49 protein-coding genes are annotated in these 51,609 nt (G+C 71.7%); 18 read left to right on the top strand and 31 right to left on the bottom strand.

What is annotated here, in order from left to right:
• The 3 genes from ACIBMZ_RS28495 to ACIBMZ_RS28485 all read right to left on the bottom strand — a co-directional run.
• The coding region (locus tag ACIBMZ_RS28495) for a tetratricopeptide repeat protein (protein WP_396699038.1) at window positions 1-1,995 on the bottom strand (1,995 nt) is incomplete at its 3' end.
• A gap of 503 nt (window positions 1,996-2,498) precedes the next feature.
• The gene (locus ACIBMZ_RS28490) at window positions 2,499-3,437 is read right to left on the bottom strand and encodes an NmrA family NAD(P)-binding protein (RefSeq protein WP_396699036.1); all 939 of its coding nucleotides are present in this window, start codon (window positions 3,435-3,437) and stop codon (window positions 2,499-2,501) included.
• A gap of 21 nt (window positions 3,438-3,458) precedes the next feature.
• Window positions 3,459-4,349: a pirin family protein gene (locus ACIBMZ_RS28485; protein WP_396699034.1), complete on the bottom strand. Its 891-nt coding sequence runs from the start codon at window positions 4,347-4,349 to the stop codon at window positions 3,459-3,461.
• 88 nt (window positions 4,350-4,437) lie between these two features.
• On the opposite strand from ACIBMZ_RS28485, the gene ACIBMZ_RS28480 reads away from it, so the two are divergent.
• Window positions 4,438-4,782 (top strand): winged helix-turn-helix transcriptional regulator, encoded by a 345-nt coding sequence (locus ACIBMZ_RS28480; RefSeq protein ID WP_396699032.1) that lies wholly within the window; start codon window positions 4,438-4,440, stop codon window positions 4,780-4,782.
• A 129-nt stretch (window positions 4,783-4,911) separates the two neighbouring features.
• Here the strand turns inward: ACIBMZ_RS28480 and ACIBMZ_RS28475 are convergent, their stop codons facing one another.
• On the bottom strand, window positions 4,912-5,730 hold the full coding sequence (locus tag ACIBMZ_RS28475; RefSeq protein ID WP_396699031.1) for an aminoglycoside N(3)-acetyltransferase: 819 nt from the start codon (window positions 5,728-5,730) through the stop codon (window positions 4,912-4,914).
• A gap of 48 nt (window positions 5,731-5,778) precedes the next feature.
• Between ACIBMZ_RS28475 and ACIBMZ_RS28470 the strand changes: the two genes are divergently transcribed.
• The 3 genes from ACIBMZ_RS28470 to ACIBMZ_RS28460 all read left to right on the top strand — a co-directional run bounded on the left by ACIBMZ_RS28470 (window position 5,779) and on the right by ACIBMZ_RS28460 (window position 8,173).
• Window positions 5,779-6,060 (top strand): hypothetical protein, encoded by a 282-nt coding sequence (locus ACIBMZ_RS28470; RefSeq protein WP_396699029.1) that lies wholly within the window; start codon window positions 5,779-5,781, stop codon window positions 6,058-6,060.
• 100 nt (window positions 6,061-6,160) lie between these two features.
• A complete protein-coding gene (locus ACIBMZ_RS28465) occupies window positions 6,161-6,847 on the top strand; it encodes a DUF1028 domain-containing protein (RefSeq protein WP_396699027.1) in 687 nt (228 codons plus the stop codon).
• 96 nt (window positions 6,848-6,943) lie between these two features.
• Entirely contained in the window at window positions 6,944-8,173 is a 1,230-nt protein-coding gene (locus tag ACIBMZ_RS28460) for a S8 family serine peptidase (protein WP_396699025.1), read from the top strand.
• Window positions 8,174-8,378: 205 nt separating this feature from the next.
• Here ACIBMZ_RS28460 and ACIBMZ_RS28455 read toward each other — a convergent pair whose 3' ends face one another.
• Window positions 8,379-8,918 (bottom strand): hypothetical protein, encoded by a 540-nt coding sequence (locus ACIBMZ_RS28455; protein ID WP_396699023.1) that lies wholly within the window; start codon window positions 8,916-8,918, stop codon window positions 8,379-8,381.
• 115 nt (window positions 8,919-9,033) lie between these two features.
• Here ACIBMZ_RS28455 and ACIBMZ_RS28450 point away from each other — a divergent pair, with 115 nt between their 5' ends.
• Window positions 9,034-10,266: a GNAT family N-acetyltransferase gene (locus ACIBMZ_RS28450; protein ID WP_396699021.1), complete on the top strand. Its 1,233-nt coding sequence runs from the start codon at window positions 9,034-9,036 to the stop codon at window positions 10,264-10,266.
• Window positions 10,267-10,285: 19 nt separating this feature from the next.
• Window positions 10,286-10,615, top strand: a complete 330-nt coding sequence (locus ACIBMZ_RS28445; RefSeq protein ID WP_396699019.1) for a hypothetical protein — start codon at window positions 10,286-10,288, stop codon at window positions 10,613-10,615.
• Between the two features lie 137 nt (window positions 10,616-10,752).
• Here ACIBMZ_RS28445 and ACIBMZ_RS28440 read toward each other — a convergent pair whose 3' ends face one another.
• The 3 genes from ACIBMZ_RS28440 to ACIBMZ_RS28430 form a co-directional block, all read right to left on the bottom strand.
• Entirely contained in the window at window positions 10,753-11,220 is a 468-nt protein-coding gene (locus ACIBMZ_RS28440; protein ID WP_396699018.1) for a ribose-5-phosphate isomerase, read from the bottom strand.
• Window positions 11,221-11,576: 356 nt separating this feature from the next.
• On the bottom strand, window positions 11,577-12,782 hold the full coding sequence (locus ACIBMZ_RS28435; protein WP_396699016.1) for a DUF1015 family protein: 1,206 nt from the start codon (window positions 12,780-12,782) through the stop codon (window positions 11,577-11,579).
• An 816-nt stretch (window positions 12,783-13,598) separates the two neighbouring features.
• On the bottom strand, window positions 13,599-14,198 hold the full coding sequence (locus ACIBMZ_RS28430; RefSeq protein ID WP_396699086.1) for a disulfide bond formation protein DsbA: 600 nt from the start codon (window positions 14,196-14,198) through the stop codon (window positions 13,599-13,601).
• 242 nt (window positions 14,199-14,440) lie between these two features.
• Here ACIBMZ_RS28430 and pepN point away from each other — a divergent pair, with 242 nt between their 5' ends.
• A complete protein-coding gene (gene pepN, locus ACIBMZ_RS28425; protein ID WP_396699014.1) occupies window positions 14,441-16,990 on the top strand; it encodes an aminopeptidase N in 2,550 nt (849 codons plus the stop codon).
• 111 nt (window positions 16,991-17,101) lie between these two features.
• Here the strand turns inward: pepN and ACIBMZ_RS28420 are convergent, their stop codons facing one another.
• The 14 genes from ACIBMZ_RS28420 to ACIBMZ_RS28355 all read right to left on the bottom strand — a co-directional run bounded on the left by ACIBMZ_RS28420 (window position 17,102) and on the right by ACIBMZ_RS28355 (window position 30,441).
• Window positions 17,102-17,515, bottom strand: a complete 414-nt coding sequence (locus ACIBMZ_RS28420) for a DUF5130 family protein (RefSeq protein ID WP_396699012.1) — start codon at window positions 17,513-17,515, stop codon at window positions 17,102-17,104.
• A complete protein-coding gene (locus tag ACIBMZ_RS28415; protein WP_396699084.1) occupies window positions 17,502-17,789 on the bottom strand; it encodes a hypothetical protein in 288 nt (95 codons plus the stop codon). The genes ACIBMZ_RS28420 and ACIBMZ_RS28415 overlap by 14 nt, the downstream gene beginning before the upstream one ends.
• Before the next feature lie 70 nt (window positions 17,790-17,859).
• Entirely contained in the window at window positions 17,860-19,323 is a 1,464-nt protein-coding gene (locus ACIBMZ_RS28410; RefSeq protein WP_396699010.1) for an amidase, read from the bottom strand.
• A gap of 99 nt (window positions 19,324-19,422) precedes the next feature.
• A complete protein-coding gene (locus tag ACIBMZ_RS28405; RefSeq protein WP_396699008.1) occupies window positions 19,423-20,439 on the bottom strand; it encodes an amidohydrolase family protein in 1,017 nt (338 codons plus the stop codon).
• A gap of 2 nt (window positions 20,440-20,441) precedes the next feature.
• Window positions 20,442-20,966: a 3-hydroxyanthranilate 3,4-dioxygenase gene (locus ACIBMZ_RS28400; RefSeq protein ID WP_350700438.1), complete on the bottom strand. Its 525-nt coding sequence runs from the start codon at window positions 20,964-20,966 to the stop codon at window positions 20,442-20,444.
• Complete coding sequence (locus ACIBMZ_RS28395; RefSeq protein ID WP_396699082.1) at window positions 20,959-21,423, bottom strand: RidA family protein; 465 nt, start codon at window positions 21,421-21,423, stop codon at window positions 20,959-20,961. Before ACIBMZ_RS28395 ends, ACIBMZ_RS28400 begins: the two co-directional genes overlap by 8 nt.
• A 291-nt stretch (window positions 21,424-21,714) precedes the next feature.
• Window positions 21,715-22,488 (bottom strand): 2-keto-4-pentenoate hydratase, encoded by a 774-nt coding sequence (locus ACIBMZ_RS28390; protein WP_396699006.1) that lies wholly within the window; start codon window positions 22,486-22,488, stop codon window positions 21,715-21,717.
• Window positions 22,485-23,546 carry a 4-hydroxy-2-oxovalerate aldolase gene (gene dmpG / locus ACIBMZ_RS28385; protein ID WP_396699080.1) on the bottom strand — a complete coding sequence of 354 codons (1,062 nt, stop codon included), beginning with the start codon at window positions 23,544-23,546 and terminating at the stop codon, window positions 22,485-22,487. The genes ACIBMZ_RS28390 and dmpG overlap by 4 nt, the downstream gene beginning before the upstream one ends.
• Before the next feature lie 38 nt (window positions 23,547-23,584).
• Window positions 23,585-24,529: an acetaldehyde dehydrogenase (acetylating) gene (locus tag ACIBMZ_RS28380; RefSeq protein ID WP_396699078.1), complete on the bottom strand. Its 945-nt coding sequence runs from the start codon at window positions 24,527-24,529 to the stop codon at window positions 23,585-23,587.
• Window positions 24,526-25,320: a 2-keto-4-pentenoate hydratase gene (locus tag ACIBMZ_RS28375; RefSeq protein ID WP_396699004.1), complete on the bottom strand. Its 795-nt coding sequence runs from the start codon at window positions 25,318-25,320 to the stop codon at window positions 24,526-24,528. Before ACIBMZ_RS28375 ends, ACIBMZ_RS28380 begins: the two co-directional genes overlap by 4 nt.
• Before the next feature lie 76 nt (window positions 25,321-25,396).
• The gene (locus tag ACIBMZ_RS28370) at window positions 25,397-26,878 is read right to left on the bottom strand and encodes a 2-hydroxymuconic semialdehyde dehydrogenase (RefSeq protein WP_396699076.1); all 1,482 of its coding nucleotides are present in this window, start codon (window positions 26,876-26,878) and stop codon (window positions 25,397-25,399) included.
• 20 nt (window positions 26,879-26,898) lie between these two features.
• The gene (locus tag ACIBMZ_RS28365) at window positions 26,899-28,233 is read right to left on the bottom strand and encodes an FAD-dependent oxidoreductase (RefSeq protein WP_396699002.1); all 1,335 of its coding nucleotides are present in this window, start codon (window positions 28,231-28,233) and stop codon (window positions 26,899-26,901) included.
• On the bottom strand, window positions 28,230-29,531 hold the full coding sequence (kynU, locus tag ACIBMZ_RS28360) for a kynureninase (RefSeq protein ID WP_396699001.1): 1,302 nt from the start codon (window positions 29,529-29,531) through the stop codon (window positions 28,230-28,232). Before kynU ends, ACIBMZ_RS28365 begins: the two co-directional genes overlap by 4 nt.
• A gap of 10 nt (window positions 29,532-29,541) precedes the next feature.
• Window positions 29,542-30,441: a tryptophan 2,3-dioxygenase gene (locus tag ACIBMZ_RS28355; RefSeq protein ID WP_396698999.1), complete on the bottom strand. Its 900-nt coding sequence runs from the start codon at window positions 30,439-30,441 to the stop codon at window positions 29,542-29,544.
• A gap of 146 nt (window positions 30,442-30,587) precedes the next feature.
• On the opposite strand from ACIBMZ_RS28355, the gene ACIBMZ_RS28350 reads away from it, so the two are divergent.
• From ACIBMZ_RS28350 to ACIBMZ_RS28340, 3 genes are all read left to right on the top strand, one after another.
• Entirely contained in the window at window positions 30,588-31,028 is a 441-nt protein-coding gene (locus ACIBMZ_RS28350; RefSeq protein WP_396698997.1) for an Lrp/AsnC family transcriptional regulator, read from the top strand.
• Window positions 31,029-31,100: 72 nt separating this feature from the next.
• Window positions 31,101-31,613, top strand: coding sequence for a hypothetical protein (locus tag ACIBMZ_RS28345; protein ID WP_396698995.1), 513 nt, complete (start codon window positions 31,101-31,103; stop codon window positions 31,611-31,613).
• Between the two features lie 12 nt (window positions 31,614-31,625).
• On the top strand, window positions 31,626-32,459 hold the full coding sequence (locus ACIBMZ_RS28340) for a class F sortase (protein WP_396698993.1): 834 nt from the start codon (window positions 31,626-31,628) through the stop codon (window positions 32,457-32,459).
• 10 nt (window positions 32,460-32,469) lie between these two features.
• Here the strand turns inward: ACIBMZ_RS28340 and ACIBMZ_RS28335 are convergent, their stop codons facing one another.
• Window positions 32,470-33,003: an HNH endonuclease gene (locus tag ACIBMZ_RS28335; RefSeq protein WP_117230470.1), complete on the bottom strand. Its 534-nt coding sequence runs from the start codon at window positions 33,001-33,003 to the stop codon at window positions 32,470-32,472.
• A gap of 245 nt (window positions 33,004-33,248) precedes the next feature.
• Here ACIBMZ_RS28335 and ACIBMZ_RS28330 point away from each other — a divergent pair, with 245 nt between their 5' ends.
• The 3 genes from ACIBMZ_RS28330 (at window position 33,249) to ACIBMZ_RS28320 (ending at window position 36,377) form a co-directional block, all read left to right on the top strand.
• Entirely contained in the window at window positions 33,249-34,310 is a 1,062-nt protein-coding gene (locus tag ACIBMZ_RS28330; protein ID WP_396698989.1) for a mechanosensitive ion channel family protein, read from the top strand.
• A 214-nt stretch (window positions 34,311-34,524) separates the two neighbouring features.
• Window positions 34,525-35,889 (top strand): MFS transporter, encoded by a 1,365-nt coding sequence (locus tag ACIBMZ_RS28325; RefSeq protein ID WP_396698987.1) that lies wholly within the window; start codon window positions 34,525-34,527, stop codon window positions 35,887-35,889.
• A 62-nt stretch (window positions 35,890-35,951) separates the two neighbouring features.
• On the top strand, window positions 35,952-36,377 hold the full coding sequence (locus ACIBMZ_RS28320; RefSeq protein WP_396698985.1) for a globin: 426 nt from the start codon (window positions 35,952-35,954) through the stop codon (window positions 36,375-36,377).
• 67 nt (window positions 36,378-36,444) lie between these two features.
• Here the strand turns inward: ACIBMZ_RS28320 and ACIBMZ_RS28315 are convergent, their stop codons facing one another.
• From ACIBMZ_RS28315 to ettA, 4 genes are all read right to left on the bottom strand, one after another.
• The gene (locus tag ACIBMZ_RS28315) at window positions 36,445-37,029 is read right to left on the bottom strand and encodes a YbjN domain-containing protein (RefSeq protein WP_396698983.1); all 585 of its coding nucleotides are present in this window, start codon (window positions 37,027-37,029) and stop codon (window positions 36,445-36,447) included.
• A 131-nt stretch (window positions 37,030-37,160) separates the two neighbouring features.
• On the bottom strand, window positions 37,161-37,859 hold the full coding sequence (locus tag ACIBMZ_RS28310; protein ID WP_396698982.1) for a hypothetical protein: 699 nt from the start codon (window positions 37,857-37,859) through the stop codon (window positions 37,161-37,163).
• Entirely contained in the window at window positions 37,856-38,302 is a 447-nt protein-coding gene (locus tag ACIBMZ_RS28305; protein ID WP_396698980.1) for an acyl-CoA thioesterase, read from the bottom strand. Before ACIBMZ_RS28305 ends, ACIBMZ_RS28310 begins: the two co-directional genes overlap by 4 nt.
• Before the next feature lie 15 nt (window positions 38,303-38,317).
• Entirely contained in the window at window positions 38,318-39,994 is a 1,677-nt protein-coding gene (ettA, locus tag ACIBMZ_RS28300; protein ID WP_396698978.1) for an energy-dependent translational throttle protein EttA, read from the bottom strand.
• A gap of 354 nt (window positions 39,995-40,348) precedes the next feature.
• Between ettA and ACIBMZ_RS28295 the strand changes: the two genes are divergently transcribed.
• From ACIBMZ_RS28295 to ACIBMZ_RS28285, 3 genes are all read left to right on the top strand, one after another.
• The gene (locus tag ACIBMZ_RS28295) at window positions 40,349-41,749 is read left to right on the top strand and encodes a trehalose-6-phosphate synthase (RefSeq protein ID WP_396698976.1); all 1,401 of its coding nucleotides are present in this window, start codon (window positions 40,349-40,351) and stop codon (window positions 41,747-41,749) included.
• Between the two features lie 41 nt (window positions 41,750-41,790).
• Complete coding sequence (otsB, locus tag ACIBMZ_RS28290) at window positions 41,791-44,352, top strand: trehalose-phosphatase (RefSeq protein ID WP_396699074.1); 2,562 nt, start codon at window positions 41,791-41,793, stop codon at window positions 44,350-44,352.
• Between the two features lie 784 nt (window positions 44,353-45,136).
• Entirely contained in the window at window positions 45,137-45,721 is a 585-nt protein-coding gene (locus ACIBMZ_RS28285) for a hypothetical protein (RefSeq protein WP_396698974.1), read from the top strand.
• 169 nt (window positions 45,722-45,890) lie between these two features.
• On the opposite strand, the gene ACIBMZ_RS28280 is transcribed toward ACIBMZ_RS28285, so the two are convergent.
• Window positions 45,891-47,324, bottom strand: a complete 1,434-nt coding sequence (locus ACIBMZ_RS28280; protein WP_396698972.1) for an MFS transporter — start codon at window positions 47,322-47,324, stop codon at window positions 45,891-45,893.
• A 57-nt stretch (window positions 47,325-47,381) separates the two neighbouring features.
• Window positions 47,382-47,618, bottom strand: coding sequence for a hypothetical protein (locus tag ACIBMZ_RS28275; protein WP_350694415.1), 237 nt, complete (start codon window positions 47,616-47,618; stop codon window positions 47,382-47,384).
• Window positions 47,619-47,756: 138 nt separating this feature from the next.
• Between ACIBMZ_RS28275 and ACIBMZ_RS28270 the strand changes: the two genes are divergently transcribed.
• Together ACIBMZ_RS28270 and ACIBMZ_RS28265 are read left to right on the top strand one after the other, a co-directional pair.
• Complete coding sequence (locus ACIBMZ_RS28270) at window positions 47,757-48,899, top strand: geranylgeranyl reductase family protein (RefSeq protein ID WP_396698970.1); 1,143 nt, start codon at window positions 47,757-47,759, stop codon at window positions 48,897-48,899.
• Window positions 48,900-49,077: 178 nt separating this feature from the next.
• Complete coding sequence (locus ACIBMZ_RS28265; protein ID WP_396698968.1) at window positions 49,078-49,980, top strand: SDR family oxidoreductase; 903 nt, start codon at window positions 49,078-49,080, stop codon at window positions 49,978-49,980.
• Between the two features lie 131 nt (window positions 49,981-50,111).
• On the opposite strand, the gene ACIBMZ_RS28260 is transcribed toward ACIBMZ_RS28265, so the two are convergent.
• Together ACIBMZ_RS28260 and ACIBMZ_RS28255 are read right to left on the bottom strand one after the other, a co-directional pair.
• Window positions 50,112-50,771, bottom strand: a complete 660-nt coding sequence (locus ACIBMZ_RS28260) for a nucleotidyl transferase AbiEii/AbiGii toxin family protein (protein ID WP_396698966.1) — start codon at window positions 50,769-50,771, stop codon at window positions 50,112-50,114.
• Window positions 50,768-51,109, bottom strand: coding sequence for a hypothetical protein (locus ACIBMZ_RS28255; RefSeq protein WP_396698964.1), 342 nt, complete (start codon window positions 51,107-51,109; stop codon window positions 50,768-50,770). The genes ACIBMZ_RS28260 and ACIBMZ_RS28255 overlap by 4 nt, the downstream gene beginning before the upstream one ends.
• Between the last annotated feature and the right edge of the window lie 500 nt (window positions 51,110-51,609).

Genomic DNA, 51,609 nt, shown 5'->3' with positions numbered 1-51,609 from the left:
CAGCGTCGCCTCGTACAACGGAATCGCCTCACCCAACCGCCCCGCCGCCTGGTAGACGGCGGCCAGGTTGTTCCGCGACATCAGCGTGTCCGGATGTTCCGCACCCAGCACCCGCTCACGTGCGGCCAGCGTCGCCTCGTACAACGGAATCGCCTCACCCAACCGCCCCGCCGCCTGGTAGACGGCGGCCAGGTTGTTCCGCGACATCAGCGTGTCCGGATGCTCCACACCCAGTCTTGCGGCGGCAGCGGCGGCGACATCTTTGCCTAGGTCGATAGCCGCCGGATACGAGCCTTTAGCATCGTAATGGTGCGTCAAGCCATTGTTGGCACCGACCACGCGGGCGCCCAGGTCTTCGCTCATCTCGGCGATCACACCGAGCGCTACTCTCGCGTGCGGGGCAAGCACCTGCCACGCATTCCAGTGGGCAGGATCAGCCGGGTCTAGCTGTGCACTCGCGGCCACGACCAGACCGGCCGCCGTCGCCATAAGCGACGGTCGTTGCCCGTCGCGCTCAGCCCGCCACCGGCACACCTCGGCCACCAATGGATGCACTACCAGCCCGTCGCCAGAACCATCCACCGCGACCGAAGCCCCGTCGATAAGGCCCACCGCCCGCAGGCCCGCCAACCCAGCCGCCATCTCCGCACGACCCTCATCCCCGTCGGAAAGCAGCCCTGCTTCCGACAACACCGACGGGTCCAGCATCGGCACCGGCACCACCGAGCCCGGCCCTAGAAACGACAACACGCGCAACACGGTGCGCGCCCGTACCCGCCCCTGCCGCTCCAGGGCGTCCAACGAGATCTCCCACGTCGACATGATTAGCCGACGCGGATCCTGCTCCCCCCACCCCGGCGCACCCTCATCCACCACGCTCAACGACCGATCCGTCAACAGCCGCAGGTAACCGTCCAACCCCACTGCAGCCATCCCTGACCCCAGATACGACCCCGCCAGGTGTACCGCCAACGGCAGCCGGCCCAACCGATCCGTCACCGCCATGGCCGCTTTCATCAGCTCCGGCTCGTCCGCACGGCCTATCCGGTCCAGCAGCATCAACGCCGCCGACCGCTGATCCAACTCACCCAGCGGAAACCACCCCGCCCGCTGCCCCCACACCCGCCTATCCGTCACCCGGCTGGTCACCAACACGACCCCATCACCGGCAGACCGCAGCCACCCCTGACCGCCCGCCACACTCGTACCGGCCGGAGCCAGCAGCTCAGGCACGTCCGCATTGTCAATGACCAACAACCACCGGCCAGGCATCCGATCCAGCCAACCCCACACCACCCCCGCCAACGTCAGATCCGAATCGGCGTCCCTCACCTCCTCTGCCGACGCCCCCGCCTCCCGCGCCACTGCCGACATGCCGGCCACCAGCGTCGCCCCGTCCACCGCCGATACCCACCACACCCGCCAGCCCGACGCCTGAGCCTCCCGCGTGGCCGCCAACGCCACCGTCGTCTTCCCGCAACCACCCATCCCCACCAAGACCCGAACCTGCGACGAATGGGCAGCAGGCGGCGCCAGCAGGTCATTGACTACACCGTCGCGTCCCCGGACGACGACCGGCAGCTCCCCCAGGGGTGCATCCACCCCACCGGCACCGCCGAGCAGGCCAACGCCCTCTGACGCCGGCGGAGCATCGACAACGGACGCAGCCCCGATTGAAGAGCCAGCGTTACGAGCGTCCCGCTCCCGCTGCACCCATACCACCATGACGCCCAACATCGCGATCAGGACCGTCAGGACCAACACCGACGGGAACGGATAGTCCTGAATGACATGCAGACCCCACGGCCACTGACTCTCGTCGCTGCTCGCCTCGTTGACCGCCAGCGCCACCACCGTGGTCACCACCGCGACTAGGACCAGCACCAGAACGAACAGCAGGGCCACAAACCGCCGCGACCACGGCTGACCACGGAAGCTCATCGTCAACGCGATCACACCCCGCCATGACCAGATCACCATTAGCTGACCGCCCATTGAACCGCATCACCCCAGCGACGGCCCATCGGCCACCAGAATCAGCGAAACCCACCCAATGGTCGACCGCCTCAAACCCAGGTGCTGCCGCGCCGCTTCGCGGCTTGCCACCGGGTACCGGGGTCCAGGCGCGCGGGAGAGCCAGCGGCACGGCAAGCCGCCCCCGGCCCGTCGGGCCGGGGGCGGTAAACCACACGCCGCCGGACAACCACCCGCCACCGCCCGGCCGTGCCAGCCACGTGCCAGTAACCCGTGTCCCCGGCGGTCGACAGCGGTCATGATCGGGCATGACCACACCACCGCTGACCAGGCGATCCGGGCAGATCATGACAGCCGGAAACGATCTTCCAAACTGACGGTGCGAGTTCGATTCTCGTCGCCCGCTCCAGCACCACCGGCCCAGGTCGACGGCGTTCTCGCCGAGCCTGGGCCGCTCTCCTTTCAGCCCTCCGTGCCGTGTGGTTGCCCGGTCTGTCACCGTCGAAGCCCTCCCGCTCAGCGGGTCAGACGGCGGTGGGCCACTCGTCCTGCCGCCAGTTCTCGTCCGGCACCGCGAAGTGTGCCGCGCCGGGGCCCGACAGGTAGGCGGCGACCGAGGTCGGCAGCACGTCCGGGTAGTCCGCGTTGCGGACGTCCCGCAGCGAGGCCGTCCCGTCGAACATGGCGATCTGGTATTGCAGGGCCAGGTACTCGAACATGCTGGACGCCGTGAACTGGCGGCGGGCGATCTCCGCGTGCAGGTCCCGCAGGGTGCCCTTGCGCACCAGGTTCCACCGGCGTCCGGATGCAGCCTCGACCTCGTTGCGAAGTTCCAGCATGGAGAGCTGCTGACCGACCACATGCACCTCGCGGCCGGCGGTCCGGGGGTCGAGGGCGATCGCGGCCGTGTACGCGGCGGTGTCCGGGATCGTGGTGATGTCGATCGGGCGGGTGCCGTCGCCCCACACCGAGAAGGTGCCCGCCGCCGGGTCGAGGATCTCGTGGACGTCGGCGAGAAAATACTCCGGGAACGCGCCGATCGACACCGACGTGCGCGCGACCGTCGATGAGTCGAACTCGTCGGCGAACGTGCGGCGCAGGTCGGACAGCACGTTGACCCCGTACCCGTACCCGTGGAGGTTAATCGAGAAGTCCGACGGGATCATCCGGTGCACACCTGCGCGTTCCGCCGCCCGCAGCAGATCCCGTTGCCCGTCGATGATGATCTCCGGGCCACCCTGTACCGCGGACACCACGACCTCCACGCCGTCGACGAGCGGTAGGAGTGCGGCGGTGCCGTCGGTGAGGTCGCCGACGTACGGCGTCAGGCGGGGGTGGGTCGGCAGTTTGTGCTTCGAAGCCCCGCGGACCAGGGCCCGGACGTCGGCGCCTCGTTCCAGCAGGTTCTCGACGATCAGGCTTCCGAGGCTTCCGGTCGCACCTGCTACCAGGACTGTCGTCATCGTCGTCGCTCCTCGGGTTTCTCAGGTGCCCGCAGGCAGGCGCGTATGGCGAGGGATGCTGCCGAACTTTCCGGAGTGGAAGTCGCGGTAGGCCTGTTCGATCTCGGCCCGGGTGTTCATGACGAACGGGCCGCTGGCGACGACGGACTCACCGATCGGCCGGCCCGCGAACAGCAACACGGTGGTCCGCTCGTCCCCGTCGCCGGTGGCCAGCATCAGTGTGGTCGCGTCTCCCCGACCGGTCACGGGATCGGACCAGGCGGTCTGTCCGGCACCCACGGAGCGCCCCCCGATCGTCAGCCGCCCCGCGATCACGTACGCGAAGGCGCGCTCGGCGCCGTCGATGAACTGCCGGTATTCGGTTCGCGGATCGAGGGTGATCAGCGCACCGAGGATGGGCCACTGGTTGATCGCCGGACCGCGTGCGGTCCCGGTCTCGCCCGAGATCACCTGGACGAGCACGCCCGGCTCGGTGTACACGGCCTGCCGGCCGGCCCGGAGGTCCTGGTAACCGGTGGGGACGAACTTCAGGTGCGACGGCAGGTTGAGCCACAGTTGGATCACGCGAGCGTGCTCGGCGCGGGCGGCGACCTCGCGGTGGATGACGCCCCGGCCCGCGGTCATCCACTGCACGTCGCCCGGCCCGAGCACTCCGGCGTTGCCCAGGGAGTCGCCGTGTTCGAGGGCACCGTCCAGGACCAGGGTCACGGTCTCCAGTCCGCGGTGCGGATGCCAGTCGAACCCCGGCTGGTTGACCAGTTCCTCGCCCATCAGCAGGAACGGGTCGGTCCAGGCGTCGTTGCCGGGGGCGATGGCCAGGGTGCTGCGCGCTGACATGGGCGTCGGGCCGAGGTCCACCTGGTCGACGACCCGATCGACCCGCCGGGCCGTCGGTGCGGAAAGTGTGGTCATGATGCCTTTGCCTCTCGTCGGTCGGAGGAAGCGTCCCGCCTACCGACAGGCGTTGGCAAAGGGCATCCAAGTTGCTTACTTTTGAGAAGTGACTTCGCCATCCAGCACGACCGTCGACGAGGACGGCTGCCACCGCATCCTGCGTGCCCTCGCCGTCATCGGCGCCCGTTGGAACGGGCCGATCCTGCTCGCCGGGGCACGCGGGGCACGCCGATTCAAGGAGTACCGGGCTCTCGTTCCGGGCATCTCCGATCCGCAACTGACTCTGCGGCTCAAGCAACTCCAGGAGCGCGGGCTCATCGCACGGACCGTCGTTCCCAGCACCCCGGTCCAGATCACGTACGCCCTCACCGCCGACGCCAGAGAGCTGATCGCCGCCCTTCAACCTCTGGCCGACTGGAGCGAACGGAATCTTCCGAGCGGCGACGCGTGAGGTCCTGTTCTGCTCCACCGCCACGGTGATGCCCGTGACGATCCACGAGGCGGACGTAACCGTCGCAGACATCCTGCCGCTGTCGCCCTGATCGGGTCGGCGGCCTGCTCGCCGCCCTGACCCTCATGGTCACTTCCGGCGCGGGCTGGCGTCGTTCTCGGTGTAGCGGTGTTCGGTCATCCACGTGGTGGCGAAGTCGACGAGCGCACGTTGGGACATCAGGCGGGCCGTGGCGTTGCCGACCCGGCCGATCGTGGCCGCGCCGGTGGCCTCGAAGTCGTCGCCGAGGCGGACGAAGTCGCTCTCGTCGGTGACGATGTCGACCCAGGTCGTCCAGTGGCTGGTGCCGTCCGGTCGGCGGACCGAGGAGCCGGTGGCGGCGCGTGGGGACGAGGGCTGCCGCCACTCGGCCAGGTGCAGCGAGGTGTTGGAGTCGTAGCCGCAGCCGAGCAGGAGGATCTTGCCGTCGCGTCGGTAGACCGCGCCGAGGGGTGAGGTCTCGCCCAGTCCGTCGTCGAGGCGGTGCCCGGCCACGATGTCGGCGGCGTCCGCGCCGAGGGCGGCGAAGGAGAACTGCGGGTGGGTGCTGCGCCGGGCGCCCGGCCAGGTGCGCACCACCTCGGGGACGGCGCCCATCCACCGGCTGGGCGTACGGGACGGGTCGAAGCCGGGGGTCTGCTCGCGGATCACCGGCCACCACGGCTCGGGTACGGGCGGATGCTGCCAGCCGGCCGGGTCGGTGTTGTGCGGTGTGTGCGTGGGTACGACGAGCGTGCCGTCCGGACCGAGCGTCGCCAGCAGGGCGTGCACCAGAGCCTCGATGCCTCCGGCGACGAACCCGAGACTGCGGTTGGACGAGTGCAGGATCAGGACGTCACCCGCGCCGACGCCGAGCGTGTGCAGGTCGGCGCTGATCGACTGGACGGTGTGCGGTCTCGCCTGGTCCATCGGACGTAGTTTATGCCGGAACAGCAGTTTCGGCGGGGAGGAGCGGGCATGTCGGACGAGCCGGAGCCGGGTCTGGTGCCGGAGCACCTGCGGCCGGAGCACGACGACCGCGAGTCGGTGCTGTTGACCGTCGACGGGGAACAGTTCCGGGTGAGCACACAGGCCGGTCGGCCGGGGTCGTACGACTTCGACTGGCTCAGTGGGCCGCACGAGTACGGCTTCGGACTGACCAACTCGGGTGGGCTCGCGTTGACCCGGGACGAGTTGGTGCAGGCGATCAGGGAGTTCCTCGCCGAGATCGACCCGGCGACCGGCTACCTGGCGGAGTGACGGGCTCCGCTGTGGCGGCACGCCGACAGTGGTGCAGGTACGGCGACCGTCACCCGGACGGCGACGAGTGCCGGACGGCGCGACCGGGTAGGCACCGGCCGTGACCTTCTCGATCGTGGGCCGCTGTCGGCGTACCGGTGAGCTGGGCGTCGCCGCGCTCACCGCCAAGCCCGGAGTCGGCAAGCTGGTGACCCATGTCCGCTCCGGTGTCGGGGCCGTGGCAAGCCAGGCCGTGACCAACCCGATCCTGGCGTACGACGGCCTGCCGATGCTCGCCGAGGGCCGGTCGCCGCAGGAGGTGATGGACGAGGTGCTGGCCCGGGACCCGGGTCGCGAGGTACGGCAGGTCGGCATGGTCGACGACCAGGGCCGCTCCTACGCCTTCACCGGCGGGCACACGCTGGACTGGTCCGGCCACCTGGTGGGGCCGGGCTACGCGGTGCAGGGCAACCGGCTGGTCGGGCCGGATCCGCTCGACGAGATCGCGGAGGTGTTCCTGGACAGCCCCGAGCTGGAGTTGGCCGAGCGGTTGCTGCGGGCGATCCAGGTCGGCGAGCAGGCCGGCGGCGACCGGGCGGGTTCGCGGTCGGCGACCGTGACGGTGATCGGCGACCAGCCGTACCCGCTCTGGGACCTGCGGGTCGACGACGCCGACCACCCGGCGAAGGAGCTGCACCGGCTGTTCGAGGTCTTCCACGACGAGATGGTGGAGACGATCCGGAAGCTGCCCACCCGGGAGGACCCGATGGGCGAGACCGCCCGCGAGATCCTCGGCCGAACCACCTGATCAATCCATGCTTGTGGATATCTGGGTACGATCCTGGCTACCGTCGACGCCTCCGCCGGAGAACCCGGCCCGGGGGCGCAGCCAGGAGGAGGACCCATGCCACTCCCCCGTCCGTACCGGCCACATCCGGCCGCCATCCGCGCCTCCCTCGCCGCCCTGCTCACCGCCGCCGTCCTGGTCCCGCCGACCGGCACCCCGGCCGCCGCCGCACCGGCCACCGGCGAGATCAGGTACGCCGACACGGCCACCGCCGTCGCCGGCAGCTACCTCGTCGTGCTCCGCGACGAGGCCACGACGCGTACCGGCGTCGCACCGGCAGCCGTCGCCGACCGGCTGGCCGACCGGTACGCCGGACGCGTCGACCGCGTCTTCACCGCGGCGCTGCGCGGATTCGAGGTACGCCTGAGCGAGCCGGCCGCCCGTCGACTCGCCGCCGACCCGGCGGTCGCCCACGTCGAGCAGAACCGGATCGTGACCCTGGCCGACCCGGGGGTGCAGCTCGATCCGCCGTCCTGGGGACTGGACCGGATCGACCAGCGGTACCTTCCCCTGGACGGCCGGTACGCGTACCCGAACACCGCGCCGGACGTGCACGCGTACGTGATCGACACCGGGGTGCGGGGCACCCACCGTGACTTCGGCGGGCGGGTCGGCACCGGCGTGGACCTGGTGGACGGCCTGCCGGCGGACGACTGCAACGGGCACGGGACCCATCTCGCCGGCACGGTCGGCGGCACGCTGCACGGGGTGGCCAAGCGCGTCCGGCTGCACCCGGTGCGGGTGCTCACCTGTGCGGGCAGCGGCAGCATCGCCCAGGTGATCGGCGGCGTGGACTGGGTCACCGCGAACGCGGTCCGACCGGCGGTGGCGGTGCTGGCGCTGGGCGGTGCCGCGAGCAGCGCGCTGGACGCGGCGGTGACCAACTCGATCGCCTCGGGCATCACCTACGCGGTGACCGCCGGCAGCGCCAACGGCAACGCCTGCGCCTACTCGCCCGGTCGGGTGCCGGCCGCGTTGACCACCGCCGGCACCACGATCACCGACGCCCGGATGCCGTCGGGCAACTACGGCTCCTGCCTCGACCTGTACGCGCCGGGCGCGACCATCACCTCGACCTGGCACACCACGGACACCGCCACCGCCACCATCAGCGGCGGCTCCCCGGCGACCGCGCACGTCGCCGGGTGTGCCGCCCTCGCCCTCCAGGCCAATCCCGGGTGGACCCCGGCGCAGGTCGCCGCCTACCTGACCGGGCGGGCCACGGTCGGCGTGGTCGGCGGGGTGAGCAGCGGCACACCCAACCGCCTGCTCTACTGCGGTCCGTGACCGGCCGCACGGCACCGGGGCCCGCCGCGCATGCCCAACGTGCGGAGAGCACGGACGGGTGCCGTGCTCCGGGGATGAACCGCGTCACGCCGGGTAAGCAGGCAGCCGTCCTGGTGGAGTGACGACCTCGGTCGCGGGCTGCGCGACCGCTTCCGGGCGGGTCGGCCGTACGGTCGGCCCGCCCGGTGTTCGTCGCGGCGTCGGGCTAGCTGAACAGCCAGTTCCAGGCGTCCACGATCCACTGGGTCTGTTGCAGGTAGGCGAGGCCCAGACCGGTCAGGAAGACCGCCGTGACCAGGTGCGCGCCCCGGGCGCTGCGGCGGACCCGACCGAGCTGCCGTTCCAGCACCAGCCGGCCGAGAAGCCGGGTGAGCGCGAACAGGCCGACCCCCACCAGCAGGCTCAGGATGAAGATCAGGAACGGGCCGACCAGATCACCACCGCCCGAGATCGCCCAGATCCCCCAGCACACGAACGCGACCAGCGCGCCGGCCGCACTCCACTCCCCGCCCCGCTTGAGCTGCGCCACGTGCCAGCTCAGCGGGCGGCGCGGCGCAGGCCCGCCCGGCCAGCCGGTGCCGGTGGGCTCGTGGTCCACCACCGGGAACGGCTCGGTGCGCGGCGCGCGGGCACCGACCGAGGCCACACCCCGCCGGTACGGGTCACGTTGGGGCGGAATGCCCGCATCGGACTGCGGCGGCACCTCGACGGTGCGCTCCGCCCACGGCTGCGTCTGGTCGGCCATGTCGTCGTTCCCTCCCCCTGGACCGGCGGCGGCCACCGGCCACCGCTGGAGACTTCGAGAGTAACGAGCGCGCAAATCGGTCGCCCGACCCGCGTCGATCAGCTAGACACGAGCGGTGAACACCTTCGCTCCCACCATCAGCACCGGCCGCCCCGAGGACTACGACGACATCGGCAGGTTCCTCGGCGCGCTGTTCCACCACGCGGTCGACCCCGAGGCCCACGAGACCGAACGGGCGATCTTCGAACCGGGACGCGCCCTGGTGGTCCGCGACGGTTCGGAGCTGGTGGCCAGCGCCGCCGCGTACAGCCGGGAACTGGGGGTGCCCGGCGGCGAGGTGCCGGCCGCGCACGTCACGCTCGTCGGTGTCGCGCCCACCCACCGGCGGCAGGGCCTGCTCAGCGCGATGATGCGCCGGCAGCTCCGGGAGATCCACGACGCCGGGCGGGAGCCGGTCGCGGTGCTCTGGGCCAGCGAGGGGCGGATCTATCCCCGCTTCGGGTACGGCCTGGCCGCCCAACGGTTGATGATCAACGGTGAGACCACCGAGTTGCGCCTGCCGGCTCCGACGTCGGACGAGGGCCGGCTCCGCCTGGACCGGCCCACCGACCGGCAGGCCGACCTCGCGACGGTCTACGACCGGGTCCGCGGCGACCGTCCCGGCTGGTCGGAGCGGGACGAACGCTGGTGGCGGTACGTGCTGACGGACCCGGAACCGCAGCGCGGCGGCGCCACCGAGCTGCGGGTGGTGCTGCACGAGGGGCCGGACGGAGTCGACGGCTACGGGCTGTTCCGCACCAAGAGCGAGTGGCACAACGCCGGTCCGAAGGGCGTGACCACGGTCGACGAGGTGGTGGCGGCCACCCCGGCCGCGTACCGGGCGATCTGGCGGATGCTGCTCTCCATCGACCTGACCCGGCAGGTGGTGGTGCGGCGGGCGGCGGTGGACGAGCCGCTGCTGCGGATGGTGAACGAACCGCGCATGCTGGTCGCCCAGGTCAGCGACGCACTCTGGGTACGCGTGGTGGACGTGCCGGCCGCGCTCGCCGCCCGGCGCTACGCCACCGATGTCGACGTGGTCGTCGAGGTGGACGACGACCTGCTGCCCGAGAACACCGGCCGGTGGCGGTTGCACGGTGGACCGGACAAGGCGGAGTGCACCCGTACCGACGACCCGGCCGACCTCGCCTGCGACGTACGGTGCCTCGGCGAGCTGTTCCTCGGCGGCGTCGGCCTGGCCGCGCTGGCCGACGCCGGTCGGGTACGCGAGTTGCGCCCCGGGGCGCTGGCCGCCGCCGGTCCCGCCTTCGGCTGGCACCGCGCCGCGTCCGCCCTGGAGGTGTTCTGACGGCGGGTACGGTCAAGGGATGGCGGACGCGGAGCGACGACGGCGACGGCACCGGCATCACGGCGGGCAGGACACGCCCGCCGACGGCGGCACCACGGCGACCACCGCGAACGTGCACGACGGCGGTGAGCCGCCACCGCGCGGACGGCGCGGCGGCGGCTCGGCCGAAGACGGCGAGCGGGGCCTACGCGGACTGGTCGGCTCCGGCTCGTCGCAGGTCAACGTGACCGCGGCGATGCGTGCCCGGGACGCCGCCCGGCCCACCGACGAGGACCTGGCCGAGGCGGCCGCCCGGATGGTCATCGTCCGCCGGAACTGGACCCCCCGCGACGAACTCCCCCGGCGCTGACGGCGCCCTTCGGCCGACGGCCGATACGCCTGGCGATTCCGGCCGGAGTCGGCGGCCGAGGCGTCTCCGGGCCCGGCGGCCCGTCCGGGCCGAACCCATCGTTGTGCGGCACCCCGGTCGATCCGGCCGCCGCACGCTCAGGGCAGGTCGGGCAACTGGTGGGTACGCTCGTAGTCGGCCACCTGGGCGATCCGGCGGGCGTGCCGGTCGCTGCCGGAGAACGCGGTGGTGAGGAACGCCTCGACGATCGCGGTCGCCTCGTCCAGCGTGTGCTGGCGGGCGCCGACGGCGACCACGTTGGCGTCGTTGTGCTGCCGCCCGAGCTGCGCGGTCTCCACGCTCCAGGCCAGCGCCGCCCGCACCCCGGCCACCTTGTTCGCGGCGATCTGCTCACCGTTGCCGGAGCCGCCGATCACCACGCCCAGGCTGCCCTCGTCGGCCACCACCCGAACGCCGGCGTGCAGGCAGAAGGCCGGGTAGTCGTCGTCCGGGTCGTAGGCGTGCGGACCCACGTCGACCACCTCGTAGCCCTCCTTGGCGAGGTGGTTGGCCAGGTGCACCTTCAGCTCGAAACCGGCGTGATCGGATCCCAGGTAGACGCGCATACCGGGCAGTCTGTCAGGCCCGCCCCGGCGTACCGAGCGGGGGCCGCACCCCGACCCGCTGAGCGGGAACCCGATTCCCGACTCTCACTGCGGGACCGATTCCACACCCCCGGCGGTCCTTCGCCGGTGACGGCGCGCACCGGCCCGCAACGCGCCTCGGCCCCGCTCGGCCGTGACGGCGGGGCGGGGCCGAGATCGCGTGACGACGGCCGGGCCGAGGTCGGTCGCGCCATGATGACGGGCGGGGCCGAGGTCGGTCGCGCCGTGATGACGGGCGGGGCCGAGGTCGGTCGCGCCGTGATGACGGGCGGGGCCGAGGTCGGTCGCGCCGGGGCGCCGGGCGGGACGGCGTCGGGTCAGGAGCGGTCGGCCAGCTCGGCGACGACCAGGCCACCGCGCGCCTTCGGGGTGAACCAGGTGCTCTTGCGCGGCATCTTCTCCCGAGCCAGGTTGACCGCGACGAAGTCGTCCACGGTCACCGGTGCGACGAGCACCGCCAACTCGGCCCGACCCGTCTCGACCTCACCGGTCAGCCAGCTCGCCGGGTAGTCGCCGCCGACGTAGGTGATCCGCTTGTCGCCCGGGTCCAGCCCCAGGGCGTCGCGCAGCAGCAGCCGCTCGACCAGGGCGTGGTCCAGGTTCTCCAGCCGGTTGGCGCCGGTGTGCGGCAGCGTCACCGCGTACGCCCGGCCGGGAAGCTGGAGCACGACGGTGCCGCCGGTCGCCGGGACCTCGACCGGGCCGGTGACCTCGGTGACCTCGGCACCTGCGGCCCGCAGCCGGTCGAGCAGCTCGTCGGGCGTGGTGGTCAGCTCGCTGACCAGGCGGTTGTACGGCTGGATGGCCACCGAGGCGGGCGTGGTGACGACCGCCAGGAAGCGCGGCAGACCGCCGGTCTGGGCGGCCAGGCTGCGGTGGTTGCCGTCGGCGACGACCAGCTCGCCGCCGCCGGCCAGCGTGGTCAGCTCGTCCTGGCGCGGACCCGGCCCGAGCAGCCAGATGGCGTGGGTACGGCCGGACTGGTCGGTGTCGGTGGCGGCCGGCGCACCGGCGGCGTCGGTGGCGGCGGCCAACGCGGCGTGCAGCTCGTCGCCCCGCCCGGTCTGCAACAGCAGCACCGGCGAGAGCAGATGCCCCAGCGTCTCGGCCAAGGCGACGCGCTCGCGCACCTTCGCGATGAAGACGTCCTCGTTGCGGATGACCAGACCCGGCTCGTCGGCGCGGGTGGAGATCTGGTCGGTGTCGACCATCACCCACAGCCCGTACGCGGACTCCTCACCGGGGGCGCTGATGCGGTACAGCACCACCACCTGCTCGGCCGGTGTGTAACTACCGTCGGCCTTCGCCTCGGCCAGCCGGTTCACCGCGTCCGGCAGGGCGTCGGCGAAGGACTTGCCGAGGCTCTCCGGAGCCCGGTGCGGCATCTCGATGCCGAGGGCACTGTGCGGGTTCGCCTCGATGATCGCGGTGATCTCCGCGTCGTCGGCGAACTCGTCGTAGTTCTGGGCGCCGGTGCCGCCCGTGGTGATCCAGGCCCGGTTGATCGGGTGCACGACCGTCATGTCCGCTGACGCTACCGGCGGCGGTGACCGCGCCCCCCGCCGACCCGCAAGCCGTCCACCAGTTGGCCGCAGGTCGGCGGCAGCTCGGCGGCAACTCGGCGCAAGGAAGGGCACCTTGTTAACGCCTCGTGTAGAGCAGGGGACCCCTGTTAACGCTCAGGCTCGGTGCGCCGTTGATGCCGCCCGGGGGCGGCCGACGCCGGCGGGCGGACGACTACTGCCGGCGGGTGGGCGTCCGCTGGCGACCGACGCACGCCTGTCACCCGTGGAAGGGCGTCTGCCGGCGACGGGCGCACGCTTGTAATCGGCGGGCGGGCGTCGACAACGCGGCGGGCGGCCCGACCTGGCGGTGGGCCCTGATCGCGCAGATCGCGGTCCGGCGGGGTCAGGCGGGAGGTGGCGGGCACCCGAGCCACGCCCACCACACCCGAACCGGTCGACAACCGGTCCAGTACGTCGGCAGGTCCCTTTCTGGGGGCGGGCCAGCGCAGGTCGGCCGCCTTCCGCTCCGTGCCGCTGCCGCGTTCCTCCCACCACTGAAGGTCGTCGACGGGCGCACGGTGCTTGGCCATGGCTACCTCCACGAGCTGCGGTGCGCGGACGGCAACCGTGGCTACGCGCTGCCGGATCGCCGCTACGGACACCTGGTCAAACGAGCCCACGGAGCCAGCGGTGACGCGAGCCGCCGACGGCATGGCGGCACCGCCGTTAGGAGGGGTCCCCTGCTCTACCGGAGGCGTTAGCAGGGGACCCTTCCTTTCACCAAAGCCGTTCGTTTCACGGGAGCCCTCGGGCCGGGGCTCACGGGAGTCGAGGTCAGTCGAAGATGGGGTCGATGTCGCGGCTGCGCTTGAGTTCGAAGAAGCCGGGCGTACCGGCGACCAGCATCACGCCGTCCCAGAGTCGGCCGGCGGCCTCGCCCTTGGGGGCCGGGGTGACCACCGGGCCGAAGAAGGCGACCTGCTTGCCGTCCGGACCCGGGGCGTGCACGACCGGGGTGCCGACCTCGGTGCCGACCGGGCGCATCCCCGCCTCGTGGCTCTCCCGCAGCGCCGCGTCCAGGGTGGTGTCGTCGGCCGCCGAGGCCAGCGCCGGGTCCAGCCCGGCGTCGGTCAACGCGGCGGCGTACAGCTCCGGCCCGCGCTTCTCCTTGCCGAGGTGGATCCGGGTACCCATGGCGGTGTAGAGGTTCCGCACGGCGTCCGGGCCGTACTGCTGCCCGACGGCGATGCAGACGCGGACCGGGCCCCAACCGGTCTTCATGATCTCCTGGTACGCCTCGGGCAGCTCCCGCCCCTCGTTGAGCACCGACAGGCTCATCACGTGGTAGCGGACGTCGATGTCGCGGACCCGCTCCACCTCCAGCAGCCATCGGGAGGTGATCCACGCCCATGGGCAGATCGGGTCGAACCACATGTCGACGCTGGCACGCTCGTTCACGTTTAGGTCCCTTCGCAACGGAGATGCCGATTCGACCGGCCTATCACGCATCTTTACTCCGCATCGCTGCGATCGGCCGGTATTGGACCGCGTGACCTCGCCCACCGACGGCTCTTGACACATGGAAGACTCAGGCTCGGACCGGCCGTCACGAGCGGTCGACGGCTGAGGTGACCGTGACGTGCGGCGATAGTGGGATGGAGACGAACGTGCCGGGAGTGCGCAACCTGACACAGGTCGAGGCGACCGAGCGGGCCCGACTGCTCGACGTGACCGGGTACGACATCAACCTGGACCTGTCCAGCGCCGTACACGCGGCCGGTGGCCGCACCTACCGATCGACCACCGAGGTGCGCTTCCGGTGCAGCGAGCCGGGCGCCAGCACGTTCATCGAGGTCGCCGCGGACTCGGTACGCTCGGCGACGCTCAACGGCGACCCGGTCGACCTGACCGACTGGTCGGCCGAGAAGGGGCTGACCCTGACCGGCCTGGCCGAGGAGAACACTCTCGTCGTCGACGCCGACTTCGCGTACTCCACCTCGGGGCAGGGTCTGCACCGCAGCGTCGACCCGGTCGACGGCGAGACCTACCTCTACTCGCAGTTCGAGACCGCCGACGCGCAGCGCACGTACGCCTGCTTCGACCAGCCCGACCTGAAGAGCGTCTACACCTGGCACGCCACCGTCCCGGAGCACTGGAAGGTCGTCTCCAACATGCCGGTGGAGCGCGAGGAGGCGGCGGGTGAGGGTCTCAAGACCCTGCACTTCACCACCTCACCGCGGATGAGCACCTACATCACCGCGCTCTGCGCCGGGCCCTACCACGAGGTCAGGTACGCCCACGACGGCATCGACCTGGGCTACTTCTGCCGGGCCAGCATGGCGCAGTACCTCGACGCCGAGGACCTGAACCTGATCACGACGCAGGGCTTCGACTTCTTCCACGAGCAGTTCGGGGTGCGCTACCCGCTGCCCAAGTACGACCAGGTCTGGGTGCCGGACTTCAACGCCGGCGCGATGGAGAACTTCGGCTGCGTCACGCACGCCGAGTCGTACTACCTGTTCCGCTCGCAGGTGACCGACTACGAGTACGAGCAGCGGGCCAACACGATCCTGCACGAGCTGGCGCACATGTGGTTCGGTGACCTGGTCACCATGCGCTGGTGGAACGACCTGTGGCTGAACGAGTCGTTCGCCGAGTGGGCGAGCCACTGGTGCAACACGCACGCCACCCGCTTCACCGAGGCGTGGACGACGTTCCTGTCCATCCGGAAGAACTGGGGATACCGGCAGGACCAGCTCTCCTCCACCCACCCGGTGTACTGCGAGATGCCGGACCTGGAGGCGGTCGAGGTCAACTTCGACGGCATCACGTACGCCAAGGGCGCCAGCGTGCTCAAGCAACTCGTGGCGTACGTCGGCGAGGAGCCGTTCCTGGCGGGTCTGCGGGCGTACTTCGCCAAGCACGCCTGGGGCAACGCCACCTTCGACGACCTGCTCACCGAGCTGGAGACCGCCTCCGGGCGCAAGCTGCGCACCTTCGCCACCCAGTGGTTGGAGACGGCGCAGGTCAACACGCTGCGTCCGGAGCTGACGATCGGCGAGGACGGCACGTACCAGCAGGTCCTGGTCCGCCAGGAGGCACCGCAGGGTCACCCGACGCTGCGGACCCACCGGATCGGCGTCGGCCTGTACGACCTCACCGACGGTCGGCTGGTGCGCCGCGAACGGTACGAGGTGGACGTCGACGGCGAGTCGACCGAGCTGACCGCACTCGCCGGGGTGCGGGCGGCCGACGTGCTGCTGCTCAACGACGACGACCTGACGTACACCAAGCTGCGCCTGGACCAGCGCTCGATGGCGACCGTGGTGCAGCACATCGCCGGCTTCGAGTCGTCGCTGGCCCGCGCGCTGTGCTGGACGGCCGCGTGGGACATGACCCGCGACGCCGAGCTGGCCACCCGCGACTACGTGGCGCTGGTGCTGGCCGGGTTGCCGGCAGAGCGGGACATCAATCTGGTCACCGCCACGCTGCGCCAGGTCAGCACCGCCATCACCTTCTACGCCGACCCGGACTGGGCGCCGACCGGCTGGGCCGACCTGGCCCGGACCGCGCGGACCGCGCTCGCCGCCGCCGAGCCGGGCAGCGGCTTCCAACTGGCCTGGGCCCGGGCGTACGTCTCGGCGGCCCGCTCCGGGGAGGACCTGGCGGTCCTGCGCGGCTGGCTGGACGGCTCCGAGGTGACCGCCGGGCTGACCATCGACACCGAGCTGCGCTGGAGCGTGCTCCAGGCGCTGGTCGCCAACGGTGTCGCCGGTGTGCCGGAGATCGAGGCCGAGCTGGCCGACGACAAGACCTCCAGCGGCGAGCGGGAGGCCGCGTACGCGCACGCCCTGCTGCCCACCGCGGAGAACAAGGCTGCGGTGTGGGCCCAGCTCACCGGTGCCGAGGCGCTGCCGAACTGGCGGAACCGGGCGTTGTTGCAGGGCTTCGGTCACCCGGCCCAGGTCGAGCTGATCACGCCCTACCGGGACCGGTACTTCGCCTCGGTCGGGCAGGTCTGGGCACGCCGGGACAGCGAGCCGGCACAGGAGTTCGCGATGCTGGTGTACCCGGCGTACCTGGTCGACGAGGACACGGTCGAGGCCACCGACGCCTGGTTGGCGCAGGAGGGCCACCCCGGTCCGCTGCGCCGGCTGGTGGCCGAGGGCCGCGACGGTGTGGTCCGGGCGCTCGCCGCCCGCGCCCGGGACGCCCGCAGCGCCTGACCCGCCCGTGCGGCGGGCCGGTCGGCCCGCCGCACGGGCGGGAACGCCGCACGGACACGAGAGAGCCCGGTCCCACGTCAGGTGGGGCCGGGCTTCGTCGTACGGGAACGGTCAGGCGTTGCCGGCGTACCGGGAGAGCTGGTCGAGCCCCTGGATGATGCCGCCGGCCAGGTCACCGCCGCCGAACGAGGCCACCATCGACAGAGCGGCGATCTTGGCGTACGTGTCCGGCACCCGCTTGCGGGCGTGCCGACCGGTGACGATCTCCAACTGCCGCTGGTTGGGCGAGACCGCGATCAGCACCGAACGGTCGGGGTCGGCGAGCTGCCGGTGCAGCCGCTCGGCGTGCTCGCGCACCGGCTCGTCGAGGCCACCCACGAAGACCGAGAAGGTCAAGCCGGTGGTCTGGTCGGCCAGACGCAGCGCCTCGTCGATGCGCAGCAACTGGCGGGTCGAGAACGGGCCGTCGAGCACGTCGGGCGGAGTGCCCGCACCGGTCTCGGGCTGCTTCTCACCAACGGTCACTTGCGCCTCCGGTCCCACCGGCCGGCGCCTCGACGCCGGCCTGCTCCTGCTTGCGGCTGCTCAGCGCGGGCGCCTGTGCCCCCGCCGCCAGCGCGGTGCCGGCCGAGTCGGCCAGTTCCTCCGGCTTGCCGAGGAACCACACCGGCGTGAAGCTGAAGGGTCGGCCCGGCCGGTACCGCTTGGCACCGCCGCCGCTACCGCCGCGGCTGCCCGCGTAGACGAGGCCGGCGATCACCAGCACGACGGCTACCGGGATGCCGACGAAGACCAGCAAGGTGTCGGTTACAGACAATCCCAACGCCCCCAGGCGGAAAGAGAGAACTTCGACCGGGCCGGGTGGCGGGTCACCGAGGTGACCTCCCGACTCCGCTGCCATTCACGTTAGCGGAGCCCACGCCCCGCCAGACCGGCGGGTGGCGATCCCACCCGCCACTCGAACCCTCCAGTTGCGCAGCCGTCGCGATCAGTCTCGCGTCCTCGCCGTACCGACCGGTCAGCAACACGCCCACCGGCAACCCCTCGGCGGTCACCCCCATGGGCAACGAGACCGACGGCTGGCCGGTGACGTTGAAGACCGCACAGTACGGGGAGAACCGCCGTTGCAGGTCGAAGTCCTCCTCCGGCGTACGCCCCTCGGTGAACCAGCCGACGGGTGCCTGCGGGGCCGCCAACGTGGGACAGAGCAGCAGGTCACAGTCGGCGGTACGGCGTGCGCCGAGGCGTACCTGTGCCTGGAGTTCGCCGAGTGTGGCGCTGAGCGTCCCGGCGGAGATCCCGCCGCCCCGCGCCCTCAGGAAGCGGGTCAGCGGCAGCAGGTCGGCCTCCCGCTCGGGCGGCACCGGCGCGAGCGCGAGGACGTACCAGACGACCTCGAACAGCGGCCAGACCTCGGGCCCGAGTGGCGGTGGCACCTCGACCACCTCGTGGCCTGCGGCGGTGAGCAGCGTCACGGCCCGGTCCACCGCGGCGACGCAGTCCGGGTGGACCGGCTCGTCGGCGAGCATCGGCGCGGTGAACCGGCCCACCCGCAACCGTCCGGGGTCGGCCGCGCGGGCGGCGCCCAGGTGGCCGCCGACCGGCGGCGGTGGCGGCAGGTACGGCTCGCCGGGCACCGGTTGCGCGAGCACGTCGAGGAACGCGGCCACGTCCGCGACGGTACGACCGATCGGCCCGCTGGTGGGCAGTCCGAACGCGCCGGAGCCGAGCGGACCGCCGGACACCACGCCCCGGCTCGGTTTGTAGCCGATCAGACCGCACAGGGCGGCCGGGATGCGTACCGATCCCCCGCCGTCGGAGCCCTGGGCCACCGGCACCAGACCGGCCGCCACCGCCGCCGCCGCGCCGCCGCTGGAGCCGCCGGCGGTGTACGCCAGGTCCCACGGGTTGCGGGCCGGCGGGGCGACGAGCCCCTCGGAGTAGAGCGAGCAGCCCAGCTCGGAGGTGGTCGTCTTGCCGAGGCTGACCAGGCCGGCGGCCCGGACGAACCGCACCACGTCGGCGTCGACCGGCGGGACCAGGTCGGCGAAGGCGGCCGAGCCGAAGGTGGTGCGGACGCCGGCCGTCAGCGTCAGGTCCTTGATCGCGGTGCCCACGCCGTGCAGCGGTCCGCGCCGGGGTGGCGGGGTGGCGTCGGCCGCCCGGGCGGCCTCGCGCGCCGCGTCGGCGGTGACCGTGACGAAGGCGCCGACCGTGTCGCCGAGGGCGTCGATCCGGTGCAGGTAGTGCTCGACCAGTTCCAGGCTGGAAGACTCGCCACGACCGATCGCGGCGGCCTGCTCCAGCGCGGTCAGGTCGTGCGGCTCGGCCATGTCGTCATCCTGCCGTCCGACCAGGTCCGTTGCACCCGTCACGCGCCGGAAAGGCGCGGCCGGGGGTGTAAGCAGGGGACCCCTGCTATGCACGAGGCGTTAGTAGGGTGCCCTTCCTTGCAGGAAGTGCAGGGCGTTGCCGGCGAGCAGCCGGGCGCGCTCGGCGTCGGTGAGGAAGTCGGCCTCGTGCACCACCCGGCCGGCCGGACGCTCACCCAGCGGGTACGGGTAGTCGCTGCCGAGCAGCACCCGGTCCACGCCCATGGTGTCGACCAGCAGGCGCAGCGCCGGGGTGGAGAAGACCACCGAGTCGACGTAGAACCGGTCCAGGTAGCTGCTGGGCGGGGCGGCGGAGGCACCGCGCACCAGGTCGCCCCGGCGGTGCCAGGCGTTGTCGGCGCGGCCCAGCCAGAACGGGAAGCTGCCGCCGCCGTGCGCGAAGCAGATCCGCAGCGTCGGCGGCACCCTGTCGAACACGCCGCCGAGGATCATCGACAGCACCGACAGATGCGTCTCGGCGGGCATGCCGGTCAGCCAACGCGCCATCCACCGGTCGAGTCGGGGCCCGCCGGGCATGTCCCACGGGTGTACGAAGACCGGCGCGCCCACCTCGGCGCAGTGGGTCAGGAACGCCACGATGCCGGCGTCGTCCAGGTCCCGGTCACCGACGTGGTTGCCGATCTCCACGCCCACGTGCCCGGCCGCCAGGCAGCGGTCGAGTTCGGCGCAGGCGGCGTCCGGGTCCTGCAACGGCACCTGGCAGAACGGCAGCAGCCGGTCGCCACCGGCCGAGGTGACCTCCAGGGTGAGGTCGTTGAAGATCCGGGCCACCCGGACCGCCTGCTCGGCCGGACGGTCGTAGCCGAAGAACACCGGAGTGGGCGAGACCACCTGCACGTCCACCCCGTCGGCGGCCATGTCGGCGAGCCGCGTCGGCACGTCCCAGCACTCGGCGCCGATCGGCCGGAACTCGGTCTCCCCCACCATGATCATGGCCGCGCGTTCCGAGTCGACCCGCAGCCAGGGCCAGCCGGACCCGCCGCAGGCCGCGGCGAGGTCCGGCCATCCCCTGGGTACGACGTGGGTGTGCACGTCCACCACGGTGGGTGCCGCCATCGTCAGCCCTTGCCCGGGTGCAGCGTGCCGCACCGCTCGCAGGTCCGCGCCGCCTCGTCGGCGTAGAACGCGCCGAAGACCGGCGGCAGGTCGGCGGCGATGTCGCGGACCTGCAACTCGACCTCGTGCACCTTGTGCCCGCACTCGGGGCAGTACCACTGGAACTTCTCCAGCGTCCCCTCGGCGCGTACCCGCTCCACCACCATGCCGATCGAGCCGGGCTCGGGCCGCTGCGGCGAGTGCGGGGTGTTGCGCGGCAGCATCCACATCTGACCCTCGCGCACGTGCACCGTACGCGGCCCCTCCGGGGTCATCAGGTTGATGTGCATGTTGCCCTTGACCTGGTAGAAGAACTCCTCGTACGGGTCGACGTGGAAGTCGGTGCGCTGGTTGGGCCCACCCACCACCATGACGATGAAGTCGTCGGAGCCGGGGAACATCTCCTTGTTTCCGACCGGCGGCTTGAGCAGGTGCTGGTTGTCGGCGATCCAGCCGGGAAAGCTGAACGGCTCGGCGATCTCACTCACGACTACCTCCTCCGGGAAGCAGGGCCACGGCTTGCATCTCGATCAGCAGGTGGGGATGCGGCAACTGGTGCACGGCCACGGTCGTCCGGGTCGGCCCGGTGGCGTCGAAGAACTCCGCCCACACCTGGTTGTACCCACCGAAGTCGTTCATGTTGACCAGGTACGACGTCACCTGCACCAGGTCGGTCAACTCGGCGCCGACGGACCGCAGCAGGTCACCGATGTTCTCGATGACGGCGCGCGTCTGCACCCGGATGTCCAGGTCGGTGGTCCCGAACTCGTCCACGGACACTCCGGCGAAGCTGTTGTCCGGCAGCCGCGACGACGTCCCGGACACGAACACGAACCCCCCGGCCACCTTCACGTGCGGAAAGGCCCCCCGAGGCACCGCCTTCCCGGAAACCACCCGCCCCGATTCAGCCCCCACACCCCACCCCCACCACAACGCGAACCCCAACCACCCCAGCCGCACCCCCACCCGACGAAGCACCACGAACGCCCACCACCCCAGCCGCACCCCCACCGGGCGGAGCAACGCAAACGCCCACCACCCCAGCCACGACCTCACCGGGCGGAGCGACGCGAACGCCAACCACGTCAGGGGTTCCGGGCAGCCCGACCGGCGCAGGGATCAAGCCTGACCGCCCGGAGCCGGTCGGGCTGCCCGGAACCCCCACCACGCAACCAGGCCCAAGACCGAGACCCGACCCCGACCCCGACCCCGACCCCGACCCCGAAAACAACGACATCACGACCCAGCCCGAACCGAAGCACCACCAAGCTTCTCGACGACAGCCCGCACCCGAACCCCCGCCCGCAACGGCACCGCCGCCGTAGCCGCCCCCGCCAGGAACACCCACCCTTCCCGCAGCCGTACGCCGTGCCCACCGGCGAGCCGGATGCCCTCGTCGAGTGCCCGACGGGGGTCGCCGAGGATGGCCGCCGTCGAGCCGACCTGGGCCACTCGTCCGTCGACCTCCAGCAGTACGCCGAGGTTGTCCAGCCCGTCGGGCACCGGCGACCAGGGGCCGATCACGAACGCGCCGGCCGAGGTGTTGTCGGCGATGACGTCCGGCAGCGAGAAGGTGAAGTTCGCGTACCGGCTGTCGATCAGCTCGATCGCCGGGGCGACCGCGCGGACCGCGTCGGTGAAGTCGCCGACCGGCTCGCCGGGTTCGGGCAGCCGGTCCAGCAGGAACGCGACCTCGGGTTCGACCCGGGGGTGGATGAAGCCGGTCACGTCGACGGTGCCGCCGTCGGGGACCCGCATCGTGTCGGTGAGCCGTCCCCAGATCACCTCGTCCACACCGACCTGGGCCATCTTCGCCTTGCTGGTCAGCCCCATCTTCAGCCCGACCAGCCGCTCGCCGCGGTCGAGGCGGCGTTGCACGAGCGCGGCCTGCACCGCGTACGCGGCGTCGACGTCGAGACCGGCCTCGGCGGCGACCTGCGGTACGGCGGTGGCCGTGTCGGCCGCCCGGTCCAGTGTCGCCGCGATCCCGGCGATGTCCGGCCCGATCATGTCTTCTCCTGCCCTGCGAGGTCCAGCGCCACGTCGACGATCATGTCCTCCTGTCCGCCGACCATCCGCCGCCGGCCGAGTTCGACCAGGATGGAGCGGACGTCCACGCCGTAGCGGGCGGAGGCCCGTTCGGCGTGCCGGAGGAAGCTGGAGTAGACCCCGGCGTAGCCGAGGGAGAGGGTTTCCCGGTCCACCTGGACCGGCCGGTCCTGGAGCGGGCGGACGATGTCGTCGGCGGCGTCCATCAGCGCGAACACGTCGCAGCCGTGCTTCCAGCCGTGCAGTTCGGCGACCGCGACGAAGACCTCCAGCGGCGCGTTGCCGGCCCCGGCGCCCATTCCGGCGAGCGAGGCGTCCACCCGGACGGTCCGCCCGTGCGGGGCGTCCGGGCCGACCGGGTCGGCGCCGACGACGCGTCCGTGCTCGACGGCCAGCACGCTGTTGGCCACCCCCAGGGAGAGGTTGTGGTGGGCGTGGATGCCGATCTGCGTGGTCGGCGCCAGCACCTGCCGGTACGCGTCGACGCGCTGCGCCACGTCGGACATCAGCAGCCGGCCGCCGGAGTCGGTGACGTAGACGCAGTGCGCCCCGTACGACTCCATCAGTTTGGCCTGGGCGGCGAGCCCGGCCGGGTCGTTCATGTGCGACATCATCAGGAAGCCTGCGACGTCCATGCCGTTCTCGCGGGCCCACGAGATGTGCTGGGCGGAGATGTCGGCCTCGGTGCAGTGGGTGGCGATCCGGACGCTCGTCACGCCGAGCGCGCGGGCCGCCTTGAGGTCGGCGATGGTGCCGATGCCGGGCAGCAGCAGGGTGGTCAGCTTGGCGGTGGTCATCACCTCGGCCGCGGCGGCGATCCAGTCGGCGTCGCTGGCCGCGCCGTGGCCGTAGTTGACGCTGGAACCGGCGAGGCCGTCGCCGTGCGCCACCTCGATCGCGGCCACCCCGGCGGCGTCCAGCGCGGCGGCGATGGTGCGGACCTGGTCGACGGTGTACCGGTGCGCGATGGCGTGCATGCCGTCGCGCAGGGTCACGTCCTGGATGTACAGCTCGGTCACCGGACTCTCGTCCACGACCGTCCCACCGTTCGTCGTACTCACGCCCGCACCCCCTCGGCGCGCAGGGCGACCAGACGCTGCGCGGTCCGCAGCGCGGCCGACGTCATGACGTCCAGGTTCCCGGCGTACGCGGGCAGGTAGTGCCCGGCACCGGCGACCTCCAGGAAGACCGTCACCTGTACGCCGGTGAGGTGCCGACCGAGCGTCGGCACGTACGCGTCCACCCGGTCGAACTGCACGTCCTGCTTGAGCCGGTAGCCGGGGACGTACTCCTGCACCTCGGCGACCATCGCGGCGACCGACTCGGCGATGGCGGCCCGGTCGGCGTCCGGGTCGGGGCAGAGGCAGTAGACGGTGTCCCGCATCAGCAGCGGCGGCTCGGCCGGGTTCAGCACGATGATCGCCTTGCCGCGTTCCGCGCCGCCGACCACTTCGATCGCCCGGGCGGTGGTCTCGGTGAACTCGTCGATGTTGGCCCGGGTACCGGGACCGGCGGACCGCGAGGCGATCGAGGCGACGATCTCGCCGTACGCCACCGGGGTGACCCGGCGGACCGCTGCCACGATCGGCACGGTCGCCTGTCCGCCGCAGGTCACCATGTTCAGGTTCGTCTCGTGCAGGTGCTCGTCGAGGTTGACCGGCGGCACCACGTACGGGCCGATGGCGGCCGGGGTCAGGTCGACCACCGTACGTCCGTGGCTGCGCAGCACCGCGTCGTTGTGCCGGTGCGCGCCGGCCGACGTGGCGTCGAAGACCAGGTCGACGTCGGCGAACTCGGGCATCGCGACCAGGCCGTCCACGCCCCCGGCGGTGGTGGCCACGCCGAGGCGACGGGCGCGGGCCAGGCCGTCGGAGGCCGGGTCGATGCCGGCCATCGCCACCATCCGCAGGCCGCCGTCGGCGTCACCGCCCGAGCGGAGCACCTTGATCATCAGATCGGTGCCGATGTTGCCGGACCCGATCACCGCCACGCCGGCCATCAGGACGCCTCCTTCGCGAAACAGGCCCGGACCGAACCGAGCCCGGAGATGCGCGCCTCGTACGTCGCGCCGGGCGTCACCGGCACCATCGGACCGAGCGCACCGGAGAGCACCACGTCGCCGGCGCGCAGCGGGTCACCGGCGCGGGCCAGCGTGCCGGCCAGCCAGGCCAGCGCGTGCAGCGGGTTGCCGAGGCAGGCCGCCCCGGCGCCGACCGACACCGGTTCCCCGGCGTGTTCCAGCACCATCCCGGCCAGTCGCAGGTCCACGTCGCTCACCCGGCGCGGCGAGGTGCCCAGCACGAACAGTCCGCTGGAGGCGTTGTCCGCGACGGTGTCCACGATGGAGATGTCCCACCCGGCGACCCGCGAGTCGACGACCTCGATGGCCGGCAGCAGGTGGTCCACGGCGCGCAGCACGTCCACGGTGGTGACCCGGGCGTCGGGCAGGTCGGCACCGAGCACGAAGGCGATCTCCGCCTCGACCCGGGGCTGGAGCAGCCGGTCCAGGGCGATCTCGGCCCCGTCGGGCACCGCCATGACGTCGGTGAGGACACCGAAGTCCGGCTCGTACACGCCGAACGCCTCCTGCACGGCCCGGGAGGTCAGCCCGACCTTCGCGCCCACCCGGCGCTGCCCGGACGCCAGCCACTCGCGGACCTGGACCTGCTGCACCCGGTACGCCGCCTCGACGTCCCCCTCGGGCAGCAGCCGCCCGCGCAGCGGCGGGCAGGGCTTCCCGCTCTCCCGGGCCTCGATCAGTTCCCGGGCGGCTCGATCGTGGTGAACGGTCATGTCAGCTCCTCGCTACGCTCGGACCCGCCACGAGCCTCGACCAGCACTGCATTGATGATTCGCTCGCTACGCTCGCTCATGAGAGATCCACGCAGACGTTGGTGAGTTCGGAGTAGAAGTCGAGCGAGTGCACGCCGCCCTCGCGACCGATGCCGGACGCCTTCACCCCGCCGAACGGGGTCCGCAGGTCGCGCAGGAACCACGTGTTGACCCAGACGATGCCGGCGTCCAGCCGGGCACCGGCCCGGTGCGCCCGGCCCACGTCCCGGGTCCACACGGTCGCCGCCAGGCCGTACTCGGTGCCGTTGGCCAGGTCGTACGCCTCGTCCTCGGTGTCGAAGGGCGCGACGTGCACCACCGGTCCGAAGATCTCCTCACGGTTGGTGCGGGCGTCCGGGCCGAGGCCGGTCAACACGGTCGGCTGCACGTACGCGCCACCGTCGCGGGCGTCGCCGAACTGCGGCGTCCCGCCGCCGGCCAGCACCTGCGCCCCCTCGGACCGGGCCAGGTCGTAGTGGCCGAGCACCTTGTCCCGGTGGGTGTGCGAGATCAGCGGCATGTTGACCGTCGCCTCGTCGGCGGGCCAGCCGTACGCCAGCTCGGCGGCGCGGGCGGCGAGCCGCTCGGTGAACTCCTCGAACACCGGCCGCTGCACGAGGATCCGCTCGGTGCAGAGGCACACCTGGCCGCCGTTGGTGAAGCTGGACCGGACCGACCCGGCGACCGCCGCGTCCAGGTCGGCGTCGGCGAAGACCAGCCCGGCGTTCTTGCCGCCGAGCTCGAAGCTCACCGCCTTCACCCCGTCGGCGGCGGCGCGCATGATGGCGCCGCCGGTGGCGGACTCCCCGGTGAACGTAATCGCATCCACGCCGGGGTGCCGGGTGAGGAACTCCCCGGCCGAACCGGGACCGAAGCCGTGCACCAGGTTGAACACACCGTCGGGCACCCCGGCCGCCGCCATCACCTCGGCGAGCAGCGTGGCCGAGGCGGGCGTCTCCTCGCTGGGCTTGACCACCACGGCATTGCCGCAGGCCAGCGCCGGTGCGACCTTCCAGGTGAGCAGCAGCAGCGGCAGGTTCCACGGCACGATCACCGCGACCACGCCGACCGGCTTGCGGACCGCGTAGTTGAGCGCCCGGCCGCCGGTCGGGGTGACCGTGGTGAACGACTCGGTCGGCGCGGTCGCCACGATCTCGGCGAAGGCCCGGAAGTTGGCCGCGCCACGCGGAATGTCCAGGGTGCGGGCCTGCGAGATGGCCTTGCCGGTGTCGGCCACCTCGGCGGTGACCAGGTCGTCGAAGCGGCGCTCCAACTCGTCGGCGACCCCGCGCAGCACCTCGGCGCGTTCCCGCTCCCCCATCCGGCCCCACGGCCCGCGCAGCGCCGCCCGGGCCGCCGCCACCGCGTCGTCCACCACCGACGCGCCGGCCTCGACCGCCTCGAAGACCGGTTCGCCGGTGACCGGGCTCCGTCGGGTGAAGCGGGGACCCCCGTCGCGGAACTCGCCGCCGACGAAGTTGCGCAGCAGGACAGGGCCGTCCGGGGCGTACCCGGTCATCAGCCGGGGGTCCCAGCGGGTCATCGACGCCTCCCGCGCGCGATCGCCAGCGCCGCACCGGCCGCCGTCGCCAGCACACCGGCGGCCACCGCGCCGAGCACCTGGTACTGCCGACGGACCCGGCGGCGCACCTGCGCGTACGGGACGGTGGAGAAGGAGACCATCTCGTACTGGGAGACGTACCGTCCGGGCAGCGCCCGCTCCAGGGCGTGCTCGATCTTCTTGCGGGTCCGGAACACCGGCGAGGCGACCTTGTCGCGCATCTCCACGAAGTTGGCCAGTGCCATCCGGGCGATCGCCTCGGCGTTGCCCTGCCGACGCTGCTGGAACAGCGGCAGCGCGGCGGACCAGTCGTCGGCGCACTCGGACAGGCAGCGGTCCAGCTCCACCACGTCCTCGAAGGCACAGTTCGCGCCCTGGCCGTAGAACGGGACGATGGCGTGCGCCGCGTCGCCGAGCAGGCCGACGCGCCCGTTCACCTGCCACGGGTCGCAGCGCACCGTGCCGAGGACGCCGACCGGGTTGTGCTGGTAGTCGTCGACCAGGTCGGGGGCGAGCGGCAGCAGGTCCGGGTAGTGCTGGGCGAAGTGCCGTTCGATCGCCGCCCTGCTGCCCAGCGAGGCGAAGCTCGCGGTGCCGTGGGTGGGCCAGAACAGCGTGCAGGTGAAGGAGCGGTCCGGGTTGGGCAGCGCGATCATCATCGAGGTGCCGCGTGGCCAGATGTGCAGCGCACCCTCGTCCAGGGCGAAGTCACCGCCGACCGGTGGGATGGTCAGTTCCTTGTAGCCGTAGTCGAGGAAGTCGACGCTCTCGGTGAGCAGGCCGTGTTCGAGCAGTTGTCCGCGTACCGCCGAACCGGCGCCGTCGGTGCCGAGCACGACGCGCGCGTCCGCGGTGACCGCGCCCTGCGGGGTCTCGAAGGTCATCCGCGCGGTGTCCGGGTCCAGACCGACCAGCCGGTGGTCGAAGGCGATCCGCACGCCGGGCAGTTTCGCGGCGGCCTCCAGCAGCGCGTTGTTCAGCGCGCCCCGACTGATCGAGTTGATCGCCCGGTCGCCGGAGACGCTGTACGACTGGAAGCCGGGCTCACCGAGCACCGGGTGCACCATCCGGCCGCGCATCGGCAGCGCGTCGGCCATCACCTGCTCGTCGAGCCCGATCCGGCGCAACGCGTCGAGCCCGCGCTCGGAGAGCGCCAGGTTGATCGACCGGCCGCGCTCGACGGTCCCGGTACGCGGGTCCGGCCGCCGCTCGTACAACGCCACCGGATAGCCCCGGCGGGCCAGGAAGCAGGCCAGCAGGCAGCCGGCCAGCCCGGCGCCGACCACGGCGATCTCGTCGTTCTCCCGGCTCATCCAGCTCTCCCAACGGTGGCGGCCAGCGCGTCGGCGACCCGCCAGCAGTCGTGGTACGTCGAGTAGAGCGGCACCGGGGCGAACCGGACGACGTCCGGCTCCCGGGCGTCGGCGATCACTCCGTGCTCGTACCGGAGCCGCTTGGTCAGCTCCCTGGCGCTGCCCTCGCCGAGTCTGACCGAGAGTTGGCAGCCACGGCGCCCCGGGTCGCGCGGGGTGATCACGGTCAGCGGCCGGTCGACGGTCACCTCGTCCAGCAGCCGCTCCAGGTAGCCGGTGAGCCGCAGGCTGCGCTCGCGCAGCGCGGGCATCCCGACCGCGTCGAACAGTTCCAGCGAGGTACGCACCGGCCCCATCGAGAAGATCGGCGGGTTGGAGATCTGCCACGCCTCCACGGTGGACGGTGGACGGCTGACCGGGGTCATCTCGAACCGGGTCGCCGCCGCCGTGCTCCACCAGCCCTCGAAGCGGGGCAGGTCCGCGTCGCCGTGGTGCCGCTCGTGCACGAACACCCCGCCGAGCGCGCCCGGCCCCGAGTTGAGGTACTTGTACGAGCACCAGGCCGCGAAGTCGACGTCCCACTCGTGCAGCGACAGCGGCACGTTGCCGGCGGCGTGCGCCAGGTCCCAGCCGACGACCGCCCCGGCGGCCCGACCGGCGGCGGTGATCGCCGGGATGTCCATCAGTTCGCCGGTGAGGTAGTTGACGCCGCCGAGCAGCAGCAGCGCGACGGTGTGCCCCTCGGCGGCCAGGTACGCGGTGACGTCCTCGGTGCGCAGGTCGTCCTCGCCGGGTCGCGGCGTCAGCCGGACCACGGTGGTGTCCGGGTCGAGGCCGTGGAACCGGGCCTGGCTGCGCACCGCGTAGCTGTCCGAGGGGAAGGCGCTGTCCTCGATGACGATCCGGGTCCGCGTGCCGCTCGGCCGGTAGAAGCTGACCATCAGCAGGTGCAGGTTGACCGTGAGCGAGTTCATCACCACGGTCTCGGTGGGCCGGGCGCCGACGAGTCGCGCGGCCGGGGCCGTCAACAGCTCGTGGTACGGCAGCCAGGGTCGTTCCGCCTCCAGGTGCCCCTCGACACCGAGCCGTCCCCAGGCGTCCACGTCGGCCAGCAACTCGTCCCGGGTGGCCCGGGGTTGCAGACCGAGCGAGTTGCCGGCCAGGTAGGCCGCCTCGGGGTGGTGACCACCGTCGGCCGGCGGCACGTGGAACAGGTGCCGGTGTCCGGGGTCGGCGGCGTCCAGCCGGAGGGCTTCGGCCTCGTCGAGGCGTGGCGCCTCGGCGTCGTTCGTCGTCATCGTCGTCGCCTCACATCGCGGTACGGGCGGACCACAGCTCGGGGAAGACCACCCGGGCCATGCTGCGTTGCAGCCAGGCCAGCCCGGCGGAACCGCCGCTGCCGACCTTGGCGCCCATGGTGCGCTGCACCGCCTTGATGTGGTGGTGCCGCCAGTCGCCGAACTCTTCGGCGACCTCGGTCAACGCCTCACCGAGCAGCCGCAGGTGGTTGTCCGGGCCGGGGTCGGCGTAGATCCGCACCCAGGCCGCCTCGACGGCGGGGTGCGGCTCGTGCTCGACCGCCACGTCCCGTTCCAGCAGGTCGGCGGGAAGCTCGTGGCCGTGCCGGGCGAGCAGGGCGACCACCTCGTCCCAGACGCTCGGCGTGGCGAGACCGGCGGTCAGCTCGGCGTGCACCTCGGTCTGCCGCCGGAACGGCCGGATCAGCGCCGCATCGCGCAGCCCGAGCTGGAACTCCAGGTGGCGGTACATGGCCGACTGGAAGCCCGAGCCCTCGCCGAGCAGGTTGCGGAAGCGGTTGAAGTCGGCCGGGGTCATCCAGCGCAGCCCGCGCCAGGCGGCGTTGAGCCCTTCCAGGTGCAGCGCGGCCCGACGCAGCGGGGCGAGCGACTCCCACACCCGGTCGTCGCGCAGCAGCCGGGCGGCGTCGCGCAGTTCGTGGCAGGTCAGCCCGAAGTACAGCTCCATGATCTGGCTGACCATCAGGAACGACATCTCGCCCGGGTCGTCGCTCAGCGGCTGCTGCAACCGGTGCAGCGTGCTGGCCTGCACGTACGCGTCGTACGGCACCCGCTCGGCGAACTCCAGCGTCGGCTCGCCGCCGTTGCGCGCGGCGCGGGCCGCCCGCTGGCGGCCGGTGACCGGACGCACCGCCGCCCGGGTCCCCGGGCGCAGCTCGGTCTGCTCCATGCGTCCGCTCCTTCCTGGCGTCGGTCCAGACATGATCTCGCGGTGGGATCGCCGGACGGAATGCCTCTTCAACGGCGGTTGCCCAGGTGGACCTACCGAACGAAAGGCACTGGCCGCAGTTCGCTTGCCGGACGTAAGGTCGCCGCGTGGACGAGATGGACTGGGCCCTGCTCCGTGAGCTGCAGGCCGACGCGCGACTGTCGTTCAGCGAGTTGTCCCGGCGGGTGCACCTGTCTCCCCCGGCGGTCGCCGAACGGGTCCGGCGGTTGGAGGAAACCGGCGTGGTCACCGGCTACCACGCCCACGTCGACCTGACCCGGGCCGGTCGCACGGTGGTGGCGCTGATCCGGATGTCCTGTTACGGCGCCCGGTGCATCCTGCACGTTCCCGAGGTGGCCGACTGGCCGGAGATCCTGGAGATCCACCGGATCACCGGCGACGCGTGCAGCGTGCTGAAGGTCGCGGCCGGATCGATCGGGGAGTTCGAGGCGGTCATCGACCGACTCGCCCCGTACGGGCAGCCGTCGAGCACGATGGTCCTCTCCACTCCGCTGGGCTGGCAGCCGGTCACCCCGCTGTCGGGTTAGCCGCCCCGGCAGGGGGAATGCGCCGCGGGTCGCCCCAGCAGGACCGGTGCACCGGTGCCGGGAGGGAGGATCATGCGGGGTCTGGTTTCGTACCCGTCGACCATCGTCCGACTGTTCGGCGCGTTCGCTCTGATCGGGGCGTTCGTCCTGGTCGGCGCATCGCCCGCCCGGGCAGGTGAGAACACCTTCGTCGAGGTGACGCCGAACAGCGTGCAGGCCGGCTCCCGGGTGCACCTCAAGGCGAGCTGCGACAACGCCAACAACCGGCAGGCCGAGGTGACCTCCGACGCGTTCCGTCAGGTCTTCCTCCGGCCGGACAACGGCTTCCTGACCGGGGACGTCACCGTGCCGAGCGACAAGGCGGCCGGGAACTACCCGGTCAACCTGCGCTGCGACAACGGCCAGACGGCGAGTACCTCGCTGACCGTGCTGAACATGGAGCAGCCGACCAAGGGACCGGCGACCGGTGGCGGTGGCACCGCGGGCGGCGGCACCGGCTCGATGCTGCTACTCGGCGGTGCCGCCACGGTGGCCGCAGTGGTGGTGTTCGGGCTGGTCAGCAGCCGACGTCGGGCCGGTTCCTGACCCGCTGTCGCGATGAGCGGCCCTCGCGTACCCGCGCCGGAACCCGGTCCGGGCCCACGCCGGACCACCGCCCGTCGGGTGCCTCGCGCCTGGCGTCGGGTGGTGGGCACGACGCTGGGCCGGCTGGGCCGGGTCACCGCGCAGATGGGGTCGGCCAGCGTCAGTACGCCCGACCCGGCGGCCCCGCCGCTGCCGCCCCGGCGACGGCAGGTCGGCCGGTACCGGCGGTACGGCCGGTCCAGTCCGGGGGTGCCGGTCCTGGTGATCGGCGCGCTGATGCTGCTGATCGTCACGATGCTCGGTGTCGAGCGGCTGACCGGGGTGAACCTGCTGCCGGACCGGTTCATCGCCGGGCTGGCCCGCCCACCGAAGGACTATCCGAACCTGTCGGCGAGCGAGCCGGTCAGCATCGAGATCAGCAAGATCGACCTGGCGGCTCCGGTGCACAACGTCGGGATCGCGCCGGACGGCAGCGTCGCCGCCCCGCCGGCCGAGCGGGCCCAGGAGGCCGGGTGGTACGACCAGGGCCCGACCCCCGGCCAGTACGGCCCCGCCGTCATCGTCGGACACGTGGACACCAGCACCGGCCCGGCCGTCTTCCAGGACCTGCGGGAGTTGCGGACCGGTGACCGGGTCGAGGTGGCCCGCTCCGACGGCTCGGTCGCGGTCTTCGAGGTCGAACGCGTCGGCCGGTACGACAAGGAGCAGTTGCCGGCCGACGACGTCTTCGGCGACTTCAGCCGACCCCAGTTGCGGCTGATCACGTGCGGCGGGCGCTGGGTCGGCGGCGACACCGGCTACGCGGACAACGTGATCGTGTTCGCCTCGCTGGTGCAGGCTCGCTGACCGTCGCGGCTCAGGCGGCCTCGGGCTCGCGCAGGTCGAGCCAGTCCGCCCAGCGCGGATCGGGGGCGCGGTGCCCGAGCACCCGCCACGCGATCCCCCTCGGGGCGGCCGGTGGGGAGTGCAGCCGCCAGCCCATCTCGGCCGGGGTCTTGTCGCCCTTGCTGTGGTTGCAGCGGGCACACGCGGCGACCACGTTCTCCCAGGCGTGCCGCCCGCCCCGGCTGCGCGGGAAGACGTGGTCGATCGTCTCGGCCGGCCCTCGGCAGTAGGCGCACCGCCAGCCGTCCCGGGCGAAGATCGCCCGACGGGACAGGCCGACGTGGGTGCGGTACGGCACCCGGACGAACCGGGTGAGCCGGACGACCGAGGGCACCGGGAGCGCATTGCGCGCGCTGTGCAGGATGCCCTCGCCGTCGGCGACACAGACCGCCTTGGCGGAGAGGACGAGGATCGCGGCACGGCGTACCGACACGACACACAGCGGCTCGTAGGTGGCGTTGAGAACCAGCGCGCCGGAGCCCACCGTGGGTCGTATGTCAGGCATCGCGTCACCCTCCCGGTCAAGCGGCAGTCACACTCGCCACCGCCGACCGGTGTCGGACACAGCCCTACACCATGTCGACGCCGGCCGGATCACCGACGTCCGTTGCGCCAATCGTCCCTGATCGGAACCGCGAATGCACGCACTAATCCTGGGTAGCCGGGGCGGCTTTGCGACCCGTCGGCTCCGAGGTCACCCTCCGGTGGGGCGGCGGTGTACTCGCCGGGCGGTTGCGGTACGAACACAGGGTGATTGTCAGCATCCTTCGTACCGTCGTCCCCACGCCGTCCCCGGCCGCGCCGGAAGCGGACGAGACACCCAGCCCGGAGTGCCTGGACGAGGCCCTCTGCAAATGGGTCTGGGGTTTCTCCGACTCGGTGTGGTTCGCCGAGGGAAGCTACTGGATCCTGATCAAGCCGTTGCGGATCCTCCTGATCCTGCTGCTCGCGATGTCCGCCCGGTGGCTGGTGCACCGGACGATCCGCCGGCTGGTCCGCACCACCAGCGACGCCGGGGTGCCCACCATGCTCCGCCCGCTGCGCGAGCGCATCCCGACCGCCACCGCCGAACCTGGCGAGTTCGTGCCAGAACGCCGCCGACAGCGCGCCGAGGCGATCGGCTCGGTACTGCGCAGCATCAGTACGGCGTTCATCTACGGCATCGCGGTGCTGATGGTGCTCAAGGAGTTCAGTTTCGAGCTGGCACCGCTGCTGGCCAGCGCGGGCATCGCCGGTGTGGCTCTCGGCTTCGGCGCGCAGAGCCTGGTCAAGGACCTGCTCGCCGGACTCTTCATGCTGATCGAGGACCAGTACGGGGTCGGCGACAACGTCGACCTGGGCGAGGCGACCGGTGTGGTCGAGGCGGTCGGGTTGCGCGTCACCACCGTGCGTGACGGCCGGGGTGTGCTCTGGTACATCCGCAACGGCGAGATCGTCCGGGTCGGTAACAAGAGCCAGGGCTGGGCGTTGGTGGTGGTGGACCTGCCGATCGGCTTCGCCGGCACCGAGGAGGCGATGGCGGTGCTGCGGACCGCCGCCGCGTCGGTCGCGGTCGACCCGGAGCTGGCCCAGTCGATCGTGGAGCCGCCGGACGTGCTCGGCGTCGAGCAGGTGACGGTGGAGGGCACGGTCATCCGGACGGTGGCCAAGACGACCGCCGAGGGGCAGTTCGCGGTCGGCCGGGAGCTGCGTCGCCGGCTCGCCGAGGCGCTGGAGAACTCCGGCATCACGGCGCGGATCGCGGCGGGTCGCCTCTATCCCGGGTTACCTACTCGTTCCGATAGTGAGACCGGTCAGGGGGGCGCCACCTGAGCGGGGCGACGGGGGTCGCGGCCGAGTGGCCCCTCGGGTATCGTCCGTTCGTTCAGTCGGAGATGCGACCGTCCACCCGTTCGCCCTAGCCAGTTGTCAGACGATCGGGCAGAATCCGGTTCACGCGCTACCAAGCGCGGTCACGTCCTCGCTGATCCCACAGATCTGACGATGGTTCCGGAACGGCCATCACGAGTGGCCCGCCACCGGGACGATGGAGGCGAAGGTGTCCGACGAGCGACCTTCTCCGGAAGGCCCGGCCACCTTCCGTGAAGTCTTCGCCCAGAGTGAGTACCGCGCCGTCTTCGCGGCCAACACGCTGACCTGGATCGGCGACTACGTCGCCAAGGCGGCGGTCACCCTCCTGGTCTACCGGACGACCCAGTCCGTCGCGCTCTCCGCCGCCGCCTTCGCGGTGAGCTACCTGCCCTGGCTGATCGGCGGGCCCCTGCTGGCCACCATCGCCGAGCGGCACCGCTACCGGCAGGTGATGGTCGTCTGCGACCTCATCCGCATGTCGCTCATGCTGCTCATCGCGATCCCGGGCATCCCGGTGCCGGTGATCCTGGCGCTGTTGTTCGCCACCACCCTGGCCAACCCACCGAGTCAGGCCGCCCGGTCCGCGTTGATGCCGCTGATCCTGCCCGGTGACCGGCTCGTCGTCGGGCTCTCCATCAACGCCAGCGTGGGACAGGCCGCCCAGGTGGTCGGCTACCTGCTCGGCGCCGTGGTGGCGACGGTCAGCCCGACCGCCGCGCTGCTGATGAACGCGACCGCCTTCGCGCTCTCCGCGCTGCTCGTCCGCCTCGGCGTCCGCGACCGGGCACCGGCGATGAGCACCGCTCACCGCAGTCACCTGCTGCGCGAGACCGCCGACGGCTTCCGGATCGTCTTCGGTACGCCGGTGCTGCGGGCGATCGCCGTCCTGGTCTTCAGCGCCATGCTCTTCTCGATCGTGCCCGAGGGGCTCGCCGCCGCCTGGGCGAACGAGAGCGCGGGCGACATGAACACCGGCCTGGCGCAAGCCGTGATCATGGCCTCGCACCCGCTCGGCTTCATCCTCGGCGGCCTGCTGATCGGGCGGCTCGTCGGGCCGACCCGCCGACTGGCCCTGATGCGACCGCTGGCCGTCTTCGCGCCGCTGGCCCTGGTGCCGTCGCTGCTCGATCCCGCACCGGTGATGGTGGCGCTGCTCGCCGCCGTCTCCGGGTTCGCGGTCGCCGGCATGCTGCCGGTCGCCAACGGACTCTTCGTGCAGGCCCTGCCGGACGGCTTCCGGGCCCGGGCCTTCGGCGTGATGGCCACCGGCGTACAGGTGATCCAGGGCGCCGCGGTGCTGGTGACCGGGCTGCTCGCCGAGCGCTTCCCGATCCCCGTCGTGGTCGGGGTGTGGAGTGTCGCGGGCGTGCTGCTGATGTCGATCGTCGCGCTCCGCTGGCCCGACCACCGGGCCGTGGCCGCCTCCGTCGATGCGGCCCGACGCGCCGGTGCCGACCCCGCTCAGGGCGGTGCCAGCGGGTCCGAGGCGCCCGGCTCCGAGCAGGTGGGTCCGGGCCGACCACAGCACGCGGTGAGCTGAACCACGCTCGGCGGGCCGTCCCGGTCGGGCCGTCGGTCGACGATGCCTGGCAGGATGGAACGGTGAATCCCGCAGGTGAGTCCGAGCGCAACGGTGAGACGGTCACGCTCTTCGAGGCCGTCGGCGGCGAGCCCACGTTCCGCAAGCTGGTCGACGAGTTCTACGCCGGTATCGCCACCGATCCGCTGCTGCGGCCGATGTACCCGGAGGACCTGGGCCCGGCCTCCGACCGGATGAGGCTGTTCCTCATGCAGTACTGGGGCGGCCCGAACACCTACTCGTCGCAGCGCGGGCACCCCCGGCTGCGGATGCGGCACGCGCCGTTCCGGATCGGCGCGGCCGAGCGCGACGCCTGGCTGCGGCACATGCGTCGGGCGGTCGAGCGCCTCGACCTGCCTCCGACGATCGAGACCGAGCTCTGGAACTACCTGGAGCGGGCGGCCTTCTTCATGGTCAACTCGATGGAGGACCCGGGCGCGTCCGCGTGAGGCGTAGCCGCCCCGCCCGGGGCGTGCCCGCCACCCGCGCGGCGGCGGGCCGCACCCGTCGGGTTGATCAGAGCAGCGCGCCCTCGTCGTGCAGCCAGTCGACGAAGCTGGTCGCCACCGCCGCACCACAGTCGAGCAACTCGACCAGGAGGGCGTCGTGGGCCCCGGCGGCGAGCGGCACCTGCAACTCGGCGTAGATCGGCAACTGGCCACGCTCGGTGGCGTCACCCACGTACGCCTTGCAGAAGCGCCGGGTGTGGTTCCACTCGTTGACCACCCGGTAGGCGCGGTCCGCCCAGTCCGGCGGCACGGTCGCGTGCGGCCGGGCCCGGAGCACCAGGATCTCGTCCTCCGGCCCCTCCAGCGTGACCAGCACCGCGTGCCGCTCCCACATGGCCAACAGGTTGCCGTCGCCGTCGGCGAGATAGCGCACGTCGAGCAGGTCGAGTGCGTCGCAGACCCGGCCCAGGGTGACCGGTTCGACGGTCGCCGGCATGTCGGCGATCAACGGATGCTCCCCGCCCGACCGGTCGTCCCCCGGTCGGCGGGGCGGAGGCGGCCCGACCCGGACCGTGCCTTCCACCGTGATCCTGCTTCGAGTTTCCGGGTCACCGCCACTGGCGGGACCGGGGCGCCATGACCACCACGGCATCGCTCGCGCACCTCACTCCCCAGCGGATCCAGTCGCCTACGGTGGGTTGGATCCGAGGATGGACGGTACCCGGACAGCCGGAACGAAGCACCCCCCCAACGGCAGCCCCAGCCCAGAAGGATGAACCAGGGTCATCCGTTCGCATGAGCCACAGAGGGCCGTACGACAAGATCCGTGGCCTTCTGCGACCAGACGGCTCCATACGGTCCCACCAGTCCGACCCATCGGCCAGCCGTACGGACCTGGACCGCGCCCGATTCCGGCGAATCCCCGGCAGGCCCTAGGAAACCCATCCGAACCAGACCCTGCACCAACCGCTGGGTCACCTCCACCGGACGGGCAGGCTCGTCGTCCGGCGTGACCACCACCGCCACGTGGTCGAGCAGGGCGTCCCGCAGCGCACGCTGCCCGACCGCCCGACCGGCCACCCCGTGCGCGGCGGCCTCGCGCAGGGTTCCCGCCGCCGCCGAGGCGAGCCGACGCAGTTCCCCGCCCGGCAGCGTCTCCACCCACCGACTCCCGGCCGGCGGCAACGCCCAGCGCCACTGCGCGTCCTGTCGCGCGGGCAGGACGGCCCCACCGGCCGCCAGTTCGGCCAGAAGGCTCCCGGCGGCCACGGTGACGTCCCCGGCGCCCGGACCGGCCACCGTGCGCGCCACCAGGACGCCCCACGGCAGCCGGGCCCAGAGGGCGGTACGGCCCGGCGCACCGGCGGGCCGCAACCGGACCAGGGCCGTGTTCTCCAACCGCACCAGCCGGGACAGGAACGCCCCGGCGTCGGCGACGTCGGCGATCCCGTGCCCGGTGCCGTCGCCCGTCGGTCCGGTCACGGTGTCCCGCCGTCGAGGGCGTACCCGAGCAGGAACGTCCGCTCCTGCTCGGTCAGCCGGCGAGCCGCCTGCTGGGCCAGGTCGAACGGCACCAGCACCGAACGCGCCCGGCTGACCAGCAGGTCGCCGTCGTACATCTCGTAGCCGATGGTGAACGAGGCGGCCCGGATCTGCTCCACCCAGAGGTCGATCCGCACCGTGGGCGCACCCTCGGCGGTGGCACGGTGCAGGGCGAAGTCGACCGGACGCAGATAGTCGATCTCGTGCCGCCGGATCACCACGCCGTTGGTGAACGAGTCGATCCCCTGGGCCTGGGCACCGGCGAACATCAACGCCACCCGGGCCTCCTCGTACAGCGTGAGGAAGCGGGCGTTGTTGACGTGCCCGTACGCGTCCTGGTCGGACCAGCGCAGGGTGCAGTGGTAGACGAACCGGTCAGCCACGACGATCCGCCCCGATCAGTCGCGGGTCAGCTTGCGGTAGGTCACCCGGTGCGGCCGGGCCGCCTCGGCGCCGAGCCGGTCGACCTTGTTCTTCTCGTACGCCTCGAAGTTGCCCTCGAACCAGAACCACTTGGCCGGGTTCTCGTCGTCGCCCTCCCAGGCCAGGATGTGCGTGGCGACCCGGTCCAGGAACATCCGGTCGTGGGAGATCACCACGGCGCAGCCGGGGAACTCCAGCAGCGCGTTCTCCAGGCTGGACAGCGTCTCGACGTCCAGGTCGTTGGTCGGCTCGTCGAGCAGGATCACGTTCCCGCCGATCTTGAGCGTGAGCGCCAGGTTGAGCCGGTTGCGCTCGCCGCCGGAGAGCACCTTGGTCGGCTTCTGCTGGTCCGGCCCCTTGAACCCGAACGCCGCGATGTACGCCCGGGAGGGCATCTCGACCTTGCCCACCATGAGGTGGTCCAGCCCGTCGGAGACGACCTCCCAGACCGACTTGTCACCGGCCAGGCCCTGCCGGTTCTGGTCGACGTACGACAGCGAGACGGTCTCGCCGACCTTGACCGAGCCGCCGGTCGGCTGCTCCAGCCCGACGATGGTCTTGAACAGCGTGGTCTTGCCGACACCGTTCGGGCCGATGATGCCGACGATGCCGTTGCGCGGCAGCGAGAACGACAGGTTGTCGATCAGCACCCGGTCACCGAAGCCCTTGGTCAGGTTGTGCGCCTCGATGACGGTGTTGCCCAGACGCGGACCCGGCGGGATCTGGATCTCCTCGAAGTCCAGCTTGCGGGTCTTCTCCGCCTCGGCGGCCATCTCGTCGTACCGGTCGAGCCGGGCCTTGGACTTGGTCTGCCGCGCCTTGGCGTTGGAGCGCACCCACTCCAGCTCCTCGGTGAGGCGCTTCTTCATCTTGGCGTCGCGACGTCCCTCGACGGCGAGCCGGGCGGCCTTCTTCTCCAGGTACGTGGAGTAGTTGCCCTCGTAGCCGACGGCCCGGCCCCGGTCCAGCTCCAGGATCCAGCCGGCCACGTTGTCCAGGAAGTACCGGTCGTGGGTGATCGCCAGCACCGTGCCGGCGTACTTGGCCAGGTGCTGCTCCAGCCACTGCACGCTCTCCGCGTCCAGGTGGTTGGTGGGCTCGTCGAGCAGCAGCAGGTCGGGCGCCTCCAGCAGCAGCTTGCAGAGCGCGACCCGGCGGCGCTCACCACCGGAGAGCTGGGTCACGTCGGCGTCCGGCGGCGGGCAGCGCAGCGCGTCCATGGCCAGTTCGAGCTTGGAGTCGATGTCCCAGGCGTCGGCGTGGTCCAGCTCCTCCTGGAGCCGGCCCATCTCCTCCATCAGCTCGTCGGAGTAGTCGGTCGCCATCTGCTCGGCGATCTTGTTGAACCGCTCCAGCTTGGCCTTGGTGTCCGCGACCGCCTCCTCGATGTTGCCGAGGACGGTCTTCGCGTCGTTGAGCGGCGGCTCCTGGGCCAGCAGCCCGACGGTGTAGCCGGGCATCAACCGGGCCTCGCCGTTGCTCGGCCGGTCCAGCCCTGCCATGATCTTGAGGAGGCTGGACTTACCGGCGCCGTTCGGACCGACCACACCGATCTTGGCCCCCGGCAGGAAGCTCAGCGTCACGTTGTCGAGCACGACCTTGTCGCCGTGCGCCTTGCGCGCCTTTTCCAGGACGTAGATGTACTGGGCCACGGTACGGGCTACCCTCCGTCGGTGGTGATCGCCGAATGTCGTGTGGTGCGGGTGCGGGCCGGATGACCGCCCGCCGCCGGCCGGGAAGCCGGCCGCGCGCACGCCATCGTCAATCCTGACAGGTACGCCGCCCCGCGCCCACATCGCCCCGCCCGACGTCGCCGGGCAGACCACCGGGGCGACGCGGGGCAGCCCAGGGTGTCGGGGCAGGCGGCGGGCCATGTCACCATGATCACGTTCACGGTTGACGGAGTCTGGGAAGGGTAGGTGACTCCGGCACGGGGGAACAGACGCCGCAGCTACGCTCAGTACGCTCATCGCGGTGGACCCGTCAGCACCCGGAGGTGGCCGATCGTGACCGTCCGTAGCTCCTTTGTCGTAGTGGCGAATCGACTGCCGGTCGACGAGGTGAGCACACCTGAGGGCCGGCAGTGGCGACGCAGCCCGGGCGGGCTGGTCACCGCACTGCATCCCGTCCTCGCCGAGCATCAGGGCACCTGGGTCGGGTGGGCCGGCGGCACCGGCGCGGCCCCCGAACCGTTCGACCTGGAGGGCATCCGCCTGCACCCGGTGCCGTTGAGCGCCGAGGAACTGGAGCGCTACTACGAGGGCCAGTCCAACGCCACCATCTGGCCGCTGTACCACGACGCCGTCGAGACGCCCGCCTACAAGCGACGCTGGCGCGAGGCGTACCGGCTGGTCAACGCCCGCTTCGCGGAGGCCGCGGCGGAGGTCGCGGCCGAGGGTGCGACGGTCTGGGTGCAGGACTACCAGCTCCAGTTGGTGCCCGCCATGCTCCGGGAGCTCCGTCCCGACCTGCGGATCGGGTTCTTCCTGCACATCCCGTTCCCGCCGATCGAGCTGTTCATGCAGATGCCGTTCCGCACCGAGATCCTGCGCGGGCTGCTCGGTGCCGACCTGGTCGGGTTCCAGCAGCGGCTGGCCGCGCAGAACTTCGTCCGGCTGGCCCGCCACCTGCTCGGCCTGCGGTACGAGGGCCAGATGATCCAGGTGGACGGTCGACAGGTCAAGGCCGGGGCGTTCCCCATCTCCATCGACACCAAGGAGATGGAGCGGTTGGCCGCCGACCCGGCGATCCAGGCCCGGGCCAAGGAGATCCGCGAGGAGCTGGGCAACCCCAAGACGATCATCCTCGGCGTGGACCGGCTCGACTACACCAAGGGCATCGAACTACGCCTCAAGGCCTTCCGGGAACTGCTCGCTGACGGAAAGTTGACAGTTCCGGACGCCGTTATGGTGCAGGTCGCCACGCCGAGCCGCGAACGGGTCGAGCACTACCAGGCACTTCGCGTCAAGGTCGAGCGCGAGGTTGGTCGGATTAATGGCGAATTTGGGCGGGTCGGTGTGCCGGCGGTGCATTATCTGCATCAGTCGTACAGTCGGACCGAACTGGCTGCGATGTACGCCGCCGCTGACGTGATGATGGTGACTCCACTGCGAGACGGAATGAACCTCGTGGCCAAGGAGTATGTCGCGTCGAGGGCGGACCACGGGGGCGCGCTCGTACTCAGTGAGTTCGCCGGCGCAGCCACCGAGCTGCGTCAGGCGTTCCTGTGCAACCCGCACGACCCCGACGCGGTCAAGGACGCTCTGCTACGGGCCGTGCATGTGGAGAAGCCGGAGGCTCGTCGCCGTATGCGGACAATGCAACGCCATCTGCGCACCCACGACGTGGGGCACTGGGCGAAGTCCTTCCTCACCGAACTAGGTGTGCCTGACATGGAGGCGGCGTGAACGCCGGCTCACACGAGATCATCACCCCGGCGGCGGGCACCATGGACCCGGAACTCCGGTCCGCCATCGGCCGGATCGCCCGGGTCCCCCAACTCCTGGTCGCCTGCGACTACGACGGCACACTCGCGCCCATCGTCGAGGACCCGAGCAAGGCCGTACCCCTGCCGGAGTCGGTGGCGGCGGTGCGCGCCCTGGCCGCGCTGCCGCAGACCACCGTGGCCGTCGTCTCCGGACGCGCGCTGCGTGACCTGGCCGCGCTCTCCCGGCTGCCCAGCGAGGTCCACCTGGTCGGCAGCCACGGCTCCGAGTTCGACATCGGATTCGTCGAGCGGCTCTCCCCCGAGCTGATCGCGGTCCGCACCCGGCTGCGGGACGCACTGCGCGAGATCGCCGCGGTCCACCCGGGCGTACGCCTGGAACGCAAACCGGCGAGCGTCGCGGTGCACACCCGTGGGGTGGCGCCCGAGATCGCCGGCGCGGCCATCGAGGCGGTCCGCAACGGCCCCGCCACCTGGCCGGACGTGACGGTCACCCAGGGCAAGGAGGTGATCGAGCTGTCCGTGGTGGCCACCCACAAGGGCACCGCGGTCGACCAGCTCCGCACCCAGCTCTCCGCCAGCGCGGTGCTCTTCATCGGTGACGACATCACCGACGAGAACGCCTTCGGCAACCTGCACGGCCCCGACGTCGGCATCAAGATCGGGCCTGGCGAGACCAAGGCCGGCTACCGGGTGGACGAGCCGATCGAGGCCGCCCGCGCGCTCGGACTGCTCCTGGAGACCCGACGACACTGGCTGTTCGGCGAGCGCGCGGTGCCCATCGAGCGGCACTCGATGCTGGCCAACGGGCGTACCGTCGCCCTGCTCACGCCGGACGCCAAGGTCTCCTGGCTGTGCAACCCCAAGCCCGACTCGGCGGCGATCTTCGCCGACCTGGTCGGCGGCAGCCCGGCCGGACACTTCAGCGTCGCGCCCGAACGCGGCGGCATCCCGCTGGGCCAGCGCTACCGGTCGGGCACCATGACCGTGGAGACCCGCTGGTCCGGGCTGACCGTCACCGACTGGCTCGACAAGCCCGACCCCAAGGCCACGCCGGACGGCCCCGCGATCATCTCCGGGGACTCGACGCTGATCCGGGTGCTGGCCGGCACCGGCCGGGTCCGGGTGGAGTTCGCCCCCCGGCCCGAGTTCGCGCAGGTCGCCGTCCAGCTCCAACCGGTCGGCGACGGCCTGCTGGTGCTCGGTTCCAACGAGCCCATCGCGCTCTACTCCCCCGGCGTGCAGTGGGAGGTCGGCAACGACGGCGGGTACGAGACCGCCAAGGCGGTGGTCGACCTCTCGGCGCTCGGCGGGCAGGTCGTGCTGGAGCTGCGGTTCGGTACGCACAGCCTGGAACACCACCGGCTACCGATCCACGAGCGGCAGGCCGCCGCGGAACGCCCCTGGAAGGACTGGGTCGCCTCGCTGCGGCTGCCGACCACCGCACGGGACCTGGTCGCCCGCAGCGCGCTCACGCTGCGCGGCCTCTGCCACGAGGCGACCGGCTCGATCCTCGCCGCCGCGACCACCTCGCTCCCCGAGGAACTGGGCGGCGTCCGCAACTGGGACTACCGCTACTGCTGGCTGCGCGACGCCGCGATGACCGCCCGCGCCCTGGTCGACCTCGGCTCGATCAGCGAGGCCGAGGCGTTCCTGCGCTGGGTGGACGGCTGCGTCGAGCGCACCGGCGGACACCCGGAGCGGCTGCACCCGCTCTACACCGTCGACGGGTACGAGCTGGGCGCGGAAGCCGTCATCGACACGCTGCCCGGCTACGCCGGCTCCCGGCCGGTACGCGTCGGCAACCTCGCCAACCACCAGCTCCAGCTCGACGTGTTCGGCCCGATCGCCGACCTCATCGCCGCCACCGCCGACGCCCGGGGGTCGGTCCGGCCCGAGGAGTGGCGGGTGCTGGAGAACATGGTCGAGGCGGTCCGTCGCCGCTGGCACGAGCCCGACCACGGCATCTGGGAGGCGCGTCTGCCTCCCCGGCACCACATCTTCTCGAAGGTGATGTGCTGGATGACCGTCGACCGGGCGCTGCACGTCACCCGGCAGCACGGCGGCGAGGACCGCACCGAGTGGGTGGAGCTGCGCGACCGGATCGGTGCCAACGTCCTCGAACACGGTTGGCACGAGCACGCCGGGGCGTACAGCGTCGCGTACGGCGACGAGGACATGGACGCCTCGTCGCTGTGGATCGGCCTGTCCGGGCTGCTGCCCGGCGACGACCCGCGCTTCCTCTCCACCGTGCTCAAGATCGAGGCGGACCTGCGCAGCGGCCCGGTCGTCTACCGCTACCACTGGGACGACGGCCTGCCCGGGCGGGAGGGCGGCTTCCACATCTGCACGTCCTGGCTGATCGAGGCGTACCTGCGCACCGGGCGGCGTACCGACGCCGAGGAGCTGTTCCTCCAGATGATCGACACGGCGGGTCCGACCGGACTGCTCCCCGAGCAGTACGACCCACTCGCCGAACGCGGGCTGGGCAACCACCCGCAGGCGTACAGCCACCTCGGCGTGATCCGCTGCGCCCTGCTGCTGGACAACATGCTCAAGCAGTAACCCTCGTACGCGCACCCGGAGCGGCCGGAGACCCCAGGTCCCCGGCCGCTCCGCCGTCTCTCTCTTTCCCCCCAGCCTCCCACCACCCTCCCCCTCGCTCTCTCGCTCCCCTCGCTCCCCTTCCTGGCAATCCCTCCCATATCGCCCACCAGGCCCGCCCGAGGACGTGGTTGATCAAGGAGCTTTGGTCTGGATCCGCCGCCCATCCAGACCAAAACTCCTTGATCAACAGGGGCGGCCTTGGGGGTTGCTGCGGAGGTGGGCGTGCGTGGTCGGGGTGACTTTCGGGTGCGTGGTCGGTGTTCGGCAAGACGACTTGCGAGCTGCGGGACATCTGGGTGGTCGGACAGGGCGGGCATCGGCCGCATGGCGACCCTGCGGCCGGCATGAGGTGGCGTTTGGGGGCCTGTGAGATGCATGTTCCGTTATGGGCTGATATGGGTCGGTGCTGGATGGAATCGGGGTGGGGTCGGTGGCGTTGTAACCGGGTGGCTGACCGAGGAGTACCTCGCCCCGTGGTGGGTGGCCGGCTGATGTCGGAATGACTCGGCTCGGTCGGTGGTTGTACCTGGTCCCGGCGCCGTAAGGGCCCTCGCGGATACCTCCTTCGGGGAATGGTCCGGCCGGGCAGGTGGTTGTGCATTGACCCGACGCCGCAGGTCCGCTGATCCCCTCGGATCTGGTGCGTTGGATCTCCCCTCTTCTTCAGCGCCTGACGGCGTTCGCGTCGCCTGTCCTTCCCCCCTTGCGGGCTGGTGGCGTCTACCCCCGAATGGAGCTTGTGATGAACTCGAAGCTGCTGCGTAAGAGTGTTCTCGGTGTCGCTGGTCTCGCCTTCGCCGGTGGTGTGTTCGCCGGTCCGGTCGGTCAGGCCGACGCCACCCCCGTCACCACCTCCCTGGTGGCGGTGCAGGCCGACAAGCCCGACACCGGCAAACTGATCCCGCACGGTGTGCAGGGCGCCCAGTCCCGCATCGACCTGTCCGACGAGCAGGTCGCCAACGCCAAGGCGATCATCGCGGCGACGAAGAAGGCCGGCATGGACGAGCGTGCCGCCGTGATCGCGATCGGTACGGCGTTCCAGGAGTCGAAGCTGGAGAACCTCGGCCACCTCGGTGACCGCAACGACCACGACTCGCAGGGCCTGTTCCAGCAGCGCCCGTCCTCGGGTTGGGGCACCGTGGAGCAGATCACCGACCCCGAGTACTCGACCCTCGCGTTTTTGAAGGGTTTGAAGCAGGTCGACGGGTGGCAGGACATGCCGTTGACGGTGGCGGCGCAGACGGTGCAGGTGTCGGCGTTCCCGGATCACTACGCGCAGTGGGAGCAGCAGGCCGCCGACCTGGTCGCCGCACACTGGAACAGCTGACCGCAGGCTTTCCTCGACAAGGGGGAGCAAGAACGCCGCCGGCCGGCACCCGCAACCTGGGGTGCCGGCCGGCGGCGTCTCCCGTGCCTGCGGGATGCGGCACCGCGCGGGGGCGGCAGGCAAGGAGGGGACCCTTCCTCTACACCAGGCGTTAGCACGGGACCCCTCCTTACACCGAACCCCGACGGCGGTGGTGGCGGGCGATGTCGACGAGGGCGACCAGCAGGGCCAGGGCGATGATGCCGGCCGACACCAGCAGGGACCGTTCGAAGGCCTTCGACCAGGCGTCGCCCCCGCCGGACAGCGCCGAGAAGAAGACGGCGCCGACGGCCGCGATCCCGGCCGCCGACCCGATGCGCTGACCGGTCTGCAGCATGCCCGCGCCGCTACCCGCCTGCGGTACCGGCACCTGGGACAGGGTCAGCGTCTGGTTCGGAGCGATCACCAGGCCGCTGCCCAGCCCGGCCAGCAGCAGCGGCGCCGCGGTCACCCACGGTACGGGCGCGTACGGCGCCAGCTCGATGGCGAGCGCGACGAGTCCGAGCCCGACCACCACGGCGAGCAGCCCGACGGCGACCAGGGGTCGGCCGTAGCGGTTGACGATCCGCCCGCCGACGGCCGAGGCGACGGCCGATCCGAGCGCGAACGGTGTGATCGCCAGCCCGGCGACCAGCGCGCTGTAGCCGCGACCGTTCTGCAGGTACAGCGTGAAGATGAAGAAGATCGCGGTGAACCCGCCGAAGTAGACCAGGGCGATCAGCGAACCCAGCGCGTACGACTGCCGGGTGAACAGGCGTACGTCGAACAGGGGTGGACCCTGGCGTGCGTACCGCCGCTCCCAGAGCACGAAGCCGACCAGGGCGACCAGGCCGGCGGGGAGCAGCAGCCACTTCGCCGGGCCGTGCCACTGTTCCCGCTGCACCAGCGGCAGCAGCACCAGGGTCACGCCGACGCCGAGCAGCACCACGCCGATCGGGTCGGGCCGACGGCGCACCACCTCGCCGATCGGGTGGCGGGGCAGCAGCCGCCAGCCGAGGACGACCGCGACGATGCCGACCGGCACGTTGACGAAGAAGACCCACCGCCACCCGTGTTCGGGCCCACCGGCGGCGATCAGCAGCCCACCGAGCAGTGGTCCGACCGCGGTGGAGATGCCGATGGTGGCACCGAGCAACCCGAAGGGCCGAGCTCGCTCCGGGCCCTGGAACAGTTGCTGGATGAGGCCGGTCACCTGCGGGTTCACCAGCCCGGCGGCAGCGCCCTGGAGTAGTCGGGCGGCGACCAGCCAGCCGGGTGACTGGGCGAGTCCGGCGAGGGCGCTGGTCACGGTGAACAGGGCGATGCCGAACACGAAGGCGTTGCGTCGGCCGTGCACGTCGCCGAACCGGCCGGCCGGCACCAGCACCAGACCGAAGGTCAACGCATACCCGGAGAGCACCCACTGCAGGTCGCTCGGCCCGGCGTTCAGGGCCCGGTCCAGCGACGGGATGGCCACGTTGACGATGCTGATGTCGAGCAGCGTCATGAACGCCGCGACCAGTCCGACGCCCAGGGCCTGCCAGCGTCGCCGGTCGTCGTACGTGTCGGGGCCGGTGGAGCTCATCGTCTCCCTGTCGCGATCGGCGTCGTCCGCTGCGGCCCCGGTGCGGGCTCCACGACGTCAGGTGAGCTGCTGGGCGCAGAAGCGCGGACCGAAGTCGAGCCCGGCCATCGGCGAGTCCTCCCGGTGGAGCAGGTTCTTCTCGGTGAGCAGGTGCAGCGGGGTCTGCAACTCCTCCTCGGTCAGGCCGCACTCCTGGGCGATCAGGTCGGGGTAGGGGACCTGTCCGCGTACCTCCAGGGCCGCCACCGCGTCGTACACCCGAGCCTCGACGTCCGACAGCTGGACCTGCTGCATGGTTTCCTCCTTGGGCTCCACCGCCGGTCACCGGCGGTCCGCGTCGCGCGCTTACCCCGTGCGGGGCCGAAGATGCACCCCGCGCGGCCGGTGGCGCGCCGCCCCCCGGCGTGGCGGGGGCTGACCTAGGCTGCTGCGGTGACCGTCTGGGAACTCGTGGTGATCGGCGGCGGTCCCGCCGGCCTCTCCGCCGCCTACGCCGCCGCCCGGCGAGGGGTACGCACCCTGGTCCTCGAACGGGCCGCGCACCCCCGCTACAAGACGTGCGGCGGTGGCCTGACGGGTGTCTCGCTCGCGGCCGTGACCGGCCGGATCGAGGTTCCCGCCCGCGACGTGGTCGACCGGGTCACCTTCACCCTGGACGGGCGACGCGCACTCACCCGCCGGCACCGGGACGGCCCACTGGTCAGCATGGTGCGTCGGGAGGAGTTCGACGACCGGTTGCGGGCCGCCGCGGTGTCCGCCGGTGCGGAGGTCCGCGAGCGGGTCACGGTCCGCGCGCTCGACCAGACCCCCGAGGTCGTACGTCTGCGGTTGGCCGACGGTGACACGGTGCTGGCCCGGACCGTGGTCGGTGCCGACGGCTCCTCCGGGATCAGCGGCCGGTACGTCGGGGTGCGGCACCGGCAGGTGGATCTCGGGCTGGAACTGGAGTTGCCGGTGCCGTCGGCGCAGCAGGAGCGGTGGCGGCACCGGGTGCTGCTCGACTGGGGTCCGCTGCCCGGGTCGTACGGTTGGGTGTTCCCGAAGGGGGACCGGTTGACGGTGGGGGTGATCGCCGGACGGGGTGAGGGGGAGCGGACCCGGGACTACCTGCGCCGGTTCGTCGACCGGTTGGGCCTGGCCGGGATCAGTCCGGCGCACGACTCGGGGCACCTGACCCGCTGCCGGGCGGAGGACTCGCCGGTGCGGCGGGGGCGGGTGCTGGTCGCCGGGGACGCCGCCGGCCTGCTGGAACCCTGGACCCGGGAGGGGATCAGCTACGCCCTGCGCTCCGGCGAGTCGGCCGGTGACGCGGTGGCCGACGGCGATCTGGCCGGCTACGAACGGGCGGTGGCGCAGCGGCTGGTGCCGTCCATGCGGGCCGGGTACCGCCTGCTCGACGCGTTCGCCCGGCGGCCGGAGATCCTGCACGCGGCGATCGCGACGCCACCTGGCTGGCGGGCGTTCACCCGGTTCTGCCGGGGCCGGGCCGGTTTCGACGAGTTGGTCGCCCACCGGCCGGTACGCCTGGCGCTGGCGGTGGCCGCCCGGTTGCCCGGCCCGCGCGTCCCCGCCTGACTCCTGTCTACCAGGATCCTAGGATGCCCTAGCGGTGGCGGCGTGCCCCACACACCCGCCGACGCCTCACCCGTCATCGCCAGAAACGGCAGTCGCGCGAGTGCTCGGCTGTTTCCGGTCTCCGCCGCCGGGTAGGGCGATCGGTGAGGGCATCCGTCAGCGCACCGAGGAGACACCCGTGAGCGAGAACCAGTACACCCCGCAGGACCCGACCGAGCAGTACGGCCAGCAGTCGGGTCAGCCGAGCCAGCAGCAGTCGCCGCCGGGGCGGACCGACGACATGGCGCCCGAGCCGGACCACGGTGAGAAGACCTACCGGGGCACCGGCAAGCTCGACGGCAAGAAGGCGCTGATCACCGGCGGTGACTCCGGCATCGGTCGGGCGGTGGCGATCGCCTACGCGCGGGAGGGCGCGGACGTGCTGATCTCGTATCTCGGTGCGGAGGAGGACGCCGACGCGCAGGAGACCGTGCGGCTGATCGAGGCCGCCGGCCGCAAGGGGATCGCGGTCCGTGGCGACATCGCCGACGAGCGCACCTGCGAGACGCTGATCGAGCGGGCGGTGAGCGACCTCGGCGGTATCGACATCCTGGTCAACAACGCGGCCTACCAGATGGCCCAGGAGAAGGGCATCGCGGGCATCAGCACCGAGCAGTTCGACCGGGTCTTCAAGACCAACCTGTACGCGATGTTCTGGCTGTGCAAGGCGGCCCTGCCGCACATGGGCGACGGCGCGACGATCATCAACACCTCGTCGGTCCAGGCGTTCGACCCGTCGCCGCAGCTACTCGACTACGCCACCACCAAGGCGGCGATCGCGAACTTCACCAAGGCCCTCGCCGCCGACGTGGTGGACCGGGGCATCCGGGTGAACGCGGTCGCGCCGGGCCCGATCTGGACCCCGTTGATCCCGGCGACCATGCCCGAGAAGAAGGTGGAACAGTTCGGCCAGGACACGCCGGTCGGCCGGCCCGGTCAGCCCGCCGAGTTGGCGCCTGCGTACGTCTTCTTCGCCTCGCAGGAGTCGAGCTTCATCACCGGCGAGATCCTCGGCGTCACGGGCGGCCGCTTCACCAAGTGATCGGCGTGCGCGTGATCGCCTGCAAGGAGGGGTCCCCTGCCCACGCCTCGTGCATAGCAGGGGACCCCTCCTAACGCACAAGCCGCCGGCACGGACGCCTGCCGCACCGCTGGGCGTCTGCCGTCGGGCGGTCAGCGGGGCCAGGCAGCCAGGTGCCGGCGGATCCGGTCGATGTCGGCCCCCCCGAGGCCGTACCGGGCGAACCGCCCGTCCGGGATCCGGTCGAGGTAACGCCCGGCCTCGCGTACGTCCTCGTCGTCGAGCGCCGGATCGAGTTGCCGAGCCAACGCCAGCAGCTCGCCGACGGACCGGTGCTCCAACGCGGAGGCGACGTCGATGTAGTCGCGCACCTCCCGCCGGTTGACCAGGGCGGCGGTCTTGTTGGCGATCAGGTCGCGGACGTCCATCACGGGCCCGAACTCCATCACCACCGGGCTGCGGTGTCGGTCCAGCCGGGCCAGACTGAGCCGGATCTGCCGACCGTCTCGGGCGACCACGAAGTCCCGCATGTCCCGGTCGAAGCCCTCGAACAGGCCGCCGAGGTCACTGTCCGCGTCCGCGTCGGCGACCTCGAAGCCGGCCGCCTCCAGCGCCTCCCGTACCCCGGCGGCGGCCGCCGCCGCCGCGCCCTCGACGTCCGCGAACAGGTCGACGTCTTCGGTGGGTCGGGTGACCAGGCCGTACGCGGCCCACGCCACCCCGCCGCCGAGCACGAAACGGTGCGGCCCGGCGACGTCCAGCGCCACCCGCGCCACCTCGCGATAGAACTCGTGCGGGTGCGGCCCGGTCACGCCGATCGGAGACTCCGGTGCCGGGTCTCCCACGCCAGCCGTACGCCCCGGGGCAGGTTCAACTGTCGCCACACCCGCCGCAGGATCCGGCCGTCGACGAGACTGCGCAGGTCGTCGACGTTGGTGGTCTCCCGCAGGACGTTCTCGTACATCCAGAGCAGTTGGTCGTGGTCGGCCAGGTCGAAGGCGCGGTCGGCGCACCACATCAGGCGTACCGGTAGCTCGACCACGCCCCGGGTGGGTCCGCGCAGTTCGGTCAACGTCCCGGTCACCAGCGTGGGACGGCCGGGTCGGGCCAGAAAGGCCACGCCGGACGTGGTGGGGGAGACCGCCTGCATGCTGTCAGGGTAACCCCAGCCGGTCCCGTACCGGACCCACGAGCTTTACCCACCTGCCCTTAACGCCTGCTCACCTGGCCCGTGCGACGCCTCGAAAGACAGGGGTGCGGGCGCGCCGAGGCGGGACGGAGGCCGTGGATGGGTGTGCCTATCTCGGCCCGGGCGCGTCGAATGTCCGAATCTCGGGTACGCCTGGGCGGAATCGGGGTGGGGTCGGTGGCGTTGTAACCGGGTGGCTGACCGAGCAGGACTCCACCCCGGCGGATGTCGGAATGATCTGGCTCGGTAGGTCGTTGTATCTGGTCCCGGCGCCGTGAGGGCTCGCGGATATCCCCGGGAATGATGCGGCCGGGTCGGTGGTGGTGATCCCGACGCGGCAAGGGCCTCCCGGATCCCCCCTTCCCTGGGAATGGTCCGGCCGGGCAGGTGGTTGTGCATTGACCCGACGTCGCAGGGTCCGCTGATCCCCTCGGATCTGGTGCGTTGGATTCACTTCTTCT

Origin of the sequence: Micromonospora sp. NPDC049900 (assembly GCF_044461025.1) — a bacterium.
Taxonomy (GTDB): domain Bacteria; phylum Actinomycetota; class Actinomycetes; order Mycobacteriales; family Micromonosporaceae; genus Micromonospora.
The sequence above is the reverse complement of the archived record's forward strand: the minus strand, read 5'-3'. Positions and strand labels throughout refer to the sequence as shown.

Excerpts from the sequence above, each read along its gene's own strand:
- ACIBMZ_RS28430 (WP_396699086.1), bottom strand. The coding sequence starts at position 14,198 with ATGTGGTTCGACCCGATCTGCCCATGGGCGTGGATCACCTCCCGATGG.
- ACIBMZ_RS28365 (WP_396699002.1), bottom strand. The coding sequence starts at position 28,233 with ATGAGCCGGGAGAACGACGAGATCGCCGTGGTCGGCGCCGGGCTGGCC.
- ACIBMZ_RS28460 (WP_396699025.1), top strand. The coding sequence starts at position 6,944 with ATGCCACTCCCCCGTCCGTACCGGCCACATCCGGCCGCCATCCGCGCC.
- ACIBMZ_RS28405 (WP_396699008.1), bottom strand. The coding sequence starts at position 20,439 with ATGGCGGCACCCACCGTGGTGGACGTGCACACCCACGTCGTACCCAGG.
- ACIBMZ_RS28485 (WP_396699034.1), bottom strand. The coding sequence starts at position 4,349 with ATGACCACACTTTCCGCACCGACGGCCCGGCGGGTCGATCGGGTCGTC.
- ACIBMZ_RS28490 (WP_396699036.1), bottom strand. The coding sequence starts at position 3,437 with ATGACGACAGTCCTGGTAGCAGGTGCGACCGGAAGCCTCGGAAGCCTG.
- kynU (WP_396699001.1), bottom strand. The coding sequence starts at position 29,531 with ATGACGACGAACGACGCCGAGGCGCCACGCCTCGACGAGGCCGAAGCC.
- ACIBMZ_RS28325 (WP_396698987.1), top strand. The coding sequence starts at position 34,525 with ATGGAGGCGAAGGTGTCCGACGAGCGACCTTCTCCGGAAGGCCCGGCC.
- ACIBMZ_RS28455 (WP_396699023.1), bottom strand. The coding sequence starts at position 8,918 with ATGGCCGACCAGACGCAGCCGTGGGCGGAGCGCACCGTCGAGGTGCCG.
- otsB (WP_396699074.1), top strand. The coding sequence starts at position 41,791 with ATGGACCCGGAACTCCGGTCCGCCATCGGCCGGATCGCCCGGGTCCCC.
- ACIBMZ_RS28285 (WP_396698974.1), top strand. The coding sequence starts at position 45,137 with ATGAACTCGAAGCTGCTGCGTAAGAGTGTTCTCGGTGTCGCTGGTCTC.
- ACIBMZ_RS28315 (WP_396698983.1), bottom strand. The coding sequence starts at position 37,029 with ATGCCGTGGTGGTCATGGCGCCCCGGTCCCGCCAGTGGCGGTGACCCG.
- ACIBMZ_RS28470 (WP_396699029.1), top strand. The coding sequence starts at position 5,779 with ATGTCGGACGAGCCGGAGCCGGGTCTGGTGCCGGAGCACCTGCGGCCG.
- ACIBMZ_RS28370 (WP_396699076.1), bottom strand. The coding sequence starts at position 26,878 with ATGACCGGGTACGCCCCGGACGGCCCTGTCCTGCTGCGCAACTTCGTC.
- ACIBMZ_RS28335 (WP_117230470.1), bottom strand. The coding sequence starts at position 33,003 with ATGCCTGACATACGACCCACGGTGGGCTCCGGCGCGCTGGTTCTCAAC.
- ACIBMZ_RS28275 (WP_350694415.1), bottom strand. The coding sequence starts at position 47,618 with ATGCAGCAGGTCCAGCTGTCGGACGTCGAGGCTCGGGTGTACGACGCG.
- ACIBMZ_RS28355 (WP_396698999.1), bottom strand. The coding sequence starts at position 30,441 with ATGGAGCAGACCGAGCTGCGCCCGGGGACCCGGGCGGCGGTGCGTCCG.
- ACIBMZ_RS28445 (WP_396699019.1), top strand. The coding sequence starts at position 10,286 with ATGGCGGACGCGGAGCGACGACGGCGACGGCACCGGCATCACGGCGGG.
- ACIBMZ_RS28340 (WP_396698993.1), top strand. The coding sequence starts at position 31,626 with ATGAGCGGCCCTCGCGTACCCGCGCCGGAACCCGGTCCGGGCCCACGC.
- ACIBMZ_RS28410 (WP_396699010.1), bottom strand. The coding sequence starts at position 19,323 with ATGGCCGAGCCGCACGACCTGACCGCGCTGGAGCAGGCCGCCGCGATC.
- ACIBMZ_RS28280 (WP_396698972.1), bottom strand. The coding sequence starts at position 47,324 with ATGAGCTCCACCGGCCCCGACACGTACGACGACCGGCGACGCTGGCAG.
- ACIBMZ_RS28440 (WP_396699018.1), bottom strand. The coding sequence starts at position 11,220 with ATGCGCGTCTACCTGGGATCCGATCACGCCGGTTTCGAGCTGAAGGTG.
- ACIBMZ_RS28345 (WP_396698995.1), top strand. The coding sequence starts at position 31,101 with ATGCGGGGTCTGGTTTCGTACCCGTCGACCATCGTCCGACTGTTCGGC.
- ACIBMZ_RS28255 (WP_396698964.1), bottom strand. The coding sequence starts at position 51,109 with ATGCAGGCGGTCTCCCCCACCACGTCCGGCGTGGCCTTTCTGGCCCGA.
- ACIBMZ_RS28375 (WP_396699004.1), bottom strand. The coding sequence starts at position 25,320 with ATGACCGTTCACCACGATCGAGCCGCCCGGGAACTGATCGAGGCCCGG.
- ACIBMZ_RS28475 (WP_396699031.1), bottom strand. The coding sequence starts at position 5,730 with ATGGACCAGGCGAGACCGCACACCGTCCAGTCGATCAGCGCCGACCTG.
- ACIBMZ_RS28390 (WP_396699006.1), bottom strand. The coding sequence starts at position 22,488 with ATGATCGGGCCGGACATCGCCGGGATCGCGGCGACACTGGACCGGGCG.
- ACIBMZ_RS28435 (WP_396699016.1), bottom strand. The coding sequence starts at position 12,782 with ATGACGGTCGTGCACCCGATCAACCGGGCCTGGATCACCACGGGCGGC.